Source organism: Flavobacterium ardleyense (genome assembly GCF_042686085.1).
Taxonomy (GTDB): domain Bacteria; phylum Bacteroidota; class Bacteroidia; order Flavobacteriales; family Flavobacteriaceae; genus Flavobacterium; species Flavobacterium ardleyense.
On the sequence record NZ_JBHUOL010000012.1, the window covers coordinates 1 to 57671 of the forward strand.

The window sequence follows — 57671 nt, forward strand, 5'->3', positions numbered from 1 at the left end:
CCATTGGGGAGAATCTCCTGGTGGGTCATAATCTGAATTATCGATACCTAACCCTTTAATTCCTTTTTGCCAATCAGTATTGCCTATTTGTTTTAAATTGATAGTTTTTCCGTTATAGGTAAAATTGCCCTTATATTCTTTTTTAGGTCTTCTTTCATATATGGCTATATCATTTTCTCTTCTATTTAATATTTCTTTAGTGGGCGGCTGACCATATTGTTCATCTCTTGTTTTTACTAATCCCAAATCTAATTCTCTATATTTTGTTATATGTAAGGTTTGAATAAATATATTTCCAACTATGTTATTCTCTGGATATGCGTCTAAACTAACACCTAATTTATCCCAAATAAAAAATTTACTCACGCGCAACGGGGTTTTGTCCTCTTTTAAACTATCATATTTACCTATTACACTTACTAAATCCTCTATAGAATTATATTCTTTTTCATTTTTATCTTCTATATAAGGATTAACATATACTACTTTATTCTCTTCATTTTCGTAAGCTTCTCCTCTTAATTTTCTCCAATACCAAGTTCTATTGGTAAACCCTCCAGAAGAATCAATATCAATCCGGTCATACATTCCCATAGCCTCAGTAAATTTTTCTACTGGCATTCCTAATGCAATTTCTTTACTGTTGTAATACAGTTTGTTTTTCTCGAGTACAAAACCTGTTTCTTTTTTGGTTTGGCAACTGGCTAGTTGTATGCAAGCTAATAATACTGTTATGATTTTAATTACTTTCATTTAATCTGTTCTATTCCACCAAATAACTATGTTTTGAATACAATCTAAATCACCTATATCTTCTCTTTTTGGCTCACTCCAATCGTACTCATCCATGTTTGAAAACCTCTGAAAAGTTACATTTAAATCACTAGACTTTCTTATCCATCGTGACCATTGGGGAGAATCTCCTGGTGGGTCATAATCTGAATTATCGATACCTAACCCTTTAATTCCTTTTTCCCAATCTGTATTGCCTATTTGTTTTAAATTGATAGTTTTTCCGTTATAGGTAAAATTGCCCTTATATTCTTTTTTAGGTCGTCTTTCATATATGGCTATATCATTTTCTCTTGTATTTAATATTTCTTTAGTGGGCGGATGACCATATTGTTCATCTCTTGTTTTTACTAATCCCAAATCTAATTCTCTAAATTTTGTTATATGTAAGGTTTGAATAAATATATTTCCTACTACATTAGTTTCTGGATAAGCAGCTAAACTAATGCCTAGTTCATCCCAAATAAAAAATTTACTTATTCGTAAAGATGTTTTATCTTCTTTGATACTATCATAGTTACCGTATTTTACTAATATAGCATCAAATGAAACTTCTTCTTCTAAGCTAAAATTGTAATCATTAATTAATTTACCAGTTTTCTTATCTATTTTTAGTTTTGCAATATAATAAAAGTCATTTTTTGAATGTTTATTAACTCTAATTAATTTATTTTTCCAGAAATAATTTTTAATTATTTCTCCTCCTGAAGAATCAATATCAATCCGGTCATACATTCCCATAGCGTCAGTAAACTTTTCTACAGGCATGCCTAGTGCTATTTCTTTACTGTTGTAATAGAGTTTGTTTTTTTCTAGTACAAAACCTGTTTCTTTGTTGGTTTGGCAACTGGCTAGTTGTATGCATGCTAATAATACTGTTATGATTTTAATTACTTTCATTTAATCTGTTCTATTCCACCAAATAACTATGTTTTGAATACAATCTAAATCACCTACATCTTCTCTTTTTGTTTCACTCCAATCGTACTCATCCATGTTTGAAAACCTCTGAAAAGTTACATTTAAATCACTAGACTTTCTTATCCATCGTGACCATTGGGGAGAATCTCCTGGTGGGTCATAATCTGAATTATCGATACCTAGCCCTTTAATTCCTTTTTGCCAATCAGTATTGCCTATTTGTTTTAAATTGATAGTTTTTCCGTTATAGGTAAAATTGCCCTTATATTCTTTTTTAGGTCTTCTTTCATATATGGCTATATCATTTTCTCTTCTATTTAATATTTCTTTAGTGGGCGGATGACCATATTGTTCATCTCTTGTTTTTACTAATCCCAAATCTAATTCTCTAAATTTTGTTATATGTAAGGTTTGAACAAATATATTTCCTACTATATTCGTTTCTGGATAAGCAGCTAAACTAAAGCCTAGTTCATCCCAAATAAAAAATTTACTTATTCGTAAAGATGTTTTATCTTCTTTGATACTATCATATTTGCCATATTTAGAAGTTATTTCTTCCATGGAAAAAACTTTTTCGTAACTTTCATTATTATCTTCAATTAATTTACCAGTTTTTTTATCTATTATCATTTTTATTAGAAAAAAATAATCATTTTCTGAATGTTTATTAACACTTATAAGCTTAGTTTTCCAATAATAGTCTTTTATAACACTTCCCCCAGAAGTATCAATATCTATTCTATCATACATTCCCATAGCCTCAGTAAATTTTTCTACTGGCATGCCTAATGCAATTTCTTTACTGTTGTAATACAGTTTGTTTTTTTCTAGTACAAAACCTGTTTCTTTGTTGGTCTGGCAACTGGCTAGCTGCATGCAAGCTAATAATACTGTTATGATTTTAATTACTTTCATTCTTTATGTTACTTTCCTTTATTGTGTTTTGAAAAAGGCTGTGGTTTGTGCTCATGACCATGACTTACCGTTTTCATGAAATCGACAGCCTTTTGGTGCGCTTTTTTTATTTTTAGAGTTTCTAACCCTTGTGCTGCATATAACTTGTTTAGTCTTTCCCAGCCTTCGTTCCATTTTTTAGGGATTAAAGAATATAGAGACTCAAACGTTTCTTCTATTTGTATTGTAACTTCATAGTTGCGCATTTTTGATAGTTGCTCATATAAACTAGCCATTTCTTCAAAACCATGTCTTATACCTAAAAGTACTATACTAGGCTGTCTAGCAAGTAATACAGGGGTTTTATTGTTTTTACACCAGTCGATAACTTGTTCATCCATCCAGCTGGTATACATAGGGTGTTGAAATAAAAATTTATCTGCTAAATCTTTAATACCTTTAAAATCTTTTTTCACAAACAATTTTCCAACTTCGTGCACGGCTACTTCTGCTAGTTTTACCGCTAGCGGGTGGAGTGGGTGCAACGCACTGTCTTTTGCAAGTTGGGTGTGTGTAGGCCCGTATTTACGTACTTTCCAGTTGCCTTCTTCTAACAAAGTTAATTGATTATCTTGATAGGTTTGAAAATCATCTATAAGACCTATTCCTTGTAACCACATATAATGTTTTAAGGTATTTTCTATAACATCTACATAATCTGTAATGTAATCTAACATACCCGTGCTATTCATTAAATCTTTTAATTTGTCTTTTATATAATCATAAGAATTAATATAATCTCTTATGTTTAAATAATTTAAAAACGCATCTGAATACAGGTTATCATCTTTTCCTTTGTATTTTAAAATTTTTTCTTTAGAATCTGCTTCTTGAGCATTAGAAATATCTTTAAGCATTTCATAAATTAGAGCGTCGTTGAAGGTACGTTCTCCAAATTTTAAAGATTGCTCGTTATCTTGTTCTTTATCAAATATTTTTTGAATAATTTTAGGTGTTATACTTGCCATGGTGTCTAACATACCAAAACTTCCCGTTTGTATATATGTACAAGCAGCTGCAGCATAATATAAGCCTTTATTATCATAAGGATTTTCATTTCCTAAACTTTTGTAATAATCTGATGGATGTGTTTTTTCATCAGCCATTCTTATTTTTTGCATAAGTGGCGGAAAAGTATACGTTTTTCTGCCATCTAAGCCTTCAGTTATTATTGTTTTTTGAGAGGGTAGCTTGTCCTTATATTTTACCATGAAGTTTTTTACAGCATTTGTCCATAAGTCTGGATTTTCTAAAGTTCTAAATTGGGCTTTAGTAACATCTATTTTTGCATGTTGCTCAAAACTATTAGAAGCACTATTCGCTTTGTGTTTTTTTAATTGCCCTGTTACAAAAGTGCTGTCCATATTGTTCCATGGAAAAACTTCTGGATCATAAACTTTCATAATAGCTATTTCTGTAAAATTACTATGTGCAAAATAATCTTCTAATATATGTAAAGCTGCTCCAAAATTAATTAATCCTTTTGGTGTTTCTGGATCTGAAGCATCTATAAAACGAAGAAAACAACTAAAAGCACTTTCAAAAGGATCATTTCCTTTAAATCCTCTTACGTAGTTTATAATTCCAGTTTTCCCTTCTAGCCCCCCCCATTGTTCTTCTACAGGGTCTTTAACAAAAGCTTCATCTAAATCGTGGTTAAAATTTTTAGGAGGATGTGGTTTATTTGTACCTTTTTTTTTGTTTTTTTCATCTATCTCTTCACATATTAATGTATAATGCAAAGCTGCCGGGTTATCAATATGTTCTTCGGGTCTATATACTCCTAATAAGTCAGTTGTTATAGGTGCATATTGTTCTCTAAAGGTTTTTAGATACTTGAAATAATTTTGTGTTTTATTATCAGCCTCATCGTCTTTTATTTGTTTATTGCCAAATTCTTTTACAGCAATTAGTTCAACTAATGAGGTTACCGCTTCTCTACTTAATTGAACTGGAGACATGGCAGTAAAGGAAAAATCTATTGCAGCACTAGTTGGAATTATTCCATAAAATAAATACTTATTTGTAGTATATTTTAAATAAGGTAAAGCATATATTCTATAAGTATTAGAATTTCCGCTGTTTGTTTCTAATATTTTTGATAAATCGCTAAGTAATATTTTTCGCTCTTCTGAAGTTCTTATTTTTATATCATACTCGTCGCTCATCATTGCCATAGCATTTGCTGTAGGGCGCACAATCATAGGATCGACAAATTGTGAAAAATCGCGCAACCAGTTACCAAAATAAATTTGAGCTCGTTCAGCATTTACTCCTTTATCATCGTCTTCATATCTTTTAATTTTGCCTAGTGCCACATTTTCTATGTGTTGGTGTCCTAAACCATGCATAGTATCTCCTATACCAGCACCAAAAAACTCATAACCTGCATAATAATGGTCGTCTTTTTCTTCTCTATTATCTACAAATTCTTTTAATTTAACATGCAAATCTTCAAAATCCCATATTAGTTCTTTTTCTGCTCCTTCAATGGTTGCTGTGGCATAGTGTTGCTCTTTAACTTGAACTGGATCTATATAGTATTTTTTATACTTTCTATTCATCCGGCCACTAAAGATAGCACCTTCATCCTTTTTTGCATCGCCTCCTTTACTAGAATATTCATTGCGTAGCAAATAATCTAAATGGTGACCAAATTCTTCTACTAATGCGATTAATAATAATTTTTGATAAACATTATCTTTTAAGGCATTGGTAATAAAACCTTCAGAAATTATGACATGGTTCTTAAACTTTTTATTTTTACCTGTGTAATATGTTGCTCCATAGCCAGGAACATCTAATCCTAATGCTACTGTTATTTTAGGTTTTATACTCTCTTTTTTATTTGAAGCATCTTGATATAGTTTCTCATACGCTTTTAAAGGTATATCTTCTCCAAAAATACTTGCCATCCAAGAGCAAAACATGGCTTTACTATCTTTTTCAGCAAAAGCAAATAATTGTTCTAATGCAAATTTGCTTTCTAATAGAAACTCACTTTCTTCAATAACTAGTTCTTCGGGAGAATAGGTGTCACGTTTTACACCACCTTCTTCACCTTTTAAATCAACTCGTTTACTACTAGTTAATACTAAATTGTCTTTTTGAGCCTCATAATTAACTTTGTCAGCTAGTTCTTCTAATTCTTTTGCTCTAACAATATATTCTGTTTTAGCATAGATTGCTATGTTTTTTGCTTGTTTTGTAATGCCCATTTTTAAAACATTTTAGATTTTTCTGAGCTGTTGTGTTCAATGGTCTTTCCGCTTTGCAGGGTCATGTTTTCCTTTTCACTAAAAATTGTTACTTTTTCAGCTATTGTACTGAAATCTGCTGTTTGCCTATGTGTCTTTTCGGTAGAAATTTCTGTTCGCGTGTCCGAACTTTCTCTGATATCACCAGAAGCATTTTGTATAATATCTGTTCCTGCAATGCTCGTTATATTTCCGTTAGCCGAATTATCCATATCTGCTCCTGCGCTAATAGAAACATTCTTACCCGCAGAAATAGAAACATTTTCACCTGCAGCGATACTGAAGTTTTTTGGTGCATTCACACTAATATTCCCCTGACCATCCATCATCCAAGTATTTCCACTAGGATCTTCAATGAAAACACTCCCTTCGGCATCGTTCATAATTATTTTTGTGCCACTTCTACTTTGGATCACTTTGTTGTCATTTCCTTGAGTTGCATAGCTCGAACTCTCACTTCCATTATACATTGTTCCTAAAACAAATGGTTTCTCAGCATTTCCAGCTTCAAAAGCTACCAATACTTCTTCTCCAATTTCTGGAATAAAATACATTCCTTTTCCAGCGCCTGCATGTGGATTTGTCATACGAATCCATGGCGTATTTTCTTCTTGCCAAGCAAATTTGACTTGAACTCTTCCTAATCCTGCCGGATCATTATTATCTGTAATCACAGCGGTTTGCGTATCTGCGGTTGGGTGACTGTGAACATTTCCGTAAGGAGGCGCTAAAACATCCTCTGGAACCGCCTGAAAACTGTTATGATACGAGCCCGATTCATCGCAAACATGCGTAATATCTGTAATTATATAACTTCCAAAGTTTTGCTCTTGTAAACCATCGATTAAATTTCCTGTTAATGAAAATGCCGGTTCTTGAATTGAGACAACATCTCCGATTCGCAATCCCGTTTCATCACTATCTCCTTTAGCAGTAACTAAATCCGAAGCTCGTGAATGCAATTGCGTCGTAACTCTGTCTACTAAATGAGTTCTTGCACTCCCTTCTTCAATGGCGTGAGTATAAAGCATTGTTGCCGTCTCTGGAAACAATTTATTCGAACGTTCAAAAGCTACTTTTGCATAACCTTCAGGTTGGTAATTAATTTCTGAGGTATTTGCTTTTTGTGTTTCAGCACTGCTTGATTCATAACCAATATATTCCAATCCAAGTGGTTTAGTTCGCATTTCAATATTGAAACTATGCAAAGAGCGACCATATTCTAAAGTAAAATTCTTTGAAGTGGGTTGGCCAAAAATTAATTCTTCACCATTATAATAGAACCATTGCCCTCTTTTTTGGGCTAACCGTGCTAAAAATCCAAAATCGCTTTCGCGATATTGCACCGTGTAATGCATTGGACTATCATTAGTTACTTTGACCGTAGGTTGTAATTCCTTTTGTCCAAAATTTGAAGTAATTTTCTTAACAATATCACCTAACGACTGGTCTGAAAAAGATAACGTTTTCGGCATTCCCTCCATAACAATTGTGGGACTGTAACCATTAATTATAATTCCGCCGGCCGCACCCGAAGTACGAATCATTTGCGCTTCCGTAACTATTCCGTTAAATATTAAAGGTGCAGTTGTACTAAGGCTTGAAGCCGAAATCTCAACTTTAATAGGCTCTCCAATATAACTTTGCGCTTTATCGATCGCTTGATTCACAAATTCTTTCGGCAAAGGTTGCAACACAGAAAACGTATGGTGCGTATGCACTTTTTGATTGATAACCAATTTTGAAAAGCGCGTAAGTGTCTCGCCCCCAATAGTAATGCTGATTTTGGTACTTATTGCCATAAAAAGAAATATTAATGTTATTCGCAAATAAAAATTTGCGTTAAGATCGTAAATTTAGTAAAATTCGGATAGTTTCTGATAAAAATTTAATATTAGTGAAAAAATAGTATAAAAAATAATATAATCTGGCCGTCTATCAACTGACTTTTTTTCACTTTCAGTTCTAACTAAAAAAAACTCAGTTAAAAATTCCAGCGCAGAATTATTTCCTTGTGTTGAGAATTGAAAGTAATCGATAGCAAAATTATTACTATAAGTGGCGGTTAAAAGTTCTACTCCGAACTATTCACGATTCATCCAAAATCAATGGAATAATTTAATTCAAAAGCAATTACTAACACATAAAAAGATCACTAAAAACTACTTTTCGCATATTCCAAAGGTCATTTTACACAGCTAGAATTGAAACGTATTGATAAAAAACTTAGATTTGAATAAAAAAATTTGCAATGATTTCGATATATCAATTAAAACCAAAATTTCAGCAACTTCTTAATCCTATTTTGCTTTTCTTGCACAAACATAAAATCACGGCCAATCAAATTACCATAGCTTCTATAGTTTTATCGCTAGTAATTGGGCTATTATTTTGGAATGCTACTGCTTCAAAATGGCTTTTCTTGAGTTTACCAATTGGCCTACTACTAAGAATGGCGTTGAATGCATTAGACGGAATGATGGCAAGAAAATTTAATCAAATGAGTACTTTAGGAGAAGTTCTAAATGAAGTCGGAGACATTATATCGGATGTAATTATCTTCTTTCCGCTGCTAAAATTTCAGCCTGAAAGCTTGTATTTAGTTGTTGTCTTTATTCTTTTTAGTGTCATTAATGAATTCGCAGGCCTACTAGGAAAAGCAATTGGAAAAAGCCGTCGTTATGATGGTCCAATGGGAAAAAGTGATCGCGCCTTACTTTTAGGAATTTATGGCCTTTTACTGTTTTTTGGTGTTTCAATTTCTAGTTATTCTCATTATATTATAGGAATCGTATTGTTATTACTCGTGATTAGTACTTATACACGTCTTAAGAAAGCACTGAATGAAGCAGGAAATTAATAATGCACCCAACAAATTTGCCGATGTTCCGATAAGGGTGAAGACTTGGGTTTATATAATTGTTGCGTTTGCAATTGGCCTTTCACATCCCTTTGCTATGACGATTTTAGTCGCGTGGATTGCTTTTCAATCTTGTTTTGAAATTTTAAGAATGTTTGAAGTTAAAACGAACAAAATTGCACTAGCTGTATTTGTAGGTTTTTCTCAATTACTATTATTTCATTTCTTAACTTCCGACGTATATTTTTTGTATTCTTCGGGAATAGCGATCCTAATTATTGCCTATTTTCTAATTAATAAGGTCACTCTAAAACAAATTTCAGGAATCTGTTTTGCTTTAATGCTGTGCTATTATATATTCCCTCATTTGGCATTGCTTAGAGCAACAACTTTTGGTGTTAAAGCTCTTATTTTCTTAGTAGTTGTAACGGAACTAAATGATGTGTTTCAGTATTTAATGGGTAAATTTTTCGGGAAAAACAAAATCACACCTATTATTAGCCCTAACAAAACATGGGAAGGCTTTGTTGGGGGTGTGTTTTTAACTGTAATTTTAAGTATAATTCTAGGTTCTTTTTTATTACCATCCTGCTTCTTAACCAATAGTGTTATAGGATTAACTTTAGGCGTTCTAGGTTTTTTCGGAGATGTTTTTATGTCTTATTTAAAAAGAAAAACAAACGTAAAAGATACGGGAACCTTGCTTCCAGGTCATGGCGGTTTGCTAGACCGAATGGATAGCCTCGTTTTTAATACTCCCGTTTTCTTCTGGATAGCGCCATTACTTCTAACATTGTAAAATCATGACGAATCAATTCAACACTGCATTTATTCTTTCTGGTGGCGGCACAAGACTTATGATTTATCTGGGAATGTACGCAGCCTTGGAAGAGTTACAAATGAAACCCGATGTTCTTATCGGAACTTGTGGTGGCGCTTTTGCAACTACGGTAATCAACTCGTTTTCGGACAATGCATCGCGGAAAGAATATATGAAGTCGGACGAATATTTCAAATTCGTGACACAAGTGCAACTGACAAAAGAAAAAAAACTTTCAAGAATTGGACTTCTATGCTTACGAAAAATACAAGAAAAACGAAATGCGCCTTTTATCGAAGATGTATTTAGTAAGTATTTAGTGGAGATGAAGCAAGATTTAGCATCGTATTTTCCCACTTTGGCAAATACAAAATTCTCGAAAGAAATCCCCACGATACTAGTGGGTTCAGAAATCCTATTCGATCGTGAAATGACAGGACAAGCAAGAGCAAATAAAAAATTATACGAGAAGGTTCTTTTTACAGACGAAACAACTGCATCTCAAATAAATATTGAAAAAATAGGTGTTTTTTCTGAGAATTACCAAAAAAGTGCCGTTTCAACCTCAACAAAAATCAGGACAGATATTTCAATGCTGACCGGCACAAGAATTTCAGTTACAGATATGTTTTATGTTCCTCCTGTTTCTATTGATGGAAAATATTATGCTGGTGGCGCCATCGATTTGATCCCTGTAGAATTAGCACAGCATATTGCGAAATCGGTCATTATCGAAAGAAAACAAACTTACAGTCCGGTGGAAGAAGCTTTAGTTCGCGCAGTTTTAGGGTACAGTGGCAATCAGCGGTTAGCATCAATTCAAGCACAAGGTCTAAACCTTCAAATCGACACCAATAACATAAAAAAAGAATTAAAAGGTCACTATGTAAAAAAAGACATAAACTGGAAAAAACTAGAAATTGCATTTTCTTTTCCAAAAAGTCACAAGCAGTTTCGATCTGATATGGACAAGCAATGGCAATACGGATTTAACCAAACGATTGCTAGTCTTCAAGCTAAAAAATAAACGCTGTTAATTGTTCGGAAAAATTATCTTTACCAATTAATAAAAAACAACTATCAACTATGAACGTCTTTATTGCAGGCGGAACTTCGGGAATTGGCTATTCTTTGGCAATGCATTATTTGTCCAAAGGCTATCATGTTGGTGTTTGTGGCAGGGATTTAAAAAAGCTTCCAAAAACAAATTTCACAAATTTAGAAGCATTTGAATTAGATGTTTCAGACTTTAATTTATTATTTTCAGCAGTTAATTCTTTTCTGAATAGTAATAAAACACTAGATATTTTCATTAATTGTACCGGAAGTTATGCGGAAGATGTTGCTTCCCAAATTTCGTATGAAGAAGCTTCGCAAATGTTAAGCACAAATATTTTAGGAACGAGTAATTGCTTTGAAGTCGCGCGTATGCTAATGAAAAATCAGACATCGGGACAAATCGCTGTTATCGCTTCGGTTTCAGGACTTTTGGATTATGAAAACTCAAGCCTTTATACAAAAACAAAACGAGCTGTTTTTCAAATCGCGTCAGCTTATCGTCGTGCATTAAAACCGTTCGGAATTACAGTTACAACAATTGCTCCTGGTTATATTGACACTTTAAAACTAAGATCACTAAATAATAATGATTTAAGTAAAAAACCATTTTTAATCGATCTTGATTCGGCTACAAAAATCATATCACAAGCAATCGAAAACAAAAAAGAACAAGTTATTTTTCCGGCAAAAATGAAATGGCTGATGCTGTTTTTAGCTTTTCTTCCTTCTTCATTACTTAATATTATCATGTTTAAAAAGGCCAAATGGATGAAAACCAACTAGATTTAAAAACAAAAATTACGGCTGCAATTATATGCTCACTTGTATTTATGGTGGTCTATAATTTTTCGGCTTGGTATGCTTCGAACCTAAGTTACGTCCCTTCATTCGTTTTTAGTTTCGACAAGTATTTGCCTTTTATTTCATTATCAATTCTTCCTTATTTAACGAGTGGTCTTTTTTTCTGTACGATTTTTTTCTTTTGCAAAACTAAAGACGAATTAAACACATTAAAGAAAAGACTACTGTTCGCGATCTTAATTGCGGGAATTATCTTCCTACTATTTCCCTTAAAACATTCTTATACAAGACCGGAAGTAGCGAATCCAATTTTAAAATTTCTATTTCATTTTTTGAAAACTGTTGACTCGCCTTATAACCAATCTCCTTCTTTGCATGTTGCTTTTGCCTTTATTTTCTGGACAATTTTTAGAAATTTCAAATCAACATGGCGCAGTTTTATCGCGTTGTGGCTAATTTTATTAGGATTAGCAACGTTAACAACATTCCAACATCATGTTATAGATCTGTTTGCTGGCTCTATTTTAGCACATCTTAGTTTTATAATTTTTCCGATCCAAAGAAATAATTTTCAATTCAGAAATTTCCACGTAGCAAATTTTTATTTTCTTGCAGGTTGGATATTCGCTTTACTTGCATTACTTCTAAATGAATTTTACAATCCTACTTGGTTGCTTTTACTTTGGATATCGCTAGTGTTTTTTCTAGTTGGCTACCATTATCAAAAGGACGATGTTCATTTTTTAAAAGATAAAAAAGGCACAATTCCTTTCTATAAAAAGATAATTTATTTACCTTATTTGATCCTCTACTGGTCTTTCTGGAAGTTTTTAAGAAAGAATAAAATGCCAATAGCTGTTCTACCGAAGCTTTATATTTCTTCCTTATTAGATGAGAAAGCGATTCAAGATTTTGAAATTAATGCTCACACCTATATTTACGATTTCTCGGCTGAACTCGAAGAATCACGATCAATAAAAGAAAATTCAAAATATTTCTGCGTTCCATTATTAGACATAAGTTCTTTTGATGTGGAGCAAATAAAAAAAATAGTTTTAGAAATTACAAAAAATTATAAGGAGCTTACGCCCGATGGTAAAATTCTAATCCACTGCACGATGGGATTTACTCGTAGTAGTATTATAGCGATTTTAGTAGTGAAAAAAATTCTATCTTTACCACTGCATGAAGCAATAAAAACAATAAAAAACTCTAATAAAAATGCTGTAATTCATACTTATTTACAGGATTTTCTAACAACAATCGATATATGAATACAGGACATTTTAATAGTTTTGATGGAAGCGAAATCTTTTATCGCGAATGGAATTTTAAAGCATCTCAAAAAAGTATAATTATCATTCATCGCGGCCACGAACATTCGGAAAGGCTAAATCATATTGCACAATCTTCACAATTTTCAGAATTTAACATTTTCGCTTTTGATTTGCGCGGCCATGGCCATACAAAAACGGAGAACTCTTCTGTTTTTATGGATTATGTAAGAGATTTAGATGCTTTCGCAAAATATATAAAATCAAAATATAATGTACAAAACACCGATCTTTTTGTAATTGCAAATAGTATTGGTGGTGTTGTTGCTTCAGCCTGGGCGCATGATTTTGCTCCTAATATTGCTGGAATGGCTTTACTTGCTCCTGCATTTAGAATTAACCTGATTGTTCCTTTTGCAAATGAAATGATCAGTCTTGGAGCTAAGATGAAAAAAGGACTTATTATTCAAAGCTATGTAAAATCTACAATGCTTACGCACGATGTATCACAACAACAAGCTTATGATTCTGACGCACTAATTACGAGATCAATTGATGCAGCATTATTAATTGATTTAGCAGATGCTGGAAAAAGGTTAGTTGAAGATGCAGCAGCAATTGATACACCAACACTTATATTAGCAGCTGAAAAAGACAAGGTAGTTTTCAATAAAGACCAGCAAATCTTTCACGATCGATTAGACACTAAATTAAAGAAATTTGAAATTCTACCTAATTTCTTTCACGGAATTTTATTTGAAAAGGAAAAAGAAGTTGTGTACGATAAAATTAAGGAATTTGCATCGCAGTGTTTTAAGCAACCGATACGAAAAGCAAGTCTTACACCCGATACGTTTTCAATGAAAGAACATGAAAGCTTGCAGAACAATGAAGGAAACAATCTAAATTTCAAATTCCAGAAATGGTCTCTTAGTAAAATTGGGAAGGTTAGTAATGGAATGGCAATTGGTCTGAAACATGGTTTTGATTCTGGCGCTTCCTTACATTATGTATATCACAACACGCCAGCAGGAAAATTAGGATTTGGTAAAATGATGGATAAAAACTATCTCGAAGCAATTGGCTGGAGAGGAATTAGAATCCGAAAACAACATTTATTACAGCTTTTAGACCAGAATATTGAAAATCTACGAAAAGAAGGTCGTGCTATCAAAATTCTAGATGTTGCTGGCGGTACAGGAAACTACCTTTTTGACATAAAAGAGAAATATCCAGACGCCGAAATTGTAATTAATGAATTTGTAAAAGACAATATCGAAATTGGTGAAAAAGTAATTCAGGAGAAAGGATACAAAAACATCCGATTTACCAACTTCGATTGTTTTGATCCCGAAACATATAAAAAGATAAATTTTGAACCAAACATCATTATTGTATCTGGAATTTTAGAACTTTTTGGAGATAATGAATTAGCTAGTAAAGCGTTAAAAGGAATTAGTGCTATTGCTGAAAAGAACTCTAAAGTAGTTTATACGGGACAACCTTGGCATCCACAGTTGAAAATGATTGCTTACGTTTTGAACAGTCATCAAAAGAAAAACTGGGTAATGAGACGCCGTTCACAAAAAGAATTAGATCGAATGATGGCGTTCAATAACATTGAAAAAGAAACGATGTTGATTGACGATTTTGGAATATTTACAGTTTCATCTGCATCAGTAAATGCTGAGTAAGCACTAATTTCGATTGCAGAAAACACTGTAAAAATTCTGGCATAAAAGCCAAAACTATTAAATAAAAAAAGTCCCGATTGACAACAATCGGGACTTTTTATGTATTTAATTTAAACTTATTCTCTTTGGTAAACCTTTTACTTTGCTAATTGGTTTCATTTCAGAAATCACATTTAAAGTTTCTTCAACGTAAATATCTTTCTGCAAATCTTCATGCCAACGCTCTCTTTTTTGTTTCAATAAAGTGTCTTTTTCAAACAATGCAACCTCTTTAGGCAATGACTTAAAATCTAACTTGTTATTGTATTCTGATATGACTTTATACTTCTTAATTTTCGCATCTACGATATCACTTTGTTTTTTAAACTCATTTTTGTTTAAGCTATACGTATTTTCGTCTTTACGTTCAAAAATCCATTTTGCGTTTTCATTAATTAAACCAAAATTAGAGCTGCCCTGAATTCTTTGTTTTGAATTCGCAATGATATTATCATAATTGGCATCAATTGGATTGTATTTTGCTGGTTCAATTTTATCCCAAGGCAAAGCACTTTCTTCATCACGCTCACCCATATCTAAAAAAGAAAAACGATCTGGAAATATAATATCACTCTTAACACCTTCTCTTTGAGTTGACCCACCATTTACTCTATAAAACTTCTGGATAGTAGTTTTTAAAGCGCCTAAATCACCATAAGAACTTCCTCTAACAAACTGATTTAAATCAACAACATTTTGGACCGTTCCTTTTCCATAAGAATGCTTACTTCCTACTACAATTCCTCTTTTATAATCTTGAATTGCAGCAGCAAAAATTTCTGAAGCAGAAGCCGAGAAGTTATTAATCATTACTACAAGCGGTCCTTCATACTGTATTCTATTATCTGGATCTGGTAATATTTCCGGGCTTCTTCCTGGTGCTTTTACTTGAACAACTGGACCTTCGGTAATAAATAAACCTACCATTTTAACAACAGTCTCTAACGATCCTCCACCATTATCACGCAAATCCATTACAATTCCGTCTACATTTTGCGCTTTTAGAAGTTCAATTTCAGTTGCTACATCTTTAAAAGCATCTCTTTTTAGTTTGTTTTCAAAACTGATGTAGAATTTAGGCAAGTGAATAATTCCATATTTCTTACCGTCTTTTTCAACTACTGTTGATTTTGCAAAAGTTTCTTCAGTTTCTACCTCATCTCTAATAATTGAAATTACTTTTATAGAACCATCTACTTTCTTAACCGTCAATCTAACCTCTGTTCCTTTTGGTCCCTTGATTTTCTTAACCACATCATCTAATCGCATTCCTGCAATATCCATAGGTTCGTCTTTTCCTTGGCCCACTTTCATAATTAAATCACCCGCTTCTAATTCTTTTCCTCTCCATGCCGGACCACCAGAAATTAATTCAGAAATTTCAACTCCTGATTCTTTCTTCTGTAGTTTAGCTCCTATTCCCTGAAAAGTTCCACTCATACTCACATCAAATTTCTCCTTGTTTTCAGGTGAAAAGTAAAATGTATGGGGATCAAAACGTTCCACAATGGCATTTAAGTAAATCGAAAACCAGTCATTTCTGTCTAATTCTTTTTGGACAAAATCAAAATATTCGTTTAAAGATTTCAGCGAGTTTTCACGAACTTCTTTTTCTACAGTAGCAAAAGATTTCATTTCATAACCAGGCTCTTTGTCTTTTTTATCTTGTTCTAGTTTTTGCTTATCTACAATTGAAGAAAGTGCCTGTAATTTTAATTGTTTTCTCCAACGTTCAGTTAATTCCTTTTTGCTTTTCGAATACGGCAACTTTTCATAATCAACACTAATTTCCTCGTTTTCTTCAAAATCAAATGATTTTTTCAAAATACCTGTGTAAATCGCACGGGATTCTTCCATACGTTGTAATAAACGAGAATTCGTTAACTCAAAGAAAGTCAGGTCTTTATTCTTAATTAAGTCATCAATTTCTTTTTCGTATTTACTAAATTCATCGATATCTCCTTGTAAAAAGAAACGCTTCGTTGGATCCATTCCATCGATATATTTCCCATATACTTTTACGGAAAATGCATCATCCATTGCAATAGGGCTATAATGACCGCGCTCTAAAACCATCGTTAAAAGTTCTAATATTGTTCTATCTTTTTCTGGGTCACCCTTCTTTTCATTAGGCATGAAACTCCACAAAACAGCCGACAAAGCGACTATTAGCAAAATAATCTTATAATTTCTTTTCATAAATTTCACAATTCTTTTCATTAAAAAATTTTCAACTAAATTACATAAAAAATCATGCCATAAGTATAGAAAATACTATAATTTTTTGTTAAACACACAAATTTACCAAATCCGAAAAAGGTTTGATTTAATTTAATTAAATTAGCCAAAAAGAATAAAATGGCAAAACCACTGATCCTTATCACAAACGACGATAGCATTGTTGCTCCAGGAATTAGAGCATTGATAGAAGTAATGAAAGAAATTGGCGATGTTGTAGTTGTTGCTCCAGACAGTCCTCAGAGCGCAATGGGTCACGCAATAACTATAAATAACACGCTTAAACTTGAAAAAGTAAAGGTAGATGATTCTGGTACTGAAGAATACAGTTGCAGTGGAACACCAGTGGATTGTGTGAAAATTGCGGTGAACCAGATTTTAAAAAGAAAACCAGACTTGTGCGTTTCAGGAATTAACCATGGTTCCAATTCTTCTATCAATATAATTTACTCAGGAACTATGAGTGCTGCAGTTGAAGCTGGAATTGAAGGAATTCCAGCTATCGGCTTTTCATTGTTGGATTACAGTTGGGATGCCGATTTTGAACCGATAAAAAATCACGTAAGAAAAATTGCTTTAGGAGTTTTAGAAAAAGGACTTCCAGAAGGCGTAATTTTAAACGTAAATTTCCCTAAATTAAGCGAAGAAGATATAAAAGGTGTGAAGATTTGCCGTCAGGCGAAAGCTATTTGGCAAGAAGAATTTGACAAAAGAACCAATCCACAAGGAAAAGACTATTATTGGTTGACTGGAAAATTCGTAAATCAAGACAAAGGAACCGATACGGATGAATGGGCTTTAGAAAACGGCTACATTTCAATTGTTCCTGTTCAATTTGATTTAACGGCACATCATGCAATTCAACAATTGAATGCTTGGGAATTATAAAATAATTGTATATTTATTACACAATAAAGTATAAATGAAATATTACATCATAGCAGGAGAAGCTTCAGGCGATTTACACGGCGCCAACTTAATGAAAGCGTTATATGAAAAAGAGCCAAATGCCGAAATTAGATTTTGGGGTGGCGATTTGATGCAAAACGTGGGCGGAACTATGGTAAAACATTACCGCGAATTAGCCTTTATGGGATTTTTAGAAGTCATTTTGAATTTAAAAAAAATTCTTAGTAACATAAAAATCTGTAAAAAAGACATTGAAGCTTTTCAACCGGATGTACTAATTTTTATCGATTACCCCGGATTTAATATGCGAATTGCGCGTTGGGCAAAAGAACGAAATATCCCGACGCATTATTATATTTCACCTCAAATATGGGCGTGGAAAGAAAATCGAATCAAAGCCATTAAGCGTGATGTAGATTTTATGTACGTGATCCTTCCGTTTGAGAAGGATTTTTACGAGAAAAAGCATAACTTTCCTGTTCATTTCGTAGGCCATCCCTTGATTGATGCCATTGCTAGTCGCACTGAAATTTCAGATGTAAAATTTAGAGAAGACAACGAGTTAGATGATAAACCGATCATCGCATTATTACCAGGAAGTCGTAAGCAAGAAATCGCTAAGATGCTTTCGATTATGCTTTCTGTAGTGAATGACTTTCCACATTATCAGTTTGTCATTGCTGGCGCTCCGAGTCAAGATTACGAGTTTTATCAAACTTTTTTAAACAAGGAAAATGTAAAATTCATGGCGAATAAAACGTATGATTTATTAAGTCATTCGCACGCCGCTTTGGTCACATCAGGAACAGCAACCTTAGAAACGGCATTATTCAATGTCCCGGAAGTGGTTTGTTATAAAGGAAGTTGGGTTTCATACCAAATTGCCAAAAGAATCTTAACGCTGAAATACATTTCATTAGTCAATTTGATTATGGATAAAGAAGTAGTTAAAGAACTAATTCAAGAAGAATTGAATACCAAAAATTTAAAAAAAGAATTGAATAAAATCCTAAATACCGATGCTCGTGCACAGCTCTTAAAAGAGTATGCACAGCTGAAGCAAAATTTAGGAGGCGAAGGCGCAAGCAAAAAAACAGCAGCTTTAATTATAAATGCTGCTCCGAAATAAGAACACAATATTAAGCCACTAAAATTTCCATTAATACCAATTGCAATTAGTTTTTCAGTTGGTATTATCTCGGACTATTATTTAGAACTTTCACTCACAGCACTACTGATTACACTATCGGTTTTGCTACTATTTCTATGCATTATATATTGGCGAAGCAATAAGAAATTGATTCAAAATAGTACTTTCGGGATCATTACTTATTTACTTTCGTTCACCCTTGGAATGCTGACGTTTTTCCTTCATTCTGATGTAAATAAGAAACACCATTACAGTAAGCATAAAATAGAAACTTCAAATTCCATTAGGGCAGTTGTGGCAACTTCTATAAAAGCCAACGCTAAATATTATAAATACTTCATACAGCTTAGTGTCTTTAATGACCATCAAGCTTCAGGTAAATTATTGCTTTATGTGCCAAAAACGAATCGTGCTAAACTAAAAGCAGGTGATGAAATTTGGTTAAAAAACTCGATTTATCCTATTCCAAAAGCATTCAATCCGTACCAGTTTGATTATTCTAATTACCTAAAAAAGCAAAATGTATATCATCAAGTTTATGCTTCGGAAAATCAGATTAAAATTATTCAAACGCACACTAATTTCAATTATCATATTGAGCAACTTCGAAACAAATTAAGCAGTAGTTTTGATATTCATAATTTTGAGCCAAGAACTAAAGCTATAATTGATGCACTTTTACTAGGACAGCGCGTAGATTTAGACAAAGAAACAGTTGCTGACTATTCCAAGTCGGGCGTAATCCATATTTTGGCGATTTCGGGCTTGCACATTTCTATTATTTACTTTTTTATTGTCTTTCTTTTAAAACCTTTGAAAAGAGTTCAATTTGGAAAAGAATTACAATTATTAATCGTCTTAGTTTTATTGTGGATATTTGCGTTATTAACTGGTTTGCCGGCTTCAGTGACAAGAGCGGTAACTTTGTTTAGTTTCGTCAGCATTGGCGCTTATTTCAACCGTCCGAAGGCAACTTTTAATGCAATTGCAGTCTCAGCGTTACTGATTTTACTCTTTAAACCAAATGCAATTTTCGATATTGGATTTCAATTGAGTTATGCTGCTGTGATTTCGATAGTCTTGTTTCAACCTTTTTACAAGAAAATGTATTTTACCAAAAATAAAATCGCTCGCTACTTTATTGATATTATCTTGGTTTCTTTGGCAGCACAAATTGGTGTTTTACCTTTAAGTTTATATTATTTCAATCAATTACCATTGCTATTCTTATTGGCGAACTTGGTAATTATTCCAGTTGCAACAGCTGTGTTAATTGGTGGGATTGTACTCTTGATTTTAAACTTCACTGTTCCTTCCTTAGCTATTTTAATTGGAAAAATTCTAGCTTTCCTGATTGATTGCATGAATCAGTACATTCATTGGATTGCCAAATTTAAAAATGGAATTATTACGAACATTTCATTTTCAGGATTATTAACGCTACTGCTATATTCCATAATTATTAGCGCAGTATATTGGCTTTATCATACCAAGGCAAAAAACTTTAAATATGTATTAGGTTCAGTTTTAGTTTTCCAATTGACTTACTTCGGAATAAAATTAAGTGAAAACAAAAGTAATGAAGCTTTGGTTTTAAATGCCAAATCGGCAACTATTGTACTAAAAGAAAATAGCACTGTTTTGGCTTTCACAGATGAACCAGAGGCAAATTTAGAGGTTTTAAATCACTATAAAAGAGGCACGTTTTCAGATTCTTTGCGTATTTATTCGCTTCAGAATGCTTTGTCGTTCAACGGAAAGAGAATTTTGATTATTGACAGTTCTGTCATTTACAAAATATCATTACCTCCCGATATAATTATTTTAACTAACAACCCAAAAGTAAATTTATCCCGATTGATTCACGAATTAAAACCAAAAGTGATCATTGCTGATAAAAGCAATTACAAAAACAACATTAAACTCTGGGAGGCAACTTGTAGAAAAGAAAAAATCCCTTTTCATGCCGTAGCTGAAAAGGGATTCTATATATTGAAATAAAAATTACTTTTTGATAATCTGATTAGCACTTGCTAGCCATTTTTCAGGACCACCAGCTGCATAACCAGTACTTCCTAAAGCATTTAAATTGATTTTTGCATCAGCTGTTTTAGTTGCCCCAACAAACCAAACTGTTGGATAACCTCTAACTTGAAGCTGTTGTTGCAATTGTGCATTTTGCGTTTTTACGGCATCCGTCTGGTCGCTTTTTCTTGGAAAATCTAGCTCTACCAAAACAACGCTTTCTTTTGCCCACTTAATGAATTCAGGCGTGTTAAATACTTCTTTTTGCAAACGAATACACCATCCACACCAATCTGAACCCGTAAAAAACATGAATAAAGGCTTATTTTCTTTGATAGAAATATCAGTTGCTTTAGACATATCTGTATGCCATGTTAATCCTTCTTGCGCTTGGGCAGAAAAACTAAGTAATGTTACAAAAGCTATTAAGATTATTTTTTTCATTTTATGTGTTTTTTTTATAGCAAATCAAAAGGAGTGCCAAACTACTCTTATCTGACACCATGCATTAATTTCTTCAACACTGGATTTAATGCAATTACTAGTAATCCTGCAACAACAGGAACTATTGTAAAGATTAAGAAAAATGTCGATAAACTATATTCTCGTGTAATATTGTCAATTTCTCCTCCTAGGATCGCTGCTAATTTGTTTCCGATAGCAATTGCTAAATACCACATCCCAAACATGAATGCAATCATTCGCGCTGGAACTAATTTACTTACATATGACAATCCAACTGGTGACAAGAATAATTCTCCTAACGTGTGGAATAAGTAAGCTAATACTAACCAAATCATTGAAACTTTAACTCCATCTTGCATTCCGTATGCACCATAAGCTAAAAGTCCGAATCCTGCAGCCATAATAATCAAACCTAAACCATATTTAACAGCTGCCGGTGGATTATATTTACTATCCCAAAGTTTAGAAACCGTAGATGCAAATGCAATAATGAAGAACGAGTTTAAAATTGAAAACCAACTTGGATCAATTTCTGAAGCTGTTTTACTAAATTCATTATTCAACATCCAAATAGCAATACCCCAAATACCTAAAAATGTTATCGCTAAAACAACATTTGACATTAAAGCCTTTTTATAAGTCTGTTTTGCTAATAAAACCAAAACCCACGAAATAATTAGTAAAGGAACTACTGTAAGCAAAGTATTCACGACATTGAAAACTGTTAATGAAGTTCCAATAAGCGATCTATCTACACTATCACGTGCAAAAATAATTAATGATGAAGCACCTTGTTCAAATGACATCCAGAAAAATATCGTAAAAAATGCAAAGATAATTACTGCAATCATTCTATGACGAATAACTGTTGTATAACGCATTAAACGAGAAATTACCAAAAATAAGAATAAAGGTAAAGCAACCAGTAAGATCATAAATGATGAACCATCCCAAGTTCCAACTTTAAAAGCGAATAAATTAATACCTCCAATTTTAGATAATGGATCATTAAAAGCGTACAATAAACCAATAAGTGTAGTGATTACTATCAATGCGATATCTACAGTTGTATATGGATTAGGTTTATCATCATCACTTTTTGATGCCGCAGCTCTCGCTGCTTCAATCGCTTTCATTTCTTTGGTTGGAACTTCGCCGATATTACCAAATAATGGTTTTGCTAACCAAAACTGAATTGTTCCTAAAAGCATGAAAATACCTGCTAATCCAAATCCATAATGCCACCCTAGGTTTGATGCCAAATAACCACAAAGCATCATCCCGAAGAAAGCACCAGCATTAACACCCATATAGAAAATCGTATAAGCACCATCTTTTTTCTCAGGAAAATTTTTATACATTTCTGATAAAATCGAAGTCATATTTGGTTTAAAAAACCCAGTTCCTATGACTAACAATCCTAAACCGATGTATAACATAAGTTGCGATTCAAAAGCCATTGCGGCATGACCAAGTGTCATAATAATGGAACCGATAACTACTGCCCATCGATATCCAATGTATCTGTCGGCTATTATACCTCCAAAAATAGGAGTAATATAAAGCAACATGGCATAAGTTCCGTATAAAGCTCCTGCATTTTCCGAGCTCCAACCCCAACCAGGATTATCACCCATAAGTGCAGCAGTAAGGAAAAGTATTAATAAAACACGCATCCCATAGAAGGAAAATCGTTCCCACATTTCAGTAAAGAACAATACGAAAAGTCCGGCTGGATGACCCAATACTTTAGATTCGAAAAAATCTGGATTTGTTGTAGTTTTTAACATTATAGTTTTTTAAGTTGGTCCTTTTAATATTTATTTAATACCGTGCATCATTTTCACTAATTTCTTATTGAACAACAACAACATTAAAGCTGCGAACAACGGTAAAGCCGCAATAATTATAAAGAAAGTAGACAATGAATACATTGCTGAAATTTTATCGATATACGCTCCTGTATAACCTGCAATAAAGTTGGCAATTGCAGAAGCAGTAAACCAAAGTCCGAATAATAATCCAACAAATTTCTTAGGAGACAATTTACTAACATAAGACAAACCTACTGGCGAAACACATAATTCTCCCATTGTATGGAAAAAGTAAGCCATAACCAACCAAGCCATACTTACAGAAGCTGTTTTTGCTCCCGTAGGAATACTCATACTACCATAAGAAAGCGCGAAGAAACCAACAGCCACTAAAATAAGCCCTAAAGCAAATTTTACAGGTCCTGAAGGATTCCATACTTTTTCCCACAACTTACTAAATGAAGAAGCTAATGTAATAATGAAGAATGAATTCAAAATTTGAAACCAAGAAACAGTAACTTCAGTTGCTTCTAAAGAAAACTCACGATTTACTTTCCAAATTCCTAATCCCCATATAATCACAAATGAAATAGTTGTAAAAATAATCGTTAATGGATATTTTGCATAAATCTTCTTAGCTAAACCGAATAAAACATAAGTTACAATCGCAATAGGGAAAATCGTTAAAATAGCATCAATCCATTTAAAGAATGTTGCTGAACTTCCTGTTAACGCTCTTTGAGTATAATCTTTAGCAAATAAAGTCATAGAACCTCCTGCTTGTTCAAAAGCAAAAAAGAAAAAGATACTTGCAATCATTAAAACAGATACAACAATTAATCTATCTCTTACAACATGCGGTTCCGCAGCTACTTCTTCACTTTCTTCAGCTTTTAATTCTGATTTCTTTTCGATGTTAACATCTTGTCCAATTACACCAAAGATGTTTCGTGCAAAATAGAATTGTAACATTCCAAAAAACATAAAAACTCCGGCTAAACCGAAACCATAATGCCATCCGATTTTCTCACCGATGTAACCACATAATAGCATTCCTAAAAATGCTCCAGCGTTAATACCCATGTAAAAAATAGTATAACCTGAATCTTTCTTCGCACTTGTATCAGGATATAACTGACCAACCATTGATGAAATATTTGGTTTAAACATACCATTTCCTAAAATCATAAATAATAATCCAACATAGAAAAAGTTTGTACTAAATCCTTCTAGCGCCATCGAAATATGTCCTAAAGTCATAATCATAGCTCCTATAAAAATAGCTTTTCTGTAGCCCGTAAATCTATCGGCAATCATTCCTCCTAAAAGAGGTGTCAAATAAACCAATCCTGTATATAAACCATATAATTTTAAAGCTTCTTCGTTTGTCCAAGCCCATCCTCCACTTGCAAGTTCACTTACTAAAAACACAGTCAACAAAGCACGCATTCCGTAATAAGAGAAACGCTCCCACATTTCTGTAAAAAACAATACAAATAAAGAAGCAGGATGATCCATTACCATGGCGTCATCGATACCTCTGTTTTTTAAATGTTTTACTAACAATTCATCTTGCTGTTCTATCATCGTTCAATTGGTTTAAATTATAATTTTTCTTTAATAAAGTTGGTCATTTTAGTATATAACTGCAGGCGTGTTTTTCCGCCGTAAATTCCGTGATTTTTGTCAGGATAAATAGCCCAATCAAATTGCTTGTTTGCTTGCACTAAAGCTTCAACCATCTTCATAGTATTTTGGACATGCACATTGTCATCTGCTGTTCCATGAATTAACAAGAAGTTTCCTTTTAATTTAATTACGTGATTGATTGGCGAATTGTTATCATAACCACTAGCGTTTTCTTGAGGGGTTTGCATATAACGCTCAGTATAAATACTATCGTAATATCTCCAAGAAGTAACTGGCGCAACAGCAATAGCCGTTTTAAAAACATCAGCACCTTGAAACAAACAGTTTGAAGCCATAAAACCTCCATAACTCCAACCGAAAATTCCTATTCTTGAAGCGTCTACATAATTATATTTCCCGAAGACCTTCGCAGCATCTATTTGATCTTCTACTTCGTATTTACCTAATTCTTTTTGTGTACATTTCTTAAAAGCAGCGCCTTTATAACCAGTTCCTCTTCCATCAACACAAGCTACGATGTAACCTTGTTGCGCTAACATCATAAACCAATAATCATTAGCACTATTCCATTGGTTCGCTACTTGTTGTGAACCCGGTCCAGAATACTGAAACATAAAAACAGGATACTTTTTAGTAGCATCAAAGTTTTTTGGTTTAATCATCCAAGCATTTAATTTATGACCTTTTTCTGTAGTTAACTCAAAAAACTCTTTTGGAGATACATCATAATTTGCTAATTTTTGCTCAACTGCTTCATTTGAAACAATCGTTTTTACAACAGTTCCAGATTTTGATTCATTAAGCGAATAATTTGGAGCAGTAGTAGCGCTTGAATATGTATTGATAAAAAACTGGAAATTAGGACTAAAGGTAGCCGAATTTGTTCCTGTTTTCGAAGACAATCTCGTTTTCGATTTTCCGTCTATTTTAATAGAATAAACATCACGATTTGTAGAACCGTTTTCAACCGATTGATAATAAATAGTTCCAGAATTTTGATCGAAACCATAATAATTCGTCACTTCCCACTTTCCAGAAGTAATTTGCTTTTTCAATTTACCCGACTTATCGTAATGATAAATGTGATTAAACCCATCTTTTTCTGAAGTCCAGATGAAGCTATTATCTTTCAAAAAGGTAAGATTATCAGTAACATCAACGTAAGCATTGTCTTTTTCGTTCATTACAATTTTAGAAACGCCTGAATTTGCATCCACAAAATGTAAGTCTAAATTATTTTGATGGCGATTAAGTACTTGAACACTTAATATTGCAGCATCATTTGTCCATTTGATTCTCGGAATATAAAAATCTTTATAATCTCCTAAGTTGATTTTCTTCGTTGATCCCGATTTTAAATCAAAAATATATAAAGAAACTTTAGCGTTTTTCTCTCCTGCTTTTGGATATTTAAAAACCTCTTGTGTTGGATACAAACCTTGATTATACATATCCATTGAGAATTCAGGAACTTCTGACTCATCAAATTTTATATAAGCAATTTTATTTCCTGCACTATTCCAGTCGTATGCTTTTACAAAAGCAAATTCTTCTTCATAAACCCAATCCGTAATACCGTTTATAATGTGATTCTTCTTACCGTCTTGTGTAATTTGAATTGACGCGCGCGACAACATATCATATACATACAAATTATTTTCAAAAGCATAAGAAATCTTAGTTCCATCCGCCGAAAATGATGGTTCTTGTATTGCATTACTTGTAAAACGATTTACTTTTTTTGAAGCGATATCATACACAAAATAATCCGCTGTAAAAGAATGGCGAAAAATAGAATTTGTGTTGGTTGCAATTAAAATTTGCTTCTCGTTTTTATCGAAAGAATAGCTATCAATCGAGGTCACTTCCGGATGATTTTTAGTATCAAAAAGAGTACTTATTTTTTCTAAAGTTGCGAAATCATATAAGTCTATTTGAGCGCTTCTTGAGCTTCGGTCAAAATTTAGCACCGTATATTGATTGGTGTTTTTCATTGCCTTCAAATCGTCCATTCCTTTGGTTCTAAAGGCACCACCCCATATCTCTTCTAAACTTATTTTTTGCTGTGCCACTACTGATAATGAGCAAACTACAAAAAACAGAACCGCTAAACTTATTTTTTTCATACCTTGTTATTCTTAAAAACAGTTCAATTTTAGTGAAAATTTATGAAATAACCATAATTTTAACTTGATTTAATAAAGTTTTTGAAATGTAGAAAAAAAATTACTACATTTATAAATGGAATAATAATGCATTTTTATGATAAGAACTCTACAGAACTGTGTTGGTTTATTTATTAATATTTTAGAGATTTCTGGATGGCATATTTTCATCTACCTTTTTCTATTGTTGATGAATTTTACCATCATCTTTTTCTATCAAATTAAATCGTCCGGCATTAGTCTCTTTACCCTTAAAAATACCCCCAATTATCACCCCAACAGTCAATATCGTTTCTATTTTTTATACATTGGTCTAATTTTACCAATCACTGATTTTTTTTATGTTTTATTCAGTAATGAAAACATAGCCACAACTTTCGACGATTTAGCAATAAGCATGATTTGCGTGTTGCTATTTATAATTACCTCTTTCAAAAAAATAGAAAAATACAATCATATCATTTTTTCAGTATGCTTCTACTTATTATTAGTTACTCTTTATAAGAATTTATGGACTGAGAACATAAATTATAAAACTTTTTCAGAGTACTTACTATTGATTTTATTCGCATTATCTGTGCAGCGAAAAACAAATTACTATTTCATCTTTATTTTACTGAACTTTCTCTTTTTATACGCTTTAATAGAGCACAAGCCAGCAGACAGTCAAAGTATTATATCACTTATAAATGCTGTTTTTATTATTGTTATTATCCATATTGGTCAACTAATAAGAAATATCAAATTTAACGAAAAATTACTTTTCACTCAGAACATTGTTGACAAAACCAATTCACTTATTATTGCTACTGACAAATTTGGAAATGTACAATATTGCAATGCCTCTATTACTAATATTCTTGGTTACACACCAGAAGAAGTCCTAGGAAACGCTTTCTGGATTTTAACTGAAGATAGCGAATTTACCCCCGAAGATTACACACACAAGTTCGTGCCGAATTCAGTATATCAAAGAAAATTAAAATGTAAAAACGGAGAGTATAAATTCATTCAATGGACTGATTATAAAGACGCTAACGAAACCTACATTGCTACAGGACAAGATATAACTTCAACAATTAATTTGGAGATAAAATACGCTGACCTTATTCAAAACGCGACCGATCTTATTTATGAGTGCGACAGAACAGGAATAATACTTTATGCAAATAGATTTACACTAAAAACACTCGGCTATCAAAGTGATGAAATATTAGGAAAAAATTATAATGTTTTTGTTAGAGAAGATTATAAAGAAACTGTCAAGGATTTTTATTACAGACCTATTTCAGATAGCAACGAATACGACATTTTAGAATTTCCACTTCTTAAAAAAAATGGAGAAGAGGTTTGGGCTTCACAAAAAGTTACAATAAAAAGAGATAATGATAATCGTATAACTGGTTATTCCAGTATCATTAGAGACATCACTTTCGCGAAATCTATTGAGATTGAGGATCAAAAAAGAATAAAAGAAATAGCACGTTTGAACCATGTTTCTAATAAAATATCAACTTTAAATTTTTTAAATTTTTCAACACACGAAAATTTAATTCAGTATATATCTAAAGAAACAGCTATAGGATTAAAAGTTGATCGCGTAAGCATCTGGGAATATGAAGCAGATTACATTAGTTTAAAAAATGTTTATGTTTTAAGTGAGGATGAAAGTTACGCCAATTTAATAATTCAAAAGAAAGATATAAATATTTACATCGAAGCATTTGAACGCGATTGCATAATCGTAGCAAGCGATGTATATCAAAACGAAGCGCTGACGGAATTCCAAGACGACTACTTCCCGCAACTCAATATTAAATCCCTGCTAGATATTCCAATTTATTCTGAAGGTGTTTTGAAGGCGATCTTATCTTTAGAGGTTACAAATAAAATTAGATATTGGTCTAATGAAGATATAAATTTCGCGAAAACAGTTTCAGAAATAATCGCCTTAACTTTTGAAACTAACAAGAGAAAAATAGCAGAAGATCAAATTATTTACAAAAATAAAATTCTAACTACGCTCGCAAAAATTACCAGTAACCTGCTTGTCGAAAAAGACAAAAGTAAAATTTTCAATGTTACTTTTGGGAAAATTGGAAAGATCTTAAGTGTTGATCGGATTTATTATTTCGAAAATGACCTGGTAACAAACTTACTAAGCCAACGCTTTGAATGGACGACTAGAAAAGAGTTAAAAGAAATTGATAATCCCGATTTCCAGAACGTGTCCCCGGAATTATTCCCTGAGTTTATGACTTTGATTGTTAAGAAAAAATCATACAAAAAAATTGTGCGTCTGTTAAATCCAGGCGTATTAAAAGATAGTTTAATAGCTCAGAACATCCAATCTATTTTAATTATACCGCTATTTAACGAAGATGTGTTTTTAGGATTTATTGGATTTGATGACTGCCATTCAGAGCGTATATGGAACAAAGTGGAAGTTAATATTTTAAAAACCCTCGCCTATAACATTTCATCATCCATTATAAGAATCAACAACGAAAAAGCTATTGTGGCGAGTGAAGAAAAATTTAGATTATTAGCCAATAATATTCCAGCATCCGTATTTTTAGTAAACTATAATGAAGAACGCACAAAAGTTTATTTGAATGATGAAATTGAAAAATTAACCGGCTACGACAAAGAGGATTTTCTGCAAGGACGCATTGGTCTAAAAGATCTATATCATCCGGATGAAAAAGAAGAAATCGCTCAAAAAATCGTTTATGCTATAGCAAACAAAAAACCGTACAAAGTCACTTGCAGACTTTTGAAGAAAGATGGTGAATATGTATGGGTCGAAGAATATGGAGAAGGTGTCGTAATCAATGGAGAAACAGCCTTTATTGAAGGCGTACTAATTGACATTACAGAACGTAAAACAGCCGAAGAGGCCATTATTGCTAAAGAGTTTGCAGAATCATCAAACCAAGCAAAGACAGAGTTTCTGGCAAATATGAGCCATGAGATACGAACACCATTAAACGGAATCATTGGATTTAGTAAATTATTATTAAACTCAGATCTAAACAACATTCAAAAACAACACTTAACTACAGTAAATCAATCTGCAGAATCTTTACTAGATGTTGTAAATGACATTTTAGATCTTTCAAAAGTAGAAGCTGGTAAACTTTCCCTGCATTATGAACAATGTAATTTAGAAAATATCGTCAATCAATCTGTTGATATGATGAAGTTTATGGCGCATCAAAAAAACTTAGAATTAATTATAAATATTCATCCATCCGTTCCTTTCAACATATGGATAGATGCGCTTAGAATGAGACAAATATTACAGAATCTACTAAGCAACGCAATAAAATTCACATCAAAAGGACAAATTGAAATAGAACTTACAGCGAGCGAACTAACTGATGATAAGTCACTAATAAAATTCCAAGTAAAAGACACTGGTATCGGGATTAAGAAAGCAAATCGGAACAAAATATTAGAAGCATTTACACAAGAAGACAATTCCACCACCAGAAATTTTGGCGGTACCGGCTTAGGACTCACCATTACAAATAGCTTATTAAAATTAATGGACAGCCAACTTGAAATTGAAAGCGAAGAAAATATTGGATCAGTTTTCAGCTTTGAAGTGGAAATAAAAAATGCTGACGGAGAGCAGATTAGCACTATTACTCATCATAATTTCAAAAAAGCAATCCTTATTGAGGACAATCCTAAGGTGGCGGATATTGTACAGAAAATGATGGAACACTTTAAGATTCAAACAGAAATCTGCGATCCTCAACAAGTCGATTTAAAGCAACTTGCCGATGAAAATAAATTTGATTTATTATTACTTGACTTGGAATACCTGACTAAACAAAAGACATTGCGCATTATCGAACAATTAGAAAACAATAAAAACATTTCGATTTTAGTAATGCAAAATTCCACGTCTGATTTTTCGGCAAAGAGTTATCATAAAAACATCGAAAATATAATAAAACCAATAAAGATAAGCGTAATTCAGAATTTCTTAAACAAGACAAAATACCAAAAAGCACTAATTGATAAAAAGAATAAAAAAGAAGATTTTAGCAAATTCAAAACTAAAATCTTAATTGTAGACGACAACAAAATAAACATGTTGTTAACGCGTACTTTACTGCTGAAAAAATTCCCTAAAAGCATATTATTTGAAGCCACAAATGGTTTAGAAGCGATCGAATCATGCAATCAAGAAGAGCCAGACATCATTTTCATGGACATTCAAATGCCTATAATAAACGGTTATGAAGCTACAATTGCTATAAGAAAAACACATCCAAAAGTAATAATCATTGCATTAACAGCTGGAGTTATCACCGGCGAAAAAGAAAAATGTATTGATATTGGCATGAATGACTTCATCACAAAACCGATCGATAAAAAATTATTTGAAGAAATCGCAATAAAATGGATAAACAGCATTCATAATTAATGCAATTAGTATCTTTGCAAGTTATATGACTATTTAAATTGCCATGAATCAAAACGTAAAAGGGTTTTCAAAACTTTCTAAAGAAGAAAAAATAAATTGGATTACAAGTACTTACTTTTCAAATCCTATTGAAGCAAAAGAAAGTTTATTAAAATACTGGAATTCCGACGAAAACTTACAAAAGTTGCACGACGAATTTATTGAAAACACCTTAACAAATTTCTATTTGCCTTATGGTGTCGCGCCAAATTTCGTCATCAACGGAAAAACATATACCATTCCTATGGCTATCGAAGAAAGTTCGGTAGTTGCAGCAGCCTCAAAAGCAGCAAAATTCTGGGGAGAACGTGGTGGTTTCAAAACAACTATCATCGGAACGGAAAAAATAGGACAAGTACATTTTCTTTTCGAAGGAACTACTGAAAAACTTACTGCTTTTTTCAATAAAATAAAATCAGCGTTCTTTGCAGACACGGAAGAAATTACCAAAAACATGCAAAAACGCGGTGGTGGCATTTTAGACATTGTACTAAAAGACAAAACTGCATCATTAGAAAATTATTACCAACTCCACGCTACTTTCAACACGAAAGACAGCATGGGAGCCAATTTCATCAATACCTGTTCGGAGCAATTTGCAAAAACATTAAAAGACCAAGCACAAGAATATTCAGATTTTTCTGAAAACGAGAAAAACTTGCAAGTGATAATGAGTATTTTGAGTAATTACGTGCCCAATTGTGTCGTAAGAGCCGAAGTATCTTGCCCAGTCGATCAACTTTCAGAAGATAAAAATATAGACGCGAACGAATTTGCACAAAAATTTGCAACCGCAGTTAAAATCGCCGAAATTGAACCTTACAGAGCCGTAACGCACAACAAAGGAATCATGAACGGAATCGATGCGGTAATTCTAGCCACCGGAAATGATTTCAGAGCCGTTGAAGCCGGAATTCATGCTTATGCGAGCAGATCTGGACAGTATTCAAGTTTATCACATGTTAAAATTGAAAATGGGATCTTTACCTTTTGGATGGATATTCCACTTGCAATAGGAACAATCGGTGGCCTTACAAATTTGCATCCTTTAGTGAAATTTTCAATGGAATTATTAGGAAAGCCAAATGCCGAAGAACTAATGCAAATCGTAGCAACTGCCGGTTTAGCTCAAAACTTTGCCGCTTTACGTTCGCTAACAACCACGGGGATTCAGCAAGGACACATGAAAATGCACCTGATGAACATCCTAAATCAACATCAGGCAACAAAAGACGAAAAACAAGACGTGCTGAATTATTTCAAAAACACCACCGTTTCTCACAGTTTAGTAATCGATTATTTAGAAAAAATTAGAAAATAAATTTGGAGCTATTTCCTGCTTTCCATTGCAATCTTTTTTTGCCATTTGTTAAAGCAAAAAAAGGATTTCCATTACACTCAGGGCTAGGCGATTCCATTTCATAAGATATTTATGCAAACTCAAACATTTTACAGCAACGGAAAATTATTATTAACAGGCGAATATGTAGTGCTCGATGGTGCAAAAGCATTAGCCGTTCCTACACGATTTGGCCAAAATTTAATCGTTTCTTCAGGAAGTAATCAAGAAATAAAATGGACCAGTTTTGATGCCGACAAGAGCATTTGGTTTGATGACGTAATTACGTTTCAAGAAATTAAAAATAAAACTTTACAAGAAAATAACGACAAAGTAAAAAACACTTTAATCGAGATTTTGCACCAAGCTTTCAAACAAAATCCGAGTTTTTTAACTGCAGAAGGTTATACCATCGAAACCCAATTGACTTTCCCAAGAATTTGGGGATTAGGCACTTCGTCTACATTAATTAACAACATCGGACAATGGCTACAAATCGATGCTTTTGAATTGTTGCAAAAAAGCTTTGGCGGAAGTGGTTATGATATTGCTTGTGCCCAAAATTGTTCGCCAATTATTTACCAATTGGAAAACGATATGCCGCAAATCAAACCGGTTCATTTTGATCCAGAATTTAAAGAAAATATCCATTTCGTTTATTTGAATAAGAAACAAAGTAGTAAATCGGCTATTTCAAACTATTTGGGACATCAATCAAAAGCAGAAAAAGTAATTCCAAAAATCAATACAATCACATACGAATCAATTGATTGCAAAGAAGGAAAAGAATTCGCGCTATTAATGGAAAGACACGAAATTCTGATGAGCGATGTTTTAGAAGCACAAACTGTAAAAGAATTACACTTCTCAGACTTCAGTGGTGTCATCAAAAGCTTAGGTGCTTGGGGAGGCGATTTTGCGATGGTAATTTCAAGACACAACCCAAAAGACTATTTCGCATCAAAAGGATTTGAAACTGTTTTATCGTATGAAGAAATGGTGCTATAATTCAAACTTATCGCTAGCTTGAATAATTGAGAAATTACTTTTTAATCATAGAATCTTCATCAGATTTCTCTTTATTCAGTAGATTACCTTCTTCCTTAGCTAATTTATTTTTAGTTGGGATTTTGTAATTTAAAGAAAAACCAATTCTTCTGGTATCGTTTTTAGTTTCAAATTGGACATCCGTACCAATTGCTCCTAAAGCTTGTTTATTCGTGTTAAACAAATCATTAACATAAAGAGAAACAGACAAATTATCAGAAAAGAATTTCTTCGCAAAAGTAACGTCAAATTGCTGACCAAAAGGTTCACGCATTTCATAATATTGGTAATTTCCGCCAGTAGTGGAAGTATTATAAGTTGCCGTAAACTTAATATTACTAGGCAATTGCACTTGCGACATTAAGTTAAATCCCCAAAATCCCTTGTAATCTACATCATCTAAAATATGTTTTTGATTGCTGACATAAATGTATAAAAAGTTAATTTCATCAGGATTAAAATCAAAACTTAAAGTTTCTTTTAAGCCTTTTGTAAACAACATATAAGGAACCGGAATACCAACATTAAAATTGTGCACGGTTAATTTCGGAATATTTAGCGAAATACTTGAGACACCATTTGGACTATCCACCACTCTACTAACTACTTTATAATTAGCATCACTTTTTGAATAGCCTATAAAAAAGTAATCAAAGGCACTCACTTTAACTTCATAGTTATCAAAAATCGTAGGTTCTAAATTCGGATTACCTTCATAAGAAACATTCGGATTTTGATAATTAGTGTTATTCGGATTTAAGGCTGACGTATTTGGCAAGCTGATTTTCTTATTATAATTCACATTAAAAAATACTTGTGGCATGATATTATACTGCACCGAAGCATTTGGGAAAAAACGCGTTAAATCAAAAGGAATTAAATCAACTGTATCTGTTTTTCCGTCAATTTTATACGATTCCAACCTTCCTCCTACTATAAAATCAAATTTCTTGTACGATGTATTCACTTCGGTATAGCCTGAGAAAGTGGTACGCCAATACTCTAAATTTCGAACCGAAAAACTATTGGTTTCAAAGTCTAACTTATCGGCTAAAAGTCCTACACTAAACTTAGCATCATCTAAAAATTTAAAATCTTGTGAATAGTCTGTTTTAAATTGGTAAAAATTTTGATTGTAATCATTTTTCAAGCCAGTAGCGCCCGAAGATCTAGTGGTCAAATCAAAATCGTTTATATTATTGTTATAATTCACTCTGAAATCAAGCTTCTTTCTAATGTCACTAAATCGTTTTTGATACGTCAACATCACATTATTACGGTTGGTTTGGGTATTACTTTTATCAGAGCTGTTAAAACCAAGACCATTTGCATCAACATAAGCGGTATTACTATTCGTACTAAAATCATAATTTAGCAATAATCGATCTTGCTTAAAATCAAAAGTAATTCCCGACTTTATAAAATAAAAACGATTCATTCGATCTGAAACACTTTGCGAAAGCACCAGATTTGGTCTATAAAAATTACTTCTTAAATATCCTTCATTATAATTTTGTCCCGCTTGAATTTGCCAAGCAAAAATGTTGTTTTTAGCATTAACTAAAACACTGTTATTAAAACGATGACGCGACTTATCGTATTTTGTATAACTATAGCCATTGGAATAAGTTGCTGAAAGATATTTCTTAGCGTTTTTTGAAGAAATGATATTGATGATTGCACCGCCAGAAGTTGCAGGATATTCAGCACCTGGTTGTGTTATAATTTCGATTTTCTCCACTGCATTTGCAGGTAAACTTTCTAAATAAGAATTCAACTCATTTGAATAGATATTCAAAGGTCTTCCGTCCATATAGACTTCCAATTGCTTGCCTTGATAAAGCATTCCGGCCACATCAGAAATAATTAGACCCGGTAATTTCTTCAAACCTTCTAATAAAGAACCTGAATTTAAATGCGATTGTTCTGTAAAATCAAAAATTGTTCGATCGGCTTTCTGTTCAATCGCTTTTTTCTTAACACCTACAACCACCTCTTTTAACTCTGTAGTTTTGATAGAATCTTTAGAAGTAGTTTCTTGTCCTTTACTAGTAACAGAGAAAAACAAGAATAGTGCAAGATATATGGTAGCTAATTTCATAGTGTAATAGAAAGAAAGAGTTTAGATGATGTAAAGCTTATGAACTAAAAACAAAAAATCCCTAAAAACTTATAAAGTGATTAGGGATATTTTTTGTGGTACCTCCAGGGATCGAACCAGGGACACATGGATTTTCAGTCCATTGCTCTACCATCTGAGCTAAGGTACCATTGCGTTAAGAGTATAATTACTTGCTCAATGCGGGTGCAAATATAGAACGATTTTTATATTATCCAAAACATTTTTTAAAAAAAATCAATTTGTATATTTGCTTTTTTAATACAAAATTATGTTGTTAGCAATAGATGTAGGAAATTCGAGAATGAAAGTCGCTGTTTTTGAACACAATAAGCAAATTGAACTTTTTGTTTTTGAGGGGGAAAAGGCAGAAAAAAATTTTAAAAATATTTTAAAAAAATATCCAAAAGCACACAAAGCAATCCTTTCTTCGGTCGGAAACTTAAATTCTGTTACCGAAAAATTGATTTATTCAACTTTGAAAACAGAAATAATATCACAAAAAACCAGTTTTCCTTTTACTAATAGTTATGCAACACCTGCAACTTTAGGAATTGACCGACTTGTTTTGGCTTCTGGAGCCGTTTTATTGTACCCGAAGCAAAATCGTCTAATAATTGATGCAGGAACTTGTATCACATACGACTTTATAGATGCTAATGACAATTATTTAGGTGGCGCTATATCTCCAGGTCTAAAAATTCGGTATAAAAGTTTAAACAATTTTACAGCAAAACTACCGTTATTAGAAAAAAAAGAAATTGAAAACTTCATCGGTAACTCAACAGAAAACTCCATTCATAGTGGAATAATCAATGGTGTTTGCTATGAAATTGACGGCTTTATTGCCCAATATATCAACAAATTTCAAGATTTAACAATAATTTTAACAGGTGGAGACACAGATTTTTTGGCTAAAAGATTAAAAAACACCATATTTGCCAATTCAAATTTTCTAATGGAAAGTTTGAATCTCTTATCAACATATTCAAATGAAAATGATTAAAAAATTTATAGTTGTAGTTACACTTTTAATTACTACTTTTTCTTGGGCTCAAGACAATACATCTTCTCCTTATTCCTATTATGGTTCGGGTGAAGTAAAATTTAGAGGAACTCAGGACACCAGGTCAATGGGTGACTTAAATATCGTAGGTGATAGCATCAACTTAAACCTTGTTAATCCCGCTTCTTATTCAAGATTAAGATTCACCACTTTCGCAATTGGAGGCACTGGTAATTTCAATAATTTAGACACAGAAATTGGTAGCGAAAAAGCACAGAGAACAACTTTAGATTATTTAGCCGTGGGTCTTCCGTTAGGAAAATTCGGGGTTTCTTTTGGACTGACACCATATTCAGCAGTAGGATATAAAATTCTTAGTAGCTCTACCGACGCTCAAAGCATCGAAAGAAGAAAGCTTTTTAAGGGCGAAGGAAATATCAACAGCGCTTTTATAGGTGCTGGTTACAACTTCAATAAAAAACTTAGTATTGGTTTAGATTTTTCATATTATTTTGGAAAAATAGAAAGCGAAGGAGTGGAATTCATAAACAACCCTATTGTACAATTTGGAACAAGAGAATTAAACACTTCAAACATAAGAGGGATTTCCACTAATATTGGTTTATTATACACTACAAAAATAAATTCAAAATTAGAATTGTTTTCAAGTTTTACCTACAGACCTGAATCTAAATTAAATACGGACAACGAAAGAAATATTGCAACTATCAACTATACTGCAAATGGATCAGAAGTTATTATAGACCAAGAAGACATTGATGTAAACGACACAAAATTAGTAGTACCATCAAAATTTAGTTTTGGAGCAGGGATTGGAGATTCTAAAAAATGGTTACTAGGAACAGAAGTAACTTTTACACAAAATAGTAATCTTACGAACAGATTTGACGACATTTCTGGTGCTACTTTTGAAAATTCTACAAAAATCTCTGTAGGTGGATTTTATATTCCTAAATACGATTCTTTCTCAAGCTACTTAAGCAGAGTTGTTTACAGAGCTGGATTTAGATACGAGAACACAGGATTGATCTTAAACACAAAAAGCATCAACGATTATGGCATGAATTTTGGATTAGGTCTACCAGTTGGCGCTTCAAACGTTAATTTAGGATTTGAATTTGGCAAAAGAGGAACCATTTCACACGGATTAATTGAAGAGAATTATTTCAACCTAAGTGTTGGATTATCTTTAAACGATATCTGGTTTAGAAAAAGAAAAATTGATTAACTATAACAGTACAAAAACATGAAAACGAAATTATCCATATTATTCATAGTCGTAGCTAGTTTATTTGTTCAGGCGCAAAACAGCGAGGTTTGCACGGAAAACTTAAGCTTTATGGGCGAATTAGTAAAAGCAAAAAACCCGGAAGCATACGACTACTTAACAATATTAAGAAAAGATTGTCCTTCTTTCAACAAAGCCATTTACTCTTATGGAGAAATTGCTATAAAGATGAAAATTGACAAAGCAACAACGCCGGCAGAAAAAGAAAAATATGCTCGTGATTTAATGAAATTTTATGATGAGCATGATTTAAATTTTCCAAACAACGGTGCTGGAAATAAGATGAAAAAAGGCTTGATTTTATTTGATTATAAAATTGCAACGGATAAAGAAATCTATGATGCCTTAGACGATGCTTTTAAAACAGACTACGCAAACTTTAAGTTCGCTAAAGCGATGTACGTTTACTTTGAAATCATTGTAAAAGATTACAAAGCTAAAAAAGGTATTGAATTGCAACAAGTTTTTGACAAATACGATGATTTATCTCAAAAATTAGTTGAAGAAGAAGATGAACTTACGACTGAAAAAGATGCACTTTTAAGCAAAGAAGAGGCAGGTCAGGCTTTAGCAGACAAAGAAGTTAAAAGAAAAGAAAAAATAGAAAATAGTCTTGAGATATTTGCCGGTGTAAAAAACGACATGGACAATATCATCTTAGAACTTTCTACTTGTGATAAATTAATTCCTTTTTATAAAAATGCGTTTGAAGCTAATAAAGGAAACGAGGAGTGGTTAAAAAGAGCAGCGAATCGTTTAGAAGCAAAAGGCTGTGATACAGATCCATTATTCTCTAAAATTTCTGAAGCATTGTACAAAATTAATCCAAGTGCAGAAGCAGCTGAAAAATTAGGAGTGGTAGAGTACCAAAGAAAAAACATTAGCAAAGCAATGGATTATTTCAACCAAGCAGCTGATTTATACAAAGACAATACGAAAAAAGCGAATGTATACTTCAAAATGGCAGTTATCTATAGCAAATCTAACAAGGTTCAATCACGTAACTATGCAAGAAAAACATTAGCAGTTAAACCTTCTTATGGAAAAGCATATTTATTAATTGCTCAATTGTATGGAGGCAGTGTTAATGATTGCGGTAAAGATCAATTTGAAAAAAGAGCAATATATTGGTTAGCAGCAAATTATTGTGATAAAGCCGCAGCGGCAGATTCATCAATAAAAGCATCAGCAAGTAAAACAGCAGCACAATACAGAGCATCAGCTCCTACCAAAACTGAAATTTTCCAATCAGGCAGAGCAGGACAAAGAATTGCATTTGATTGTTGGGTTGGAGAAAGCGTAGTTGTTCCAAGCTTATAAGATGAAGAAATTCAAAAAAAATAGTATTATTAACATAGTCACGATATTTATCGTGACTATGTTTTTTTCATGTGAAAGCGACATTCAAAAAGTAAATAAATTAAGCAAAACTTCTTTCGTTCCCACAGGAGAAGCTGATTCTTTGAATTTAAAATATACCGATTCAGGTAAAATTAAATCCATATTAGTTAGTGAAAAAATGCTTGATTACAGCAATATAAGGAACCCTTTTACCGAATTTCCAAAAGGGATTCACGTTACGCTTTTTGACAAGAAGGAACAAACGACTACTATTGTATCGAAATACGCTATCTCTTACAAAAACACCAGTATTATCGACCTACAAGGCGACGTAACAATTACTTCCCATGACGGACAGAAATTAGAAACTTCCCAATTGTATTTTGATCAAAAGAACGAATGGTTTTTTACTGAAAAACAATTTAAATTTACCGACACCAAAGGAGGATTTCTAGAAGGGCCTGGAGTAGATTTTAGTAAAGATTTCAAAATCTTCAATATGCAGCGAAGCAGTGGCTTAGTTAATTCAGTTGAAAATTAGTATTCAACATTTCAATTAATTTACTACTTTTGAACAAAATATTATAATTATGACCTATTTAAAATTGATTCAGTATATGTATTTAATCTTTGCTGCATTTTTTTTCTATAATGCCGCAGTTCAATTTACAGAAAACGAATCGTATTGGCTAAGCTTACTAATTGGAGCTGTAGCTATAGGAATGTTCTTCTTTAGAAGACATTTCTACAATAAATACCAAAACAAGAAATAATTATAAATGGAAATAGCCATAATTGTAATTTGCTTATTACTTTCGGCTTTTTTTTCCGGAATGGAAATCGCTTATGTTTCTTCAAACAAAGTATTCCTTTCTATCGAAAAAAGACAACAAAATTTTACGTCCTCAATTTTAAATAAACTTACTGAAAAACCATCCCAATTCATAACAGCAATGCTGGTGGGAAATAACGTTGTTTTGGTAATCTATGGTATTTATTCAGGTGATTTAATAATGAAATGGCTTGAGAAATACTTCGTACTCTCTTCATTCATTGATTTACTATTGCAAACATTAATCTCAACAGCAATAATAGTACTTACCGCAGAGTTCCTCCCGAAAGTGTTCTTTCAGATTTATGCGAACTCAGCTATAAAACTATTTGCACTACCCGCATATATATTTCAACAATTACTATTTTGGCCTACAAAATTCATCATCTGGATTTCTGACATGATCTTGAAAAAATTCTTCAAAACCGAAGGCGATCAAGTGCAAGAATATTTCAGCAAAGTAGAGCTTGGAAACTACATCTCTGAACAAATGAGTAACGTTTCAGATGAAAAAGAAGTAGATACTGAAATCCAATTTTTCCAAAACGCACTTGAATTCTCTGATTTGAAAGCTAGAGATATTATGACACCAAGAACAGAATTGCGCGGTGTTGAAATTTCAGATAGTGTAACCGAATTAAAAAATCTTTTTGTTAAAACAGGATTCTCAAAATTAATGGTTTACCACGACTCTATCGATGATGTATTAGGATATGTCCATTCGTTTGAATTATTTAGAAAACCAAAGGATGTTAAAAGCATCATGATTCAAGTGGAATATATTCCTGAAACTATATATATTAAGGATGCGTTGGATTTATTGACAAAAAAAAGAAAAAGTATTGCTGTAGTCTTAGATGAATATGGTGGAACTTCCGGAATTATAACAATTGAAGATATTATTGAAGAGCTTTTTGGAGAAATCGAAGATGAACATGATTTAGCCGAAAAACTAATTGATGAAAAAATAAATGAGAATAGTTATTTATTTTCTGGACGACTAGATGTTGAGTTTTTAAATGAAAAATACAATTTTCAAATTCCTGAATCAGATTCTTATTCCACATTAGGAGGATATATTGTAAACCATACTAAAGAAATCCCTCATAACGACGAGAACATAAGTATTGATAATTTCGAAATAAAAGTACATTCTGCTAGTAATAAAAAGGTAGAATTGGTCCGCTTCTCAATAAATGAAGAGAAAAGATAAATATATTTCAAAAATACTCTAAAAATATACGCTTACTATTTTATTATTAAATAGATAATTGTATTTTCGCCTTCTGAATAAAAAAATTTAAAAACAAATAAAATGGCAGTTTTATCTAAAATTAGACAACGCACTGGATTACTTATAGTTGTTATCGGGTTTTGCTTATTAGCATTCCTAGTTGGTGATGCTTTTCAAAGTGGGACATTTGGATCAGATTCAAATGATATTGGATCTGTAAATGGAACTGATATTCAAACTCAGAATTTCTTACAAAAAGTTTCTAACTCTGAAAAACAAGGTCAAGGAATTAGCAACACGCAAGCAATAAACAATACTTGGGAACAAGAAGTTAGAAGCATTATTCTTTCTGAAGAGTTTGATAAATTAGGTTTAAAAATTGGCGACGAACAATTTATAAACATTGTAAAACAAAATCCACAATTAGCTCAAAATCCACAATTCATGAATGCTGCTGGTCAGTTTGATGAAAATAAATTTAAAGAATCATTAAAGTCTTTAAAAAACGCTCAGAACCAAGAGCAATGGATGCAATGGACAGCATTTGAAAATAATTTAGAAACGTATACATTAGAGCAAATGTACAGCACCATGATCAAAGCTGGTGTTTACACTACGAAAGCTGAAGGAAAAATGGCTTACAAGCTAGAGGCTGACAAAGCTGATTTTGAATACGTAATGGTTCCTTTTTCTTCAATCAATGATGACCAAGTTAAAGTGACAGATGCTGAGATTATTGACTTTATGAAGAAAAGTCCAAAAAAATACAAATCAGAAAAAACAACTTCAATTGACTTTGTAGTATTGGCAAACAAAGCTTCAAAAGAAGACGAAACTGCAATCTCTACAAAAATCAACGAGATAAGAACACAATTTGACTCAGTATCTAATCGTAACATCGGAAAATTTGTAAACGACAATTCTGAAATTAAATTTGACTCTACTTATATCGCTAAGAAAGATCTTCCTATAGAATTCCAAGAGGAATTATTCAACCTTTCATCAGGTGCAGTTTTCGGCCCTTATGTTTTTAGTGATTACCAATGTGTATCTAAAATGATTGGTAAAAAAGCAAATGCAAGTGCAAAAGCTAGCCACATTTTAATTGCGTATGCAGGTGCTCCGCAATCTGACGCTACAAGAACTAAAGAGGAAGCTAAAACTTTAGCAAACTCACTATTAGTACAAGCTAAATCTAATCCAGAAGGATTTGCAATGTTAGCAATGGCTAATTCTGACGATCCAGGATCAAAAGGTAATGGTGGTGAATATGACAATATTGCACCAGGACAAATGGTTCCAACTTTCAATGATTTTGTATTCAATAACGGCGTAGGATCAATTGGTCTAGTAGAAACAGATTTTGGTTTCCACGTAATTAAAGTTACAGGAAAATATGACGCAGTTCTTTTAGGAACAGTAGCTCAAAAAATCCAACCATCAGACGCAACAGTTGATGCTACATACAGTAAAGCAAGCCAGTTTGAAGCTAATGCATTGGAAAATAAAGATTTCGCTGCTCTAGCTAAAAAAGATGGATTAGAAGTTGTAAACGTTCCATCTTTAAAAGCAATTGACGAAAACGTTCAAGGTTTAGGTTCTCAAAGAGAAATCGTAAGATGGGCTTTTAATAGCGACACAAAGGTTAACAGCATCAGACGTTTTGAAACTCCACAAGGTTTTGTTATTGCTAAAATGAAAAGCAAAAATGATACTGGTTTATTATCAATTGAAGAAGCAAGACAATATGTTGAGCCAATCTTGAAAAACAAAAAGAAAGCAGAATTAATTAAGAAGAAAATGTCAGGAACTACTTTAGACGCAGTATCTAAAGCTTCTGGAGCTTCTATAATTCCAGCTCTTGGAATTACTTTAAAAACTCCTGTTATTCCTAATGTTGGTAACGAACCAAAAATTGTAGGTAAAGCTTTTAATTTAACTGCAGGAAAAGCTTCTGAAGTATTAGAAGGTAATACTGGTATGTATGTGATTCAAGGGAAATCCGTTACTAAAGCAACTGACCTTCCAAGTTACGCAACTTACGTTGGTCAAGAAACAGCTCAAAACCAAGGTTATTCAATTTCTAAAGCATACAGCGCTTTGAAAGAAAAAGCAAAAATAAAAGATAATAGAGGTAATTTCTAACATCAAATATAATTTCATAAAAAAGAGGATAGTTAGCGCTATCCTCTTTTTTTATTATAAGCGACTATACTGCCACTTCAAAACACAATGATCTACTAAGAGCATATCATCAATAAAACACAAAACCAAACATAGTGCGGTCTTGAAATGCAGTAAATAAGTGAAGATTAGCGGAATTAGAAGAGTACTGCTGTAGTTTTATAAATATCGCAATAAGAGCAAGCAACCAAGGCGACAATTGACTACAATACAATGCGGTTTTAACCACCAGAAGACAAACTGCACCCAATTCTGTAAATATCAATACAAATCGCTTTAAAGCAAAAAAAAGCCTTTCGTTATGAAAGGCTTTTAATTATAATGCTAAATGTATTAAGCTTCGAAAGGAACTATAGATACATAAGATTTGTTTTCTGCTTTTTTCTGGAATTTTACAACTCCATCAATTCTAGCATGTAAAGTATGATCTTTTCCCATGTAAACATTTTCACCTGGGTTATGCTTAGAACCTCTTTGTCTAACAATGATGTTTCCCGCAATAGCAGCTTGACCACCATAAATCTTAACGCCTAAACGTTTCGATTCTGATTCTCTACCATTCTTCGAACTACCGACACCTTTTTTGTGAGCCATGATGTTATAATTTTAAATGTTATTCTTCAGTTTTTGGTTTTTTTGTAGCTTTAGCTTTTGGCTTAACTTCTTCAGTAGCTTCTGCTTTTGGCTTAGCTTCTGCAGTAGCTTCAGTTTTTTCAACTTCTACTTCTTTTTTAGCAGCTTTTTTCTTAGCTCCAACTCCAACAATTCCCTCAATTAAAATTTGAGTAAATGATTGTCTGTGACCATTTTTCTTTTTGTAACCTTTTCTTCTTTTCTTTTTGAAGACAATTACTTTATCACCTTTTAAGTGCTTTAACACTTTGGCTTCTACAGAAGCTCCTTCTACAGCTGGGGCGCCTAAAGTTATGGTTCCGTTGTCATCTAATAAAAGAACTTTGTCGAATGAAATATTCGATCCTTCTTCAGAATCTAAACGGTGAACATAAACCTTTTGGTCTTTGCTTACTTTGAATTGTTGCCCTGCTATCTCTACGATTGCGTACATAACAATGAATTTAGTTATTATTTTTAAGGTTGCAAATATACAATAAATTATTAATCAAACAACTATCAGCTAAATAAATATCATAGTAAAGCAAAATCAGTGCAATAAATTAAAAATAAAGTGTAACATTTTATTGAAATTGCGTCAAATATATTACAATAGTAAATATCAACAAATTAATAACGTATGAAAAAATCTTTAATGGCTTTAGGAATTGCACTAATGCTAGGCGGAACTGCTTCAGCTCAGAAAGTAACATTCGAAGAATTTGATTTAGACAATGGACTGCATGTTGTACTTCATCAAGATAATTCGGCTCCAGTTGTAATCACATCGGTTATGTATCATGTAGGAGCAAAAAACGAAAACCCTGACAGAACAGGTTTTGCTCACTTTTTTGAACACCTTTTATTTGAAGGAACAAAAAATATTGAGCGTGGAGAATGGTTTAAAATTGTAACTGCAAACGGAGGAAACAACAATGCAAATACAAGTGATGACAGAACATATTATTACGAGGTTTTTCCTTCGAATAATTTAGAATTAGCTATTTGGATGGAATCTGAGCGTTTAATGCACCCAGTAATCAACCAAATTGGTGTTAGTACACAAAACGAAGTAGTTAAAGAAGAGAAAAGACTTCGAATTGACAACCAACCTTATGGAAACTTAATTCAAGCAGTTAAAGAAAATATGTTTAAAGTACATCCTTACCGTTGGTCTCCAATTGGATCGATGGAGCACTTAGACGCTGCAACTTTGGAAGAATTCCAAGCTTTCAACAAAAAGTTCTATATACCAAACAATGCAGTTTTAGTAATTGCAGGTCAGTTTGATAATGCTCAAGCAAAAGAATGGGTTAAAAAATATTTTAGCGCTATTCCAAAAGGAACTCCAGTAAATCCTAATAAATTTGAAGAAGCTCCTATCACTAAAGAATTCAGAGCTACTTATGAAGATCCTAACATCCAAATTCCAATGGTAGTTTCTGCCTATAGAACGCCTTCAATGAAATCGCGTGATGCTAGAGTTTTAGACATGGTATCTTCTTATTTATCAGACGGTAAAAGTTCAAAATTATACAAAAAACTAGTTGACGACAAGAAAATGGCACTGCAAATCGGCGCCTTCAACTTTAGTCAAGAAGATTATGGAATGTATTTGATCTTTGGTTTACCAATGGGAGAAAACTCTACTGAATCTTTAACTAAAGAAATTGATGAAGAGATTGTTAAAATGCAAACTGAATTAATTTCAGAAAGTGATTATCAAAAATTGCAAAATAAATTTGAAAACGACTACGTGAGTGGAAACGCTTCTGTAGAAGGTATTGCTGAAAATTTAGCTTCTTTCTATATGCTATATGGCGATATCAACTTAATTAATACAGAAATCGAAATATATCGTTCTATTACAAGAGAGGAAATTAGAGACATTACAAAAAAATATCTAAATCCAAACCAAAGAATGATTTTAGATTATGTTCCTGCTAAAGACAAAGCTCAAAAATAAGATCGAAAGAATATGAAAAAATTTATATATATCGCAGCCAGTTTATTTTTAACAATAACGATGCAAGCACAAGACAGACCGCAACCTAAAGCAGGCCCATCTCCTACTATCAACATTAACAAGCCACAAAGTTTCACACTTAAAAATGGTTTAAAAGTTTTAGTTGTAGAAAATCATAAACTACCTAGAGTATCTTATACTTTAACATTAGACAACGCACCATATGCAGAAGGCAATAAAAAAGGTGTTGCTGATATTCTAAGTTCAATGATTGGAAATGGTACTAAGAAAACAAAAAAAGATGCTTTCAACGAAGAAATCGATTTCTTAGGAGCAAACATCAACTTTTGGGACTCAGGTGCTTCAGCTAATGGATTGTCAAGATATTCAAAAAGACTTTTAGAATTAATGGCGGAAGGAAGTTTAAATCCGATATTCGTTCAAGAGGAATTTGAAAAAGAAAAAGCGAAGCTAATTGAAGGCTTAAAAGCAGAAGAAAAAAGTGTATCTGCTATTGCAAGAAGAGTTGAAAATGTACTTACTTTTGGAAAAGACCACTATAAAGGTGAATTTACAAGTGAAGAAACATTAAAAAACGTAACTTTAAATGATGTAACTATTAACTACAACACCTACTTTGTGCCATCTAACGCATATTTAGTTGTTGTTGGTGATGTTAAATTTAAAGACGTTAAAAAAGAAGTTGAAAAACTTTTTGGAAGCTGGAGAAAAGCAACTGCACCACAGTTAACTTATTCTGACCCTAAAGATGTTCAATACAGTCAAATAAACTTTATTGATGCTTCAAACGCAGTTCAATCTGAAATTGCTTTGGTAAACTTATCAAGCTTAAAAATGACAGACAAAGAATATTTCGCTACAATTCTAGCTAACCAAATCTTAGGTGGCGGTGGTGAAGGACGATTATTCTTAAACTTACGTGAAAAAAATGCATGGACTTATGGCGCTTACTCATCTATTGGTTCAGGAAAATATATCAACAAATTCCGTTCAGGATCATCTGTAAGAAACTCAGTAACTGATAGCGCAGTAGTTGAAGTATTCAATGAGTTGAAAAAAATGAGAAATGAATTAGTTTCTGCAGAAGATTTAAGAAATGCAAAAGCTAAATATGTAGGGAACTTCGTGATGCAAATTGAAAAACCATCAACAATTGCTGGTTATGCTTTAAGCAAACAAACACAAGGCTTACCAGATGATTTCTATGAGAACTACATCAAAAATATCAACGCAGTTACTGCAGAAGATATTAAGAACGCAGCTAACAAATACTTCTTAGCAGATAAAACTAGAGTAGTAATTGTAGGAAAAGCAGCTGATGTTTTACCTGGATTAGAAGCTATGAGTAAAAAAGAAAAGATGCCTATTTTCTATTTCGACAAATATGGTAATCCTACTGAAAAACCAGAAGTTAAAAAAGCTATTCCTGCAGGAGTTACAACTGAAACCGTTTTAAACAATTACATCAACGCAATTGGTGGTGAAAAAGCAGTTAAAAGCGTAAAAACTTTGGCTGTATATTCAAAAGGTTCTGTTCAAGGTACAGAATTAGAATTAGTTGTAAAAACGGCACCTAAGAAATTAGGTATTGAAATGAAAGCTATGGGAATGGTAATGTCTAAGCAAGTAGTTAATGAAAAAGAAGCTTACGCTATTACCCAAGGTCAAAGACAAGATTTTACTGGTGAAGAACTTGAAGATTTGAAAGCAGAAGCTACTACTTTTAAAGAACTTGCATTGCTAACTAATAAAGAAATAGTTTTAACAGGTATCGAAAACATTAATGGTGCCGATGCTTACGTTATTAAAAACGGAAAATCTACTTTATACTATGATGTAAAATCTGGATTCAAAGTTGCAGAAGCTAAAGAAATGGAGCAAGCAGGTCAAAAAATGACACAAACTACTTACTACCAGGACTATAAAGATGTAAAAGGAATTAAATTCCCATACAAAACAATAATGAATGTAGGTATTGAAATCGAATTAATAACTACTGAAGTTAAAATTAACGAAGGAGTTACAGATGCTGATTTTAAATAATCGATTCTAATAATAAGGACAAGCGCTCAAGAAATTGGGCGCTTTTTTTATTTCTTGCTGGAAAAATAAACACCTACTAAAACAACCAAAGCACCAAGTCCCTGAACAATTGATAAAGATTCATTCATAAACAGATAACCCAACATAATTGCAACAACCGGAATTATGTAAGTAACTGAAGAAGCAAATACAGGAGAAGAAACTTGAATTAATTTAAAAAACAAAATATTCGAAAGTCCAGTCCCTACAATTCCAAGAACAACAATATAACTTAAAGATGTTTGCACTTTTTCCTCGTGAATAATATCAAAAAAACCTGTTGAATACAAGATCACTAAAGCTGGAATAAACATTACTATAAAATTTCCAGTACTAATAGTTAAAGGCTTCAAGTCAGAAAGATACTTCTTGATTAGATTTACGTTGACTCCATAAAAAATTGAAGCAATAACGATTAGAATTGCGTAGTAATAATTTTCTGTGGTATTTTCCCCACCTCCAAATAGAACTAAAAGCGCACAGCCTATAAACCCAATAAAAACTCCAAAAAATTGCCTTCTTTGAACATCCATCCCGAAGAACAATAGTCCGGCTAACAAAGTATTTAAAGGTGTCAGCGAATTTAGTATTGCACTTACAGACCCATCAATTTTTGACAAAGCAGTTGCAAATAAATAAACAGGAATAAATGTACCACAAACAGAAGTAAGCGCTATATATTTCCACTTGTACAATGGAATTTTAGGAATTTGCTTAAATCCTACAACTATTAAAAAGAGGCCTGCAAATAAGATGCGTAAACTTCCCAGTTGAATAGAACTAACTCCTTGCAACCCAAATTGCATTAGAATGAAAGAACTTCCCCAAACACAACCTAAAAAGCCTAATAAATACCATTTTGTAGAATTGTTTTCCATAGCAATAATTTTCAACTACAAAATTCAAGCTTTATTTTCAGAAAACCACTAAGATTATTCGTAAATTTGTAAGTCTCTAAAAAAGAGATAATTTAAAATTTAGTATCGTATGAAAAACATCAAAAAGTTCGTTTTTGTTGCTCTTATTACAATTTTCGCTGTAAGCTGTAAAGACGAAGCAACTAACGAAGTTAAAGACGTTCCAACAGTAAAAACAGAAATTTTAGCAGAAAACCTAGAAACAGCTAATATGTCAATTGAAGGAATGACCTGCGAAGTTGGTTGTGCAAAATTAATTGAAGGTAAATTAATTGGAGCAAATGGCGTGACTGAAGCAAAGGTCGATTTTGAAACAAAAATTGCAACCGTAACATTTGACAAAACCCAACAAAACATAGCATCATTAACTAAAGTGGTTGAAAAAACGGGTGGTGGTGAACTATATAAAGTAGTTGATCCAAAGTAATGAAGTAACAAGAAAGAAAAGCTCTGAGATATCAGAGCTTTTTTGTTAGAAAAAGTCTCCTTCTTCCTATATTTTATAAAATAATAGTTAGTTTTTATTTACCTGAATTGTATTGAACAACTCAACAGCCTTTCCATCTGTTAATAAAGAAATAAAGTGACAGATATGTAACAATCGCTCGTACAAATTCTCTTTTTGCACTTGAAAACGCTCCGGTAAAAGTCTTAGCAAAAGTTCATCATAATTAGTAGCAGTATCATTTTCTTTTCTATTCGTGGCCGAGCAAAAATTATCTAATAAGCTATTTAGTACTTTGTAACCCATTACTTCTTTGTGAAGCACTTCTTTACTTTGGTAAACGTTTTTAATACTGATTTGAATGATATCATTCATCTGTGCATTAAACTGACTTTTATCCATCAATGAAAATGGAAATTCTCCAGCTAAAATAGCTTTTTCGTTCTCCATAAAAACCGTAACGGCATCATTAATTAGACTTCCAATTGCTAGAGCTCGTAAATAACTAATACGATCTTCTTTAGTAGTTAATTCATTATATTTCTTGATATCAATTCCGTTCTTCACCAATTTGATCAAATATTCCAAAGCATGTTCTTCGGCAATCCAACCTAAGTTAATTCCGTCTTCGAAATCAATAATGGTGTAGCAAATATCATCTGCCGCTTCTACTAAAAAAGTTAGCGGATGACGTTCAAAACCAATGTCGTTACCCGATTTATTTGGGATTAAACCCAGTTCATTAGCGACTTCAACAAAGGCATCTTTATCTTGCTGGAAGAAACCATATTTCTTATCACAAATTTTAGACGTTGGTTTTTTAGGCAAACTCTCTTTTGGGTATTTCATGAAAGCTCCTAAAGTAGCGTATGAAATTCTCAAACCGCCTTCAATTCCAGTTCTTGAAGTAGATAAAACTGAAAAACCGTTGGCATTCCCTTCGAAGTCAATTAAATCTTGCCATTCTTTATCGGTCAATTGGTCTTTATATTGCAGGCCGTTTCCATTCTTAAAATACTCGCCGATAGCTTTTTCTCCTGAATGTCCGAAAGGTGGATTCCCAATATCGTGCGATAAAGCAGCTGCAGCCACAATCGCACCGAAATCATTCGCTTGATAACCGTGAACTTCTTTTAAATGCGGATATTTCTCAATAATTTGTTTTCCTACCAAACGACCCAGAGAACGTCCAACAACAGAAACTTCTAAACTATGCGTTAAACGATTGTGTACAAAATCTGTTTTTGAGAGTGGAATTACCTGCGTTTTATCTTGCAAACTTCTAAAAGCTGCAGAAAAAATAATACGGTCATAATCGACTTCAAAACCCAATCGGGTGTCGTCTTGTTCTTTTCGTAAACGTTTGCTTGTATCGCCTTGCCTTTTTAACGACAAAAGCTGTTCCCACTGCATCATAAGAAATTCAATTTGAGGATTTTCGACTTAAAAATTTATTCTTTATCGTTAGCTAAAAAGAAATTTCTCGATTTTTGTGGGTATTTGTTGTAACTTCTATCACTTGGATTAGCGATAACCGTTTTGATGTTGATTTCATCACCAATTTTGAAACTTTTCTCAGTATACTGGAAATCTAACAAGTATTGACCACAGAAATAATTCCCATCAGCATCTTTTTCAATAAGTCCTGTATAAACTCCTTTTTGTTCTTTTGACATAATCTTTGTAATTTTCTTCAAATGTACGAATTGCATCGCAATTTATAAAAACAAAAACAGCCATCGTGATGATGACTGTTTTATAATTTAGAATAAACTATTTATTCTTCTTGATTGGGATTCTAAAACAAGTTCCGTCTGTTTTACAAATCCTTCTTCCATTTCTAGTTGTAATACATTTTCTAAAAATATAATCAACTTCATTATCCACATTTGGCTTCATGATTGAAAAAATTAAATTTAACAATTTAGAAGTCCTTTTTATACCTTTTTTTCATACATTTGTATTTGCAAATAACAAACATTTTAGGCTATTGAATAGAACTTCATTTCTATTATCAATAATTAAAATTATAATTAAGACTTCTCTCCAAAGAAGTCTTTTTTTTTATTTATATTCTTGTAAAAGGCTCCGTAAACGAAGCCTTTTTCTATATTTCTATTCTACATTAAGACCCACACATATCACAATCATCATCCGGAGATGCATTTCGTGCTGTTTCAATCATTAATCTGTATTCTTCTGATGTCATTTCAGCTACTTCTTCTAAAACCGCGATAGCTTCTGGCTTCTTAGCCTCCATCTGTGGCTTAATTTCAGCAATTGGCTCCGCAATTTTATCATTGTTTAATGTAAACTTAATCGCATCAACTGCTGCTTTTGTTCTTAAGTAATACATTCCTGTTTTTAAACCTGATTTCCAAGCATAGAAATGCATCGAAGTTAATTTTGCGAAGTTGGCATCTTGCATAAACAAGTTCAACGATTGCGATTGGTCAATAAAATAACCTCTTTGGCGTGACATATCGATAATATCTTTCATCGACATTTCCCAAACCGTTTTGTATAATTCTTTTAAATCTTGCGGAATTCTTTCAATATTTTGTACTGATCCGTTATGACGCATAATTTCTTGCTTCAACGTTTCATTCCACAAACCTCTATCTACTAAATCGTGTAATAAATGCTTGTTCACCACAATGAATTCTCCAGACAAAACTCTTCTTGTATAAATATTCGAAGTATAAGGTTCAAAAGCTTCGTTATTTCCTAAAATTTGAGATGTTGAAGCAGTCGGCATTGGCGCAACTAACAATGAGTTTCTCACTCCGTTTGCCATTACTTCTTTTCTTAAACTTCCCCAATCCCAACGACCAGAAAGTTCTTCATCTTTAATATTCCAAAGGTTGTGTTGGAATTCTCCTTTAGAAATTGGAGAACCTTCAAATGTTGAATAAGGCCCTTCTTCTTTTGCTAATTCCATTGAAGCTGTAACTGCTGCGAAATAAAGTGTTTCGAAAATTTCTTGATTCACTTTCTTCGCTTCGTCACTTGTAAAAGGCAAACGCATCATGATAAATGCATCGGCTAAACCCTGCACACCTAATCCTACTGGACGGTGACGCATATTTGAATTTTCTGCTTCAATTACTGGATAGTAATTTCTGTCAATTACTTTATTTAAGTTACGCGTTACACGTTTCGTTACATCATATAACAATTGGTGATTGAAAGCACCGTTTTCAATAAACATTGGTAAAGAAATAGAAGCTAGGTTACAAACCGCAACTTCATCTGGAGAAGTATACTCCATAATTTCAGTACACAAGTTTGATGAACGAATTGTTCCTAAATTCTTTTGGTTTGATTTACGGTTTGCTGCATCTTTATACAACATATATGGTGTACCCGTTTCAATTTGAGATTCTAATATTTTTTCCCAAAGTTCTCTTGCACGAATCGTTTTTCTTCCTTTTCCTTGTGCTTCGTAAGATGTATAAAGTGCTTCGAATTCATCTCCATAAATTTCATCTAAGCCTGGACATTCATTTGGACACATTAAAGTCCAAGTCGTATCTGCTTCAACACGCTTCATGAACAAATCAGAAGTCCACATGGCGAAGAATAAATCTCTTGCACGCATTTCCTCTTTTCCAGTATTCTTTTTCAAGTCTAAAAATTCGAAAATATCAGCATGCCAAGTTTCTAAATAAATAGCAAAACTTCCTTTACGTTTTCCTCCACCTTGATCTACATAACGAGCGGTGTCGTTAAAAACACGCAACATTGGAACAATTCCGTTTGAAGTTCCGTTTGTTCCACGAATATAAGAACCAGTAGCTCTAACATTGTGAATTGCTAAACCAACTCCACCAGCAGATTGAGAAATTTTTGCCGTTTGTTTTAACGTATCGTAAATTCCATCAATACTATCGTCTTTCATTGTTAATAAGAAACAAGATGACATTTGAGGTTTTGGCGTTCCTGAATTAAATAATGTTGGCGTAGCGTGTGTAAAGAATTTTTTCGACATTAAGTCGTAAGTTTCCATAACTGAATCCAAATCATTTAAGTGAATTCCAACAGAAACACGCATTAACATATGTTGTGGACGCTCTACAATTTTGCCATTAATTCTTAATAAATAAGAACGTTCTAATGTTTTAAATCCGAAGTAATCGTAATTAAAATCACGTGTGTATATAATATGAGAATCTAAAAAAGCAGCATTATCTTGAATTACCTTATGTACTTCATCTGATAACAAAGGCGCTTCTTGATTTGTTCTTGGGTTTACATAGTTATACATTTCATTCATCGTTTCTGAGAATGATTTGTTGGTATTTTTATGCAAGTTAGAAATTGCAATACGAGCGGCAAGTTGGGCATAATCTGGATGAGAAATCGTCATAGACGCTGCGGTTTCTGCTGCTAAATTATCCAATTCAGAAGTGGTTACTCCGTCGTATAATCCTTCAATTACACGCATTGCCACTTTTACAGCATCGACCATGTCATTTAGTCCATAACATAGTTTTTTAATCCTATCAGTGATTTTGTCGAACATTACTGGCTCCTTATGGCCATCTCTTTTTACTACGTACATAGTTTTGTTTGTTTTTTGAAATAGCGAATCCCTTCCCTAATTTCAGGTTATTTGTAAAAGGTTGTTGTTTTGTCGCAAAACATTAAAACACCGAAGTTATTTTTGTTTGCAACACTATCGTTTTTCTAAGTCAATGACTAAGAATAGTTTTTTTGTAATTTCATTTGTGACTTCGGGTCTTTGTGGCTAATTTCTAGAAATCAGCGTCAAAGCTAATTTTACCAGCATCGCCTTCAGAATTTAAAACACCAGCTTTTTGATATTCTGCTACACGTTTTTCAAAGAAATTTGTTTTTCCTTGTAAAGAAATCATGTCCATAAAATCAAATGGGTTTGAAGAATTGTAAACTCTATCGCATCCTAATTCTACTAATAATCTATCCGTTACAAATTCTAAATACTGCGTCATTAAATTAGCATTCATTCCAATTAAACTTGCAGGAAGCGATTCAGTAATAAATCTTCTTTCGATATCTAATGCATCTACAAGAATTTCTTTGATTCTTTCTTTTGGCACCTTATTGATCATATGATGATTGTGTAAATGAACTGCGAAATCACAATGCATACCTTCATCACGAGAAATTAATTCATTTGAAAAAGTTAATCCTGGCATTAAACCACGTTTTTTCAACCAGAAAATAGAACAAAATGAACCTGAGAAGAAAATCCCTTCAACAGCTGCAAATGCAATTAAGCGCTCAGCAAAAGAATCTGACTCAATCCATTTCAATGCCCAATCTGCTTTTTCTTTAATAGCTGGAAAAACTTCAATAGCATGAAATAATTTATCTTTTTCAACTTCATCTTTCACATATGTATCAATTAACAAAGAGTATGTTTCACTGTGAATGTTTTCCATCATGATTTGAAATCCGTAGAAAAACTTAGCTTCTGGATACTGCACTTCATTAACAAAGTTTTCCGCTAAATTCTCATTTACGATTCCGTCTGAAGCTGCGAAGAATGCTAAAATGTGTTTGATAAAATACCTTTCATCATCATTTAATTTGTTGTTCCAATCGTTTAAATCTGCATGTAAATCGATTTCCTCTGCCGTCCAGATACATGCTTGTTGTTTTTTGTACCATTCCCAAATATCTTGGTGCTTGATAGGAAAAATAACGAATCGATCTTTGTTAGGTTGTAAAATTGGTTCTACTAATGACATAGCTATCTGATTTTAATTGTGTTATTGATTGGTTAATGCTGCTTATTTGAGGTTTACAAAGTTTGTCATTTAAGATGAGAAAAGAAAGTCAAACTTATTCACAATTGCAGCAAGTTTTGAACAATGTTCTTTTTTGTTTGAAAATTAATATACGTTTTCAATTCATTGATTTTCAGGATGTTAAAAATTTAACAACCTTTGAAAAATTCGTCGCGAGCAAGTGAAAAACCTGCTGCTAACAACGATTTTAAAAGAATAAAAAAAGGATTATTTTTTCATTTCCTGAGCCACTTTATCCAATTCATCAAACCATTGTTGTCCGAATTTTCTAACTAGTGCTTCTTTTACAAATTGATAAACGGGAACTCCTAATTCTGCACCTAAAGCACAGGCGTCAGAACAAATATGCCATTTGTGATAATTTACTGCTGCGAAATCAGAGTATTCCTTTACACGAATAGGGTATAAATGACAAGAAACCGGCTTTTTCCAAGTTACAATTCCTTCGTTGTAAGCTTGTTCAATTCCACAAAGTGCAGTTTTACCATCGAAAATTACATAAGCACAATCTTTTCCTTCGATTAGTGGTGTTTCTAATTCCCCAAATTCAGAAACAATATGAGTTCCTTGTTCCTCAATCGCCTTGATACCTTCAGGTCGAAGATAAGACTTGATTTTTGGATAAATTTCAGCTAAAATCTTAGTTTCTTCTTCATCTAAAGGAGCACCTGCATCGCCATCTACGCAACAAGCACCAAGGCAAGCCGAAAGATTACAAACAAATTCCTTTTCTAAAATTTCTTCCGAAACTATGGTTTTATGCAACTGAAACATGACGTATTTAATTTAAAGTGCAAAGATACGTTTTAGAAATTAGAAGTAAGAATTTAAAAACACAACAATTCTAATTGATATTGAAAATATATTAGCGCTATAGGTTTAAAAATATTGGTTGCAATAAAAATTATTATTAAAAAAAATGTAAGTCATTTAAGTTTAAAAAGCGCAATTCATATTCTAATTATAATTGATTTGATAAGGTATCGTTAAATTTCAAGTTCTAATAAAACAATATGATTATATTTGCATCATATTTAAAATAACTATGGATTTCGGAATCAATTGGAAGGACGTTTTTACTATTAGCATGATACTTTTTGCTGTAATTGACATTGTTGGAAGCATTCCAATTATCGTAGATTTAAGAAGTAAAATTGGACACATTCAGTCTGAAAAAGCTACAATTGTTGCAGCCATTATAATGATTGCCTTTCTATTTGTAGGAGAAGAGATTTTAAAACTAATAGGAATTGACGCCAACTCATTTGCTGTTGCGGGTGCTTTTGTTCTTTTCTTTTTAGCGTTAGAGATGATTTTGGGAATTAGATTATACAAAGAAGACAATCCGAGCACAGCCTCAATTGTGCCTATTGCCTTCCCTCTAATTGCGGGAGCAGGAACAATGACAACGATTTTATCATTGCGCGCTGCGTACGACAAAATAAACATCATTATTGCAATTGTTATTAATGTGATTGTTGTTTATGGTGTTTTAAAATCATCTGGGAAAATTGAGCGTTTATTAGGAACTAACGGATTAGGTGTAATTCGTAAAATATTTGGAGTAATTTTATTAGCCATCGCTGTAAAATTATTTGCTGCCAATGTAAAAGGGTTATTTTAACGACCTATATTAACAGTATTAAAATAAATTAAAATGAAAATTTTCACTTATGTGGCCATTGCCATAGCTTTAGCCTTAATTGTTTTTAACATTTTTCAAGTAGATTTCTCAAATCCACTACAAGGACAAAGCTCTATTGCCTTAATAGGTATTGTAGCAGGTTTTTGCGCTATATTATTACTTATTCTATTGATGTTGTCTAAAAAAATCGTTGATAAAACACACCAATAATTATGCTTGATGTTTTAATAATTGGCGCTGGTGTTTCGGGAGTTTCATGCGCTTTAGTCTTAGGTTCTGCAAAAAACAAACCTTTTGCTCTTGATAAGGAAATTGCTGTTATAGCACACCAAAAAGCATCTTCTTTGCAAAATGCACTAATTAATAATGCTTACGGAATTCCTGCAGGCAAATTAGGAAATGAAATA

44 protein-coding genes and 1 tRNA gene (1 of these 45 running past the window's edge) are annotated in these 57671 nt (G+C 32.7%); 25 read left to right on the forward strand and 20 right to left on the reverse strand.

From position 1 onward, the window contains the following. The 5 genes from ACFSX9_RS05805 to ACFSX9_RS05825 form a co-directional block, all read right to left on the reverse strand. The coding region (locus tag ACFSX9_RS05805) for a DUF7738 domain-containing protein (RefSeq protein WP_379805595.1) at positions 1–753 on the reverse strand (753 nt) is incomplete at its 3' end. Further along, positions 754–1692: a DUF7738 domain-containing protein gene (locus ACFSX9_RS05810; protein ID WP_379805597.1), complete on the reverse strand. Its 939-nt coding sequence runs from the start codon at positions 1690–1692 to the stop codon at positions 754–756. Beyond that, positions 1693–2631 carry a DUF7738 domain-containing protein gene (locus tag ACFSX9_RS05815; RefSeq protein WP_379805599.1) on the reverse strand — a complete coding sequence of 313 codons (939 nt, stop codon included), beginning with the start codon at positions 2629–2631 and terminating at the stop codon, positions 1693–1695. It lies immediately after the preceding gene. An 8-nt stretch (positions 2632–2639) separates the two neighbouring features. After that, a complete protein-coding gene (locus ACFSX9_RS05820) occupies positions 2640–5888 on the reverse strand; it encodes an HET-C-related protein (protein WP_379805601.1) in 3249 nt (1082 codons plus the stop codon). 2 nt (positions 5889–5890) lie between these two features. After that, positions 5891–7729, reverse strand: a complete 1839-nt coding sequence (locus tag ACFSX9_RS05825) for a type VI secretion system Vgr family protein (protein WP_379805603.1) — start codon at positions 7727–7729, stop codon at positions 5891–5893. Between the two features lie 449 nt (positions 7730–8178). Here ACFSX9_RS05825 and ACFSX9_RS05830 point away from each other — a divergent pair, with 449 nt between their 5' ends. The 6 genes from ACFSX9_RS05830 to ACFSX9_RS05855 are packed head-to-tail and all read left to right on the forward strand — an operon-like array spanning position 8179 to position 14435. Then, positions 8179–8787, forward strand: a complete 609-nt coding sequence (locus ACFSX9_RS05830) for a CDP-alcohol phosphatidyltransferase family protein (RefSeq protein WP_379805605.1) — start codon at positions 8179–8181, stop codon at positions 8785–8787. Then, on the forward strand, positions 8771–9586 hold the full coding sequence (locus ACFSX9_RS05835; RefSeq protein WP_379805607.1) for a phosphatidate cytidylyltransferase: 816 nt from the start codon (positions 8771–8773) through the stop codon (positions 9584–9586). Before ACFSX9_RS05830 ends, ACFSX9_RS05835 begins: the two co-directional genes overlap by 17 nt. Before the next feature lie 4 nt (positions 9587–9590). Beyond that, on the forward strand, positions 9591–10634 hold the full coding sequence (locus ACFSX9_RS05840) for a patatin-like phospholipase family protein (protein WP_379805609.1): 1044 nt from the start codon (positions 9591–9593) through the stop codon (positions 10632–10634). Positions 10635–10693: 59 nt separating this feature from the next. Next, complete coding sequence (locus tag ACFSX9_RS05845) at positions 10694–11449, forward strand: SDR family NAD(P)-dependent oxidoreductase (RefSeq protein WP_379805611.1); 756 nt, start codon at positions 10694–10696, stop codon at positions 11447–11449. After that, on the forward strand, positions 11431–12741 hold the full coding sequence (locus ACFSX9_RS05850) for a phosphatase PAP2 family protein (protein WP_379805613.1): 1311 nt from the start codon (positions 11431–11433) through the stop codon (positions 12739–12741). Before ACFSX9_RS05845 ends, ACFSX9_RS05850 begins: the two co-directional genes overlap by 19 nt. After that, positions 12738–14435, forward strand: coding sequence for a bifunctional alpha/beta hydrolase/class I SAM-dependent methyltransferase (locus tag ACFSX9_RS05855; RefSeq protein WP_379805615.1), 1698 nt, complete (start codon positions 12738–12740; stop codon positions 14433–14435). The genes ACFSX9_RS05850 and ACFSX9_RS05855 overlap by 4 nt, the downstream gene beginning before the upstream one ends. A 105-nt stretch (positions 14436–14540) precedes the next feature. On the opposite strand, the gene ACFSX9_RS05860 is transcribed toward ACFSX9_RS05855, so the two are convergent. After that, positions 14541–16694: a carboxy terminal-processing peptidase gene (locus tag ACFSX9_RS05860; protein ID WP_379805617.1), complete on the reverse strand. Its 2154-nt coding sequence runs from the start codon at positions 16692–16694 to the stop codon at positions 14541–14543. A 138-nt stretch (positions 16695–16832) separates the two neighbouring features. Here ACFSX9_RS05860 and surE point away from each other — a divergent pair, with 138 nt between their 5' ends. The 3 genes from surE to ACFSX9_RS05875 all read left to right on the forward strand — a co-directional run bounded on the left by surE (position 16833) and on the right by ACFSX9_RS05875 (position 20772). After that, the gene (surE, locus tag ACFSX9_RS05865; protein ID WP_379805619.1) at positions 16833–17600 is read left to right on the forward strand and encodes a 5'/3'-nucleotidase SurE; all 768 of its coding nucleotides are present in this window, start codon (positions 16833–16835) and stop codon (positions 17598–17600) included. Positions 17601–17634: 34 nt separating this feature from the next. After that, a complete protein-coding gene (gene lpxB / locus ACFSX9_RS05870) occupies positions 17635–18750 on the forward strand; it encodes a lipid-A-disaccharide synthase (protein WP_379805621.1) in 1116 nt (371 codons plus the stop codon). A 66-nt stretch (positions 18751–18816) separates the two neighbouring features. After that, positions 18817–20772 carry a ComEC/Rec2 family competence protein gene (locus ACFSX9_RS05875; RefSeq protein WP_379807037.1) on the forward strand — a complete coding sequence of 652 codons (1956 nt, stop codon included), beginning with the start codon at positions 18817–18819 and terminating at the stop codon, positions 20770–20772. 3 nt (positions 20773–20775) lie between these two features. Here ACFSX9_RS05875 and ACFSX9_RS05880 read toward each other — a convergent pair whose 3' ends face one another. The 4 genes from ACFSX9_RS05880 to ACFSX9_RS05895 all read right to left on the reverse strand — a co-directional run bounded on the left by ACFSX9_RS05880 (position 20776) and on the right by ACFSX9_RS05895 (position 26851). Next, complete coding sequence (locus ACFSX9_RS05880) at positions 20776–21240, reverse strand: thioredoxin family protein (protein ID WP_379805623.1); 465 nt, start codon at positions 21238–21240, stop codon at positions 20776–20778. 47 nt (positions 21241–21287) lie between these two features. After that, a complete protein-coding gene (locus ACFSX9_RS05885) occupies positions 21288–23051 on the reverse strand; it encodes a peptide MFS transporter (RefSeq protein ID WP_379805625.1) in 1764 nt (587 codons plus the stop codon). A 30-nt stretch (positions 23052–23081) separates the two neighbouring features. Beyond that, positions 23082–24599 (reverse strand): peptide MFS transporter, encoded by a 1518-nt coding sequence (locus ACFSX9_RS05890; protein ID WP_379807039.1) that lies wholly within the window; start codon positions 24597–24599, stop codon positions 23082–23084. Positions 24600–24679: 80 nt separating this feature from the next. Next, the gene (locus ACFSX9_RS05895) at positions 24680–26851 is read right to left on the reverse strand and encodes a S9 family peptidase (protein WP_379805627.1); all 2172 of its coding nucleotides are present in this window, start codon (positions 26849–26851) and stop codon (positions 24680–24682) included. A 136-nt stretch (positions 26852–26987) separates the two neighbouring features. On the opposite strand from ACFSX9_RS05895, the gene ACFSX9_RS05900 reads away from it, so the two are divergent. From ACFSX9_RS05900 to ACFSX9_RS05910, 3 genes are all read left to right on the forward strand, one after another. Next, a complete protein-coding gene (locus ACFSX9_RS05900) occupies positions 26988–31331 on the forward strand; it encodes a PAS domain S-box protein (RefSeq protein ID WP_379805629.1) in 4344 nt (1447 codons plus the stop codon). Between the two features lie 43 nt (positions 31332–31374). Next, positions 31375–32691 (forward strand): hydroxymethylglutaryl-CoA reductase, degradative, encoded by a 1317-nt coding sequence (locus ACFSX9_RS05905; protein ID WP_379805631.1) that lies wholly within the window; start codon positions 31375–31377, stop codon positions 32689–32691. 111 nt (positions 32692–32802) lie between these two features. Further along, a complete protein-coding gene (locus tag ACFSX9_RS05910) occupies positions 32803–33717 on the forward strand; it encodes a GYDIA family GHMP kinase (RefSeq protein WP_379805633.1) in 915 nt (304 codons plus the stop codon). Between the two features lie 34 nt (positions 33718–33751). Here ACFSX9_RS05910 and ACFSX9_RS05915 read toward each other — a convergent pair whose 3' ends face one another. Together ACFSX9_RS05915 and ACFSX9_RS05920 are read right to left on the reverse strand one after the other, a co-directional pair. Further along, a complete protein-coding gene (locus ACFSX9_RS05915; RefSeq protein ID WP_379805635.1) occupies positions 33752–35857 on the reverse strand; it encodes a TonB-dependent receptor domain-containing protein in 2106 nt (701 codons plus the stop codon). Positions 35858–35953: 96 nt separating this feature from the next. Beyond that, positions 35954–36026, reverse strand: a tRNA-Phe gene (locus tag ACFSX9_RS05920). Between the two features lie 120 nt (positions 36027–36146). Here ACFSX9_RS05920 and ACFSX9_RS05925 point away from each other — a divergent pair. The 7 genes from ACFSX9_RS05925 to ACFSX9_RS05955 all read left to right on the forward strand — a co-directional run bounded on the left by ACFSX9_RS05925 (position 36147) and on the right by ACFSX9_RS05955 (position 43742). Beyond that, complete coding sequence (locus ACFSX9_RS05925; RefSeq protein ID WP_379805637.1) at positions 36147–36881, forward strand: type III pantothenate kinase; 735 nt, start codon at positions 36147–36149, stop codon at positions 36879–36881. Next, a complete protein-coding gene (locus ACFSX9_RS05930) occupies positions 36868–38130 on the forward strand; it encodes a hypothetical protein (RefSeq protein ID WP_379805639.1) in 1263 nt (420 codons plus the stop codon). Before ACFSX9_RS05925 ends, ACFSX9_RS05930 begins: the two co-directional genes overlap by 14 nt. 18 nt (positions 38131–38148) lie before the next feature. Further along, positions 38149–39510, forward strand: a complete 1362-nt coding sequence (locus ACFSX9_RS05935) for a tetratricopeptide repeat protein (protein WP_379805641.1) — start codon at positions 38149–38151, stop codon at positions 39508–39510. 1 nt (position 39511) lies between these two features. Continuing rightward, a complete protein-coding gene (lptC, locus tag ACFSX9_RS05940; RefSeq protein WP_379805643.1) occupies positions 39512–40072 on the forward strand; it encodes an LPS export ABC transporter periplasmic protein LptC in 561 nt (186 codons plus the stop codon). Positions 40073–40121: 49 nt separating this feature from the next. After that, positions 40122–40304 carry a hypothetical protein gene (locus ACFSX9_RS05945; protein WP_379805645.1) on the forward strand — a complete coding sequence of 61 codons (183 nt, stop codon included), beginning with the start codon at positions 40122–40124 and terminating at the stop codon, positions 40302–40304. 6 nt (positions 40305–40310) lie between these two features. After that, on the forward strand, positions 40311–41576 hold the full coding sequence (locus ACFSX9_RS05950; protein WP_379805647.1) for a hemolysin family protein: 1266 nt from the start codon (positions 40311–40313) through the stop codon (positions 41574–41576). A gap of 102 nt (positions 41577–41678) precedes the next feature. Beyond that, entirely contained in the window at positions 41679–43742 is a 2064-nt protein-coding gene (locus ACFSX9_RS05955) for a peptidylprolyl isomerase (protein WP_379805649.1), read from the forward strand. A gap of 372 nt (positions 43743–44114) precedes the next feature. Here the strand turns inward: ACFSX9_RS05955 and rpmA are convergent, their stop codons facing one another. Both rpmA and rplU read right to left on the reverse strand, forming a co-directional pair. Continuing rightward, complete coding sequence (gene rpmA / locus ACFSX9_RS05960) at positions 44115–44375, reverse strand: 50S ribosomal protein L27 (protein ID WP_379805651.1); 261 nt, start codon at positions 44373–44375, stop codon at positions 44115–44117. A gap of 19 nt (positions 44376–44394) precedes the next feature. After that, positions 44395–44847 (reverse strand): 50S ribosomal protein L21, encoded by a 453-nt coding sequence (gene rplU / locus ACFSX9_RS05965; RefSeq protein ID WP_379805653.1) that lies wholly within the window; start codon positions 44845–44847, stop codon positions 44395–44397. A gap of 186 nt (positions 44848–45033) precedes the next feature. Here rplU and ACFSX9_RS05970 point away from each other — a divergent pair, with 186 nt between their 5' ends. Together ACFSX9_RS05970 and ACFSX9_RS05975 are read left to right on the forward strand one after the other, a co-directional pair. After that, positions 45034–46359, forward strand: a complete 1326-nt coding sequence (locus ACFSX9_RS05970; protein ID WP_379805655.1) for a M16 family metallopeptidase — start codon at positions 45034–45036, stop codon at positions 46357–46359. A 12-nt stretch (positions 46360–46371) separates the two neighbouring features. Then, on the forward strand, positions 46372–48423 hold the full coding sequence (locus ACFSX9_RS05975; protein ID WP_379805657.1) for a M16 family metallopeptidase: 2052 nt from the start codon (positions 46372–46374) through the stop codon (positions 48421–48423). Positions 48424–48470: 47 nt separating this feature from the next. Here the strand turns inward: ACFSX9_RS05975 and ACFSX9_RS05980 are convergent, their stop codons facing one another. After that, on the reverse strand, positions 48471–49340 hold the full coding sequence (locus tag ACFSX9_RS05980; protein WP_379805659.1) for a DMT family transporter: 870 nt from the start codon (positions 49338–49340) through the stop codon (positions 48471–48473). 109 nt (positions 49341–49449) lie between these two features. On the opposite strand from ACFSX9_RS05980, the gene ACFSX9_RS05985 reads away from it, so the two are divergent. After that, positions 49450–49806: a heavy-metal-associated domain-containing protein gene (locus tag ACFSX9_RS05985; protein WP_379805661.1), complete on the forward strand. Its 357-nt coding sequence runs from the start codon at positions 49450–49452 to the stop codon at positions 49804–49806. Positions 49807–49893: 87 nt separating this feature from the next. On the opposite strand, the gene ACFSX9_RS05990 is transcribed toward ACFSX9_RS05985, so the two are convergent. The 5 genes from ACFSX9_RS05990 to ACFSX9_RS06010 all read right to left on the reverse strand — a co-directional run bounded on the left by ACFSX9_RS05990 (position 49894) and on the right by ACFSX9_RS06010 (position 56393). Next, positions 49894–51237 carry a deoxyguanosinetriphosphate triphosphohydrolase gene (locus tag ACFSX9_RS05990; RefSeq protein ID WP_379807041.1) on the reverse strand — a complete coding sequence of 448 codons (1344 nt, stop codon included), beginning with the start codon at positions 51235–51237 and terminating at the stop codon, positions 49894–49896. Between the two features lie 38 nt (positions 51238–51275). Continuing rightward, entirely contained in the window at positions 51276–51500 is a 225-nt protein-coding gene (locus ACFSX9_RS05995) for a hypothetical protein (protein ID WP_379805663.1), read from the reverse strand. A gap of 449 nt (positions 51501–51949) precedes the next feature. Then, complete coding sequence (locus ACFSX9_RS06000; protein WP_379805665.1) at positions 51950–54388, reverse strand: ribonucleoside-diphosphate reductase subunit alpha; 2439 nt, start codon at positions 54386–54388, stop codon at positions 51950–51952. A 193-nt stretch (positions 54389–54581) separates the two neighbouring features. Further along, positions 54582–55559 carry a ribonucleotide-diphosphate reductase subunit beta gene (locus ACFSX9_RS06005; RefSeq protein ID WP_379805667.1) on the reverse strand — a complete coding sequence of 326 codons (978 nt, stop codon included), beginning with the start codon at positions 55557–55559 and terminating at the stop codon, positions 54582–54584. Between the two features lie 267 nt (positions 55560–55826). After that, complete coding sequence (locus tag ACFSX9_RS06010) at positions 55827–56393, reverse strand: DUF3109 family protein (RefSeq protein WP_379805669.1); 567 nt, start codon at positions 56391–56393, stop codon at positions 55827–55829. A gap of 271 nt (positions 56394–56664) precedes the next feature. Between ACFSX9_RS06010 and ACFSX9_RS06015 the strand changes: the two genes are divergently transcribed. The 3 genes in view from ACFSX9_RS06015 to ACFSX9_RS06025 are tightly spaced (at most 33 nt apart) and all read left to right on the forward strand, a layout consistent with a single transcriptional unit that may run on beyond the window. Continuing rightward, positions 56665–57243 carry a MarC family protein gene (locus tag ACFSX9_RS06015; RefSeq protein ID WP_379805671.1) on the forward strand — a complete coding sequence of 193 codons (579 nt, stop codon included), beginning with the start codon at positions 56665–56667 and terminating at the stop codon, positions 57241–57243. Positions 57244–57276: 33 nt separating this feature from the next. After that, entirely contained in the window at positions 57277–57474 is a 198-nt protein-coding gene (locus tag ACFSX9_RS06020; RefSeq protein ID WP_379805673.1) for a hypothetical protein, read from the forward strand. 2 nt (positions 57475–57476) lie between these two features. After that, positions 57477–57671, forward strand: the start of a protein-coding gene (locus ACFSX9_RS06025) for an FAD-dependent oxidoreductase (protein WP_379805675.1). The gene runs 414 nt beyond the window's last position; the window shows 195 of its 609 coding nt (coding positions 1–195); the start codon lies at positions 57477–57479; the stop codon falls past the right edge of the window.

Excerpts from the sequence above, each read along its gene's own strand:
- ACFSX9_RS05810 (WP_379805597.1), bottom strand. The coding sequence starts at position 1,692 with ATGAAAGTAATTAAAATCATAACAGTATTATTAGCATGCATACAACTA.
- ACFSX9_RS05815 (WP_379805599.1), bottom strand. The coding sequence starts at position 2,631 with ATGAAAGTAATTAAAATCATAACAGTATTATTAGCTTGCATGCAGCTA.
- ACFSX9_RS05820 (WP_379805601.1), bottom strand. The coding sequence starts at position 5,888 with ATGGGCATTACAAAACAAGCAAAAAACATAGCAATCTATGCTAAAACA.
- ACFSX9_RS05825 (WP_379805603.1), bottom strand. The coding sequence starts at position 7,729 with ATGGCAATAAGTACCAAAATCAGCATTACTATTGGGGGCGAGACACTT.
- ACFSX9_RS05830 (WP_379805605.1), top strand. The coding sequence starts at position 8,179 with ATGATTTCGATATATCAATTAAAACCAAAATTTCAGCAACTTCTTAAT.
- ACFSX9_RS05835 (WP_379805607.1), top strand. The coding sequence starts at position 8,771 with ATGAAGCAGGAAATTAATAATGCACCCAACAAATTTGCCGATGTTCCG.
- ACFSX9_RS05840 (WP_379805609.1), top strand. The coding sequence starts at position 9,591 with ATGACGAATCAATTCAACACTGCATTTATTCTTTCTGGTGGCGGCACA.
- ACFSX9_RS05845 (WP_379805611.1), top strand. The coding sequence starts at position 10,694 with ATGAACGTCTTTATTGCAGGCGGAACTTCGGGAATTGGCTATTCTTTG.
- ACFSX9_RS05850 (WP_379805613.1), top strand. The coding sequence starts at position 11,431 with ATGGATGAAAACCAACTAGATTTAAAAACAAAAATTACGGCTGCAATT.
- ACFSX9_RS05855 (WP_379805615.1), top strand. The coding sequence starts at position 12,738 with ATGAATACAGGACATTTTAATAGTTTTGATGGAAGCGAAATCTTTTAT.
- ACFSX9_RS05860 (WP_379805617.1), bottom strand. The coding sequence starts at position 16,694 with ATGAAAAGAATTGTGAAATTTATGAAAAGAAATTATAAGATTATTTTG.
- surE (WP_379805619.1), top strand. The coding sequence starts at position 16,833 with ATGGCAAAACCACTGATCCTTATCACAAACGACGATAGCATTGTTGCT.
- lpxB (WP_379805621.1), top strand. The coding sequence starts at position 17,635 with ATGAAATATTACATCATAGCAGGAGAAGCTTCAGGCGATTTACACGGC.
- ACFSX9_RS05880 (WP_379805623.1), bottom strand. The coding sequence starts at position 21,240 with ATGAAAAAAATAATCTTAATAGCTTTTGTAACATTACTTAGTTTTTCT.
- ACFSX9_RS05885 (WP_379805625.1), bottom strand. The coding sequence starts at position 23,051 with ATGTTAAAAACTACAACAAATCCAGATTTTTTCGAATCTAAAGTATTG.
- ACFSX9_RS05890 (WP_379807039.1), bottom strand. The coding sequence starts at position 24,599 with ATGGTAATGGATCATCCTGCTTCTTTATTTGTATTGTTTTTTACAGAA.
- ACFSX9_RS05895 (WP_379805627.1), bottom strand. The coding sequence starts at position 26,851 with ATGAAAAAAATAAGTTTAGCGGTTCTGTTTTTTGTAGTTTGCTCATTA.
- ACFSX9_RS05900 (WP_379805629.1), top strand. The coding sequence starts at position 26,988 with ATGATAAGAACTCTACAGAACTGTGTTGGTTTATTTATTAATATTTTA.
- ACFSX9_RS05905 (WP_379805631.1), top strand. The coding sequence starts at position 31,375 with ATGAATCAAAACGTAAAAGGGTTTTCAAAACTTTCTAAAGAAGAAAAA.
- ACFSX9_RS05910 (WP_379805633.1), top strand. The coding sequence starts at position 32,803 with ATGCAAACTCAAACATTTTACAGCAACGGAAAATTATTATTAACAGGC.
- ACFSX9_RS05915 (WP_379805635.1), bottom strand. The coding sequence starts at position 35,857 with ATGAAATTAGCTACCATATATCTTGCACTATTCTTGTTTTTCTCTGTT.
- ACFSX9_RS05925 (WP_379805637.1), top strand. The coding sequence starts at position 36,147 with ATGTTGTTAGCAATAGATGTAGGAAATTCGAGAATGAAAGTCGCTGTT.
- ACFSX9_RS05930 (WP_379805639.1), top strand. The coding sequence starts at position 36,868 with ATGAAAATGATTAAAAAATTTATAGTTGTAGTTACACTTTTAATTACT.
- ACFSX9_RS05935 (WP_379805641.1), top strand. The coding sequence starts at position 38,149 with ATGAAAACGAAATTATCCATATTATTCATAGTCGTAGCTAGTTTATTT.
- lptC (WP_379805643.1), top strand. The coding sequence starts at position 39,512 with ATGAAGAAATTCAAAAAAAATAGTATTATTAACATAGTCACGATATTT.
- ACFSX9_RS05945 (WP_379805645.1), top strand. The coding sequence starts at position 40,122 with ATGACCTATTTAAAATTGATTCAGTATATGTATTTAATCTTTGCTGCA.
- ACFSX9_RS05950 (WP_379805647.1), top strand. The coding sequence starts at position 40,311 with ATGGAAATAGCCATAATTGTAATTTGCTTATTACTTTCGGCTTTTTTT.
- ACFSX9_RS05955 (WP_379805649.1), top strand. The coding sequence starts at position 41,679 with ATGGCAGTTTTATCTAAAATTAGACAACGCACTGGATTACTTATAGTT.
- rpmA (WP_379805651.1), bottom strand. The coding sequence starts at position 44,375 with ATGGCTCACAAAAAAGGTGTCGGTAGTTCGAAGAATGGTAGAGAATCA.
- rplU (WP_379805653.1), bottom strand. The coding sequence starts at position 44,847 with ATGTACGCAATCGTAGAGATAGCAGGGCAACAATTCAAAGTAAGCAAA.
- ACFSX9_RS05970 (WP_379805655.1), top strand. The coding sequence starts at position 45,034 with ATGAAAAAATCTTTAATGGCTTTAGGAATTGCACTAATGCTAGGCGGA.
- ACFSX9_RS05975 (WP_379805657.1), top strand. The coding sequence starts at position 46,372 with ATGAAAAAATTTATATATATCGCAGCCAGTTTATTTTTAACAATAACG.
- ACFSX9_RS05980 (WP_379805659.1), bottom strand. The coding sequence starts at position 49,340 with ATGGAAAACAATTCTACAAAATGGTATTTATTAGGCTTTTTAGGTTGT.
- ACFSX9_RS05985 (WP_379805661.1), top strand. The coding sequence starts at position 49,450 with ATGAAAAACATCAAAAAGTTCGTTTTTGTTGCTCTTATTACAATTTTC.
- ACFSX9_RS05990 (WP_379807041.1), bottom strand. The coding sequence starts at position 51,237 with ATGCAGTGGGAACAGCTTTTGTCGTTAAAAAGGCAAGGCGATACAAGC.
- ACFSX9_RS05995 (WP_379805663.1), bottom strand. The coding sequence starts at position 51,500 with ATGTCAAAAGAACAAAAAGGAGTTTATACAGGACTTATTGAAAAAGAT.
- ACFSX9_RS06000 (WP_379805665.1), bottom strand. The coding sequence starts at position 54,388 with ATGTACGTAGTAAAAAGAGATGGCCATAAGGAGCCAGTAATGTTCGAC.
- ACFSX9_RS06005 (WP_379805667.1), bottom strand. The coding sequence starts at position 55,559 with ATGTCATTAGTAGAACCAATTTTACAACCTAACAAAGATCGATTCGTT.
- ACFSX9_RS06010 (WP_379805669.1), bottom strand. The coding sequence starts at position 56,393 with ATGTTTCAGTTGCATAAAACCATAGTTTCGGAAGAAATTTTAGAAAAG.
- ACFSX9_RS06015 (WP_379805671.1), top strand. The coding sequence starts at position 56,665 with ATGGATTTCGGAATCAATTGGAAGGACGTTTTTACTATTAGCATGATA.
- ACFSX9_RS06020 (WP_379805673.1), top strand. The coding sequence starts at position 57,277 with ATGAAAATTTTCACTTATGTGGCCATTGCCATAGCTTTAGCCTTAATT.